The sequence below is a fragment of the Arthrobacter sp. THG-b23 genome, assembly GCF_059091265.1.
In genome coordinates, this window is the sequence record NZ_JBNHGM010000001.1 from 729,716 (window position 1) to 786,417 (window position 56,702).

The 56,702-nt window shown below is 61.8% G+C and carries 46 protein-coding genes (1 of these 46 cut by a window edge); 13 read left to right on the plus strand and 33 right to left on the minus strand.

All coding sequences use genetic code 11. The features are described from left to right. Positions 1 to 673, minus strand: partial view of an MFS transporter gene (locus AC5RVD_RS03535; protein WP_494126000.1) — the 5' portion only. The gene continues 518 nt to the left of window position 1, outside the view; only the first 673 of its 1,191 coding nucleotides appear in the window; it begins with the start codon at positions 671 to 673; its stop codon lies beyond the left edge, outside the window. Between the two features lie 368 nt (positions 674 to 1,041). Between AC5RVD_RS03535 and AC5RVD_RS03540 the strand changes: the two genes are divergently transcribed. The 3 genes from AC5RVD_RS03540 (at position 1,042) to AC5RVD_RS03550 (ending at position 5,200) form a co-directional block, all read left to right on the plus strand. Beyond that, on the plus strand, positions 1,042 to 1,767 hold the full coding sequence (locus AC5RVD_RS03540; RefSeq protein WP_494126001.1) for a TetR/AcrR family transcriptional regulator: 726 nt from the start codon (positions 1,042 to 1,044) through the stop codon (positions 1,765 to 1,767). 82 nt (positions 1,768 to 1,849) lie between these two features. Beyond that, positions 1,850 to 3,946, plus strand: coding sequence for a 3-hydroxyacyl-CoA dehydrogenase NAD-binding domain-containing protein (locus AC5RVD_RS03545; protein ID WP_494126002.1), 2,097 nt, complete (start codon positions 1,850 to 1,852; stop codon positions 3,944 to 3,946). A 66-nt stretch (positions 3,947 to 4,012) separates the two neighbouring features. After that, positions 4,013 to 5,200 (plus strand): acetyl-CoA C-acetyltransferase, encoded by a 1,188-nt coding sequence (locus AC5RVD_RS03550; protein WP_494126003.1) that lies wholly within the window; start codon positions 4,013 to 4,015, stop codon positions 5,198 to 5,200. 90 nt (positions 5,201 to 5,290) lie between these two features. Here the strand turns inward: AC5RVD_RS03550 and AC5RVD_RS03555 are convergent, their stop codons facing one another. From AC5RVD_RS03555 to AC5RVD_RS03580, 6 genes are all read right to left on the minus strand, one after another. Beyond that, the gene (locus AC5RVD_RS03555) at positions 5,291 to 6,040 is read right to left on the minus strand and encodes a glucose 1-dehydrogenase (RefSeq protein WP_494126004.1); all 750 of its coding nucleotides are present in this window, start codon (positions 6,038 to 6,040) and stop codon (positions 5,291 to 5,293) included. Between the two features lie 63 nt (positions 6,041 to 6,103). Continuing rightward, positions 6,104 to 6,658, minus strand: a complete 555-nt coding sequence (locus AC5RVD_RS03560; protein WP_494126005.1) for a flavin reductase family protein — start codon at positions 6,656 to 6,658, stop codon at positions 6,104 to 6,106. A 5-nt stretch (positions 6,659 to 6,663) separates the two neighbouring features. After that, a complete protein-coding gene (locus AC5RVD_RS03565) occupies positions 6,664 to 7,590 on the minus strand; it encodes an SDR family NAD(P)-dependent oxidoreductase (RefSeq protein WP_494126006.1) in 927 nt (308 codons plus the stop codon). Further along, positions 7,590 to 8,543, minus strand: a complete 954-nt coding sequence (locus tag AC5RVD_RS03570) for an isocitrate lyase/PEP mutase family protein (RefSeq protein ID WP_494126007.1) — start codon at positions 8,541 to 8,543, stop codon at positions 7,590 to 7,592. The genes AC5RVD_RS03565 and AC5RVD_RS03570 overlap by 1 nt, the downstream gene beginning before the upstream one ends. A gap of 2 nt (positions 8,544 to 8,545) precedes the next feature. Further along, on the minus strand, positions 8,546 to 9,064 hold the full coding sequence (locus AC5RVD_RS03575) for a cupin domain-containing protein (RefSeq protein WP_493956894.1): 519 nt from the start codon (positions 9,062 to 9,064) through the stop codon (positions 8,546 to 8,548). Positions 9,065 to 9,099: 35 nt separating this feature from the next. Beyond that, positions 9,100 to 10,299 (minus strand): LLM class flavin-dependent oxidoreductase, encoded by a 1,200-nt coding sequence (locus AC5RVD_RS03580; RefSeq protein WP_494126008.1) that lies wholly within the window; start codon positions 10,297 to 10,299, stop codon positions 9,100 to 9,102. A 478-nt stretch (positions 10,300 to 10,777) separates the two neighbouring features. Here AC5RVD_RS03580 and AC5RVD_RS03585 point away from each other — a divergent pair, with 478 nt between their 5' ends. Beyond that, positions 10,778 to 12,406: a flavin-containing monooxygenase gene (locus AC5RVD_RS03585; protein ID WP_494126009.1), complete on the plus strand. Its 1,629-nt coding sequence runs from the start codon at positions 10,778 to 10,780 to the stop codon at positions 12,404 to 12,406. Positions 12,407 to 13,144: 738 nt separating this feature from the next. Here AC5RVD_RS03585 and AC5RVD_RS03590 read toward each other — a convergent pair. The 5 genes from AC5RVD_RS03590 to AC5RVD_RS03610 form a co-directional block, all read right to left on the minus strand. Then, the gene (locus AC5RVD_RS03590; RefSeq protein WP_494126010.1) at positions 13,145 to 13,900 is read right to left on the minus strand and encodes an NADPH-dependent F420 reductase; all 756 of its coding nucleotides are present in this window, start codon (positions 13,898 to 13,900) and stop codon (positions 13,145 to 13,147) included. Positions 13,901 to 14,117: 217 nt separating this feature from the next. After that, positions 14,118 to 15,569, minus strand: a complete 1,452-nt coding sequence (locus AC5RVD_RS03595; protein WP_494126011.1) for an MFS transporter — start codon at positions 15,567 to 15,569, stop codon at positions 14,118 to 14,120. 427 nt (positions 15,570 to 15,996) lie between these two features. Beyond that, on the minus strand, positions 15,997 to 16,878 hold the full coding sequence (locus tag AC5RVD_RS03600) for an alpha/beta hydrolase family protein (RefSeq protein ID WP_494126012.1): 882 nt from the start codon (positions 16,876 to 16,878) through the stop codon (positions 15,997 to 15,999). Positions 16,879 to 17,059: 181 nt separating this feature from the next. Next, positions 17,060 to 18,316, minus strand: coding sequence for a M24 family metallopeptidase (locus tag AC5RVD_RS03605; protein WP_494126013.1), 1,257 nt, complete (start codon positions 18,314 to 18,316; stop codon positions 17,060 to 17,062). Positions 18,317 to 18,713: 397 nt separating this feature from the next. After that, entirely contained in the window at positions 18,714 to 19,556 is an 843-nt protein-coding gene (locus AC5RVD_RS03610) for a crotonase/enoyl-CoA hydratase family protein (protein WP_494126014.1), read from the minus strand. A 182-nt stretch (positions 19,557 to 19,738) separates the two neighbouring features. On the opposite strand from AC5RVD_RS03610, the gene AC5RVD_RS03615 reads away from it, so the two are divergent. Next, entirely contained in the window at positions 19,739 to 20,614 is an 876-nt protein-coding gene (locus AC5RVD_RS03615; RefSeq protein WP_494101558.1) for an isocitrate lyase/PEP mutase family protein, read from the plus strand. Between the two features lie 409 nt (positions 20,615 to 21,023). Here AC5RVD_RS03615 and AC5RVD_RS03620 read toward each other — a convergent pair whose 3' ends face one another. The 4 genes from AC5RVD_RS03620 to AC5RVD_RS03635 form a co-directional block, all read right to left on the minus strand. Then, the gene (locus tag AC5RVD_RS03620; RefSeq protein ID WP_494126015.1) at positions 21,024 to 21,563 is read right to left on the minus strand and encodes a nuclear transport factor 2 family protein; all 540 of its coding nucleotides are present in this window, start codon (positions 21,561 to 21,563) and stop codon (positions 21,024 to 21,026) included. A 95-nt stretch (positions 21,564 to 21,658) separates the two neighbouring features. Then, on the minus strand, positions 21,659 to 22,690 hold the full coding sequence (locus tag AC5RVD_RS03625; RefSeq protein ID WP_494126016.1) for an ABC transporter permease: 1,032 nt from the start codon (positions 22,688 to 22,690) through the stop codon (positions 21,659 to 21,661). Continuing rightward, a complete protein-coding gene (locus AC5RVD_RS03630; RefSeq protein ID WP_494126017.1) occupies positions 22,687 to 24,255 on the minus strand; it encodes a sugar ABC transporter ATP-binding protein in 1,569 nt (522 codons plus the stop codon). The genes AC5RVD_RS03625 and AC5RVD_RS03630 overlap by 4 nt, the downstream gene beginning before the upstream one ends. A gap of 82 nt (positions 24,256 to 24,337) precedes the next feature. After that, positions 24,338 to 25,435, minus strand: a complete 1,098-nt coding sequence (locus AC5RVD_RS03635) for a sugar ABC transporter substrate-binding protein (protein ID WP_494126018.1) — start codon at positions 25,433 to 25,435, stop codon at positions 24,338 to 24,340. A 276-nt stretch (positions 25,436 to 25,711) separates the two neighbouring features. Between AC5RVD_RS03635 and AC5RVD_RS03640 the strand changes: the two genes are divergently transcribed. From AC5RVD_RS03640 to AC5RVD_RS03655, 4 genes are all read left to right on the plus strand, one after another. Then, on the plus strand, positions 25,712 to 26,464 hold the full coding sequence (locus AC5RVD_RS03640) for an NADPH-dependent F420 reductase (protein WP_494126019.1): 753 nt from the start codon (positions 25,712 to 25,714) through the stop codon (positions 26,462 to 26,464). Positions 26,465 to 26,602: 138 nt separating this feature from the next. Further along, entirely contained in the window at positions 26,603 to 26,911 is a 309-nt protein-coding gene (locus AC5RVD_RS03645) for a muconolactone Delta-isomerase (RefSeq protein ID WP_494126020.1), read from the plus strand. Positions 26,912 to 27,005: 94 nt separating this feature from the next. After that, complete coding sequence (locus AC5RVD_RS03650) at positions 27,006 to 28,256, plus strand: oxidoreductase (RefSeq protein ID WP_494126021.1); 1,251 nt, start codon at positions 27,006 to 27,008, stop codon at positions 28,254 to 28,256. A 171-nt stretch (positions 28,257 to 28,427) separates the two neighbouring features. Beyond that, a complete protein-coding gene (locus AC5RVD_RS03655) occupies positions 28,428 to 29,441 on the plus strand; it encodes an alpha/beta hydrolase (protein ID WP_494126022.1) in 1,014 nt (337 codons plus the stop codon). Between the two features lie 315 nt (positions 29,442 to 29,756). On the opposite strand, the gene AC5RVD_RS03660 is transcribed toward AC5RVD_RS03655, so the two are convergent. The 9 genes from AC5RVD_RS03660 to AC5RVD_RS03700 all read right to left on the minus strand — a co-directional run bounded on the left by AC5RVD_RS03660 (position 29,757) and on the right by AC5RVD_RS03700 (position 43,866). Then, positions 29,757 to 30,854, minus strand: coding sequence for a sugar ABC transporter substrate-binding protein (locus tag AC5RVD_RS03660; RefSeq protein WP_494126023.1), 1,098 nt, complete (start codon positions 30,852 to 30,854; stop codon positions 29,757 to 29,759). A gap of 368 nt (positions 30,855 to 31,222) precedes the next feature. Beyond that, positions 31,223 to 32,158, minus strand: coding sequence for an SDR family NAD(P)-dependent oxidoreductase (locus AC5RVD_RS03665; protein WP_494126024.1), 936 nt, complete (start codon positions 32,156 to 32,158; stop codon positions 31,223 to 31,225). A 518-nt stretch (positions 32,159 to 32,676) separates the two neighbouring features. After that, positions 32,677 to 33,504 carry an enoyl-CoA hydratase/isomerase family protein gene (locus tag AC5RVD_RS03670; protein WP_493957969.1) on the minus strand — a complete coding sequence of 276 codons (828 nt, stop codon included), beginning with the start codon at positions 33,502 to 33,504 and terminating at the stop codon, positions 32,677 to 32,679. A 249-nt stretch (positions 33,505 to 33,753) separates the two neighbouring features. After that, positions 33,754 to 35,421 (minus strand): FAD-dependent monooxygenase, encoded by a 1,668-nt coding sequence (locus AC5RVD_RS03675; protein WP_494126025.1) that lies wholly within the window; start codon positions 35,419 to 35,421, stop codon positions 33,754 to 33,756. Next, entirely contained in the window at positions 35,418 to 36,338 is a 921-nt protein-coding gene (locus tag AC5RVD_RS03680; RefSeq protein ID WP_493973046.1) for an SDR family NAD(P)-dependent oxidoreductase, read from the minus strand. The genes AC5RVD_RS03675 and AC5RVD_RS03680 overlap by 4 nt, the downstream gene beginning before the upstream one ends. Before the next feature lie 192 nt (positions 36,339 to 36,530). After that, positions 36,531 to 38,171, minus strand: a complete 1,641-nt coding sequence (locus AC5RVD_RS03685) for a flavin-containing monooxygenase (RefSeq protein ID WP_494126026.1) — start codon at positions 38,169 to 38,171, stop codon at positions 36,531 to 36,533. Positions 38,172 to 39,008: 837 nt separating this feature from the next. After that, positions 39,009 to 40,058, minus strand: a complete 1,050-nt coding sequence (locus AC5RVD_RS03690; protein ID WP_493972150.1) for an AraC family transcriptional regulator — start codon at positions 40,056 to 40,058, stop codon at positions 39,009 to 39,011. Positions 40,059 to 40,288: 230 nt separating this feature from the next. Continuing rightward, on the minus strand, positions 40,289 to 41,617 hold the full coding sequence (locus tag AC5RVD_RS03695; protein WP_494126027.1) for a dihydrolipoamide acetyltransferase family protein: 1,329 nt from the start codon (positions 41,615 to 41,617) through the stop codon (positions 40,289 to 40,291). 32 nt (positions 41,618 to 41,649) lie between these two features. After that, on the minus strand, positions 41,650 to 43,866 hold the full coding sequence (locus AC5RVD_RS03700) for an alpha-ketoacid dehydrogenase subunit alpha/beta (RefSeq protein WP_494126028.1): 2,217 nt from the start codon (positions 43,864 to 43,866) through the stop codon (positions 41,650 to 41,652). A 170-nt stretch (positions 43,867 to 44,036) separates the two neighbouring features. Here AC5RVD_RS03700 and AC5RVD_RS03705 point away from each other — a divergent pair, with 170 nt between their 5' ends. Together AC5RVD_RS03705 and AC5RVD_RS03710 are read left to right on the plus strand one after the other, a co-directional pair. Next, on the plus strand, positions 44,037 to 44,690 hold the full coding sequence (locus AC5RVD_RS03705; RefSeq protein ID WP_494126029.1) for a GntR family transcriptional regulator: 654 nt from the start codon (positions 44,037 to 44,039) through the stop codon (positions 44,688 to 44,690). A gap of 25 nt (positions 44,691 to 44,715) precedes the next feature. Then, entirely contained in the window at positions 44,716 to 45,255 is a 540-nt protein-coding gene (locus AC5RVD_RS03710; RefSeq protein WP_494126030.1) for a VOC family protein, read from the plus strand. A 150-nt stretch (positions 45,256 to 45,405) separates the two neighbouring features. Here the strand turns inward: AC5RVD_RS03710 and AC5RVD_RS03715 are convergent, their stop codons facing one another. From AC5RVD_RS03715 to AC5RVD_RS03725, 3 genes are read right to left on the minus strand one after another with little or no spacing between them, the layout of a single operon-like run. Further along, the gene (locus AC5RVD_RS03715; protein WP_493957757.1) at positions 45,406 to 46,551 is read right to left on the minus strand and encodes an FAS1-like dehydratase domain-containing protein; all 1,146 of its coding nucleotides are present in this window, start codon (positions 46,549 to 46,551) and stop codon (positions 45,406 to 45,408) included. Beyond that, complete coding sequence (locus AC5RVD_RS03720) at positions 46,548 to 48,674, minus strand: acetate--CoA ligase family protein (protein WP_494126031.1); 2,127 nt, start codon at positions 48,672 to 48,674, stop codon at positions 46,548 to 46,550. Before AC5RVD_RS03720 ends, AC5RVD_RS03715 begins: the two co-directional genes overlap by 4 nt. Beyond that, positions 48,675 to 49,271 (minus strand): VOC family protein, encoded by a 597-nt coding sequence (locus AC5RVD_RS03725; RefSeq protein ID WP_494126032.1) that lies wholly within the window; start codon positions 49,269 to 49,271, stop codon positions 48,675 to 48,677. It abuts the gene before it with no gap. A 317-nt stretch (positions 49,272 to 49,588) separates the two neighbouring features. Between AC5RVD_RS03725 and AC5RVD_RS03730 the strand changes: the two genes are divergently transcribed. After that, the gene (locus tag AC5RVD_RS03730) at positions 49,589 to 50,350 is read left to right on the plus strand and encodes an SDR family NAD(P)-dependent oxidoreductase (protein WP_494126033.1); all 762 of its coding nucleotides are present in this window, start codon (positions 49,589 to 49,591) and stop codon (positions 50,348 to 50,350) included. A 100-nt stretch (positions 50,351 to 50,450) separates the two neighbouring features. Here the strand turns inward: AC5RVD_RS03730 and AC5RVD_RS03735 are convergent, their stop codons facing one another. Beyond that, the gene (locus AC5RVD_RS03735) at positions 50,451 to 51,254 is read right to left on the minus strand and encodes an IclR family transcriptional regulator (RefSeq protein WP_494126034.1); all 804 of its coding nucleotides are present in this window, start codon (positions 51,252 to 51,254) and stop codon (positions 50,451 to 50,453) included. Positions 51,255 to 51,628: 374 nt separating this feature from the next. Here AC5RVD_RS03735 and AC5RVD_RS03740 point away from each other — a divergent pair, with 374 nt between their 5' ends. Further along, positions 51,629 to 52,675 (plus strand): AraC family transcriptional regulator, encoded by a 1,047-nt coding sequence (locus AC5RVD_RS03740; RefSeq protein WP_494126035.1) that lies wholly within the window; start codon positions 51,629 to 51,631, stop codon positions 52,673 to 52,675. A gap of 184 nt (positions 52,676 to 52,859) precedes the next feature. Here the strand turns inward: AC5RVD_RS03740 and AC5RVD_RS03745 are convergent, their stop codons facing one another. The 4 genes from AC5RVD_RS03745 to AC5RVD_RS03760 form a co-directional block, all read right to left on the minus strand. After that, the gene (locus tag AC5RVD_RS03745; RefSeq protein WP_494126036.1) at positions 52,860 to 53,453 is read right to left on the minus strand and encodes a biotin transporter BioY; all 594 of its coding nucleotides are present in this window, start codon (positions 53,451 to 53,453) and stop codon (positions 52,860 to 52,862) included. 711 nt (positions 53,454 to 54,164) lie between these two features. Continuing rightward, positions 54,165 to 54,650, minus strand: a complete 486-nt coding sequence (locus tag AC5RVD_RS03750; RefSeq protein WP_494126037.1) for a VOC family protein — start codon at positions 54,648 to 54,650, stop codon at positions 54,165 to 54,167. A 176-nt stretch (positions 54,651 to 54,826) separates the two neighbouring features. Beyond that, the gene (locus AC5RVD_RS03755) at positions 54,827 to 55,342 is read right to left on the minus strand and encodes a flavin reductase family protein (protein ID WP_494126065.1); all 516 of its coding nucleotides are present in this window, start codon (positions 55,340 to 55,342) and stop codon (positions 54,827 to 54,829) included. 445 nt (positions 55,343 to 55,787) lie between these two features. Then, the coding region (locus tag AC5RVD_RS03760) for an MFS transporter (protein WP_494126038.1) at positions 55,788 to 56,702 on the minus strand (915 nt) is incomplete at its 5' end.

Consider the following 56,702-nt stretch of genomic DNA (forward strand, 5'->3'; position numbering starts at 1 on the left):
CCATGCAGATCAGCAGGATTATAACCGAAATCGGCAGCGCCGCTGGCTCGAAGATGTCCTGCCACCGGAGGCGGAAACCGCCTTGCTGGCGTGTTGGCCGCTGTTCCCGGTCATACAGGAACAGCGACACCACCAGCGCCGTCATTGAGCTGGCCGCTGAGAAGTAGAAGATGCCGATGTAGTCACCCGTGCCGGTTAGCAGCACGCCGAGGAAGGGGCCCACGGCCGTCGACAGCGTGGTAGAGACACCAAAGTAGCCTGTTCCCTCGCCGCGCCGGGCGTCCGGGATCTGGGCTTGTGCCGCTGCAGCCACTGCAGTGGCGCCGGCCCCGAACGCCATGCCATGGACGATGCGCAGCAGCAGAAGCCAGGCCAGCGAATCGGTGGGGATATACAGCAGCGAAGCGGCCACGAACAGGATCATGGTCACCATGATCACTGCGCGGCGCCCGACTGCGTCCAACAGCATCCCTGAGAACATGCGTGCTACCACGGCCCCAAGCACAAAAGCGCTGGCGACAAAGCCGGCCGTGCTGTCCGAAGTGCGGAAACGCTCCACCGCGTACAGCGCCATGGTGGTCGTCAGCAGAAAGAAGACCATGGAGATGAACAGATTGACGACCAAGGCCAGTATGAAGTCCTTTGTCCATAGTTTCGGCAATGGCTGATCCATACGTGCTCCAATCCTCCCCACACACGGTAGGAACGGGGTGCTGGAAATGCGTTCGATCCCCAGTGCATCCGTTACCTCAAGACGAGGACTAAGACTGGAAATGCCCCGGGCCGGTTGCTATCAGGTGGTGAAAGCAACATTCGTGCAGAGTAGCACAGGGACTTTTCAAGTGTCGTGGAGAGCCGCCAGAAATGGCACCTGGTCCAGTCATGGCACCAAATGAACCATATGGAGAATGTACGAACGGGTCGTCCTCTACCCGGGAAGGAGCAGGGTAATGGCAGTTCTGATTCGAACTGCTCGAACCGGAGAAGCATGAACCGAGTCGCGCTAAACGCGGGGTCTGAGCTCGGTAGTACCGTGGGACCGTGGCAGAAGACTCATTGCGGGCAGAACACGCAAACCCCCTGCGGGATAGTGAACGGGCCAAACATCCGACTGGCCAGCGTTCGATTGTCGCAGCAACGGCGGTGCGGCTTTATGCGACCAACGGCTTCGAGGCAACCAGCGTGGAACAAATCGCCCAAGCCGCAGGAATATCACGCAGCACATTCTTCCGCCAGTTTCGTTCCAAGGAGGACGTGGTTTTTGCCGACCATGACGAATTGGTGGACCAGACGGAGGCCTTCCTAGCCAGTGGCCACAAGGACCCCTGGTTGGCGGTCTGCGAAGCCGCCGCCTTGGTGTTCGAGCATTACGCACAACAGGGCGAGCTTGCCAGGCAGCGCTATGCCGTGGTCAATTCCATCCCCGCGCTGCGGAATAAGGAGTTGGTCACCGTCTTCCGGTACGAGCGCTTGTTCAACTTGTACCTGAACCGGACGCTGCCGGGACTGGCACCATTGGACGGGATCCGTTTTGCGTCAGCCGTTGTCAGCACCAACAATTACTTCCTCCGCGCCTTAATGAAGGGCGACGACGGCCCTCCCGCTGCTACTGAACTGTGGGCGGAACTCAACAAGGTGCGGCGCATGCACGGCGTTTTAACCGATTCCCCGGGCCGGGCTGATGACGTAGTCGTTGCGGTCTTTCCCCGCTCGACGCCGGGGGCCGAGATCGCCCGAGAGATTCAGCGGCGACTTCAGCAAGAGTAACAGGGCATGGAACGGAGTCTTACTTGACGTGAGACTCCGTTTCACATCAGACTGGTCAGCAGTCGACCTGTAAGGGAGCACCATGGGCCAAAAGCCGGCCGGTACTGAAGGCCAATCAGCACATTCTGCGGTGAACGCCGAGATAACTACACGGATTGATACTGCTTATGTCGACCATGCCGGCTTCCGCTTTGCCATTCTGACCCTCGCGACTTCTGGCGGCCGCCCCGCGACGCTGAGTCCGGCATCATTGGCCGAATTAGAAGCCGTAATTCAGGCCGTGGATATGTCACGTACCGACGCAGTGGCCCTGACCGGTACGGGATCGGTGTTTTGTGCCGGAGCTGACCTGAAGAAAATGGTCGAGGCCACCACGCGGGAACAGGCCGAAGAAGTGGCCCGGCAGGGCCTGGAAACGTTTGCCCTATTGGCTGCCCTTCCGGTGCCGACCTTTGCCTTCGTCAACGGGATTGCGCTGGGCGGCGGACTGGAACTGGCGCTTCACGCGGACTACCGCACTGCCGCCGACTCGGTGCGCGCCTTGGGGTTTCCAGAGGTCCGGCTCGGCCTTGTCCCCGGCTGGGGTGGAATCCCCCGCACAACCGCGCTGCTCGGTCCCGCCAAGACGGGCAAACTAGTGGTCACCGACTCGTTGTCAGGCAAGAATCTCTCCGCGAGTGCCGCAGCTGATCTCGGCTTGATCGATGCCGTACTTCCCAAGACCGGCTTCCTGGCTGCCTCATTGGATTTCGCGGCGGGCATTCTCTCGGGCACCGCCCCGGCGCCCACGCGAGCCGGCCTTACTCCGGAGCCCGAGTTCATGCGTGGGGAGGGGCAGACATCGTTGGAGACCATCCGGACGAAACTGGACGAGCGGTTGCACGGCGCTGCCCCCGCTCCCTACCAAGCGTTGGAACTGATCGCCGCTACGGCTGAATCCGCGGGCGCTTTCGGGCAGCAGGCGGAGATCGAGGTGTTCGGCGAACTGTTGCTCTCAGATCAGGCCCGCGCCAGCATCTACGCCTTCCATCTCACCCAGTCACTGGCGAAGAAACCGGCCGGCAGGCCCTCGGTCGAACCTCGACCAGTGCGTTCGGTCGGCGTGGTCGGCGCCGGACTGATGGCCAGCCAACTCGCCCTCGTCTTTGCACAACGGCTGCGTGTCCCTGTGCGAATCACGGACCTGTCGCAGGAGCGCATCAACGCGGCGATGACCTGGATACTCGCGCAGTTGGAGAAGCAGGTGGCGCGCGGGAACATGCAAGACGCGGATGCCCAAGCCATAGGCAACCTGATTAGCGGAGGCACTGACAAGGCCGCTTTCGCGGATTGCGACGTGGTCATTGAGGCGGTCTTCGAAGAACTGGAAGTAAAGCGCGCTGTGTTCGCCGAGCTGGAACCGCTCCTGCGGCCGGAGACTCTGCTGCTGACCAACACCTCCTCGCTATCGATTGAGGCGATGGGCACGTCCCTGACCAGGCCCGAGCGGCTGATCGGCTTCCACTTCTTCAACCCGGTGGCCGTGCTGCCCCTGGTGGAAATCATTTCCGCACCGAAGACGGATGAAACTACTCTTGCAACAGCATTTGAGCTCGCTAAGCGGCTGGGTAAGACACCCGTGCTGACCAAAGACAGGGCGGGATTTGTGGTGAACCGCGTCCTGACGCGGCTCTTTGACGAGGCCCTTTCCCTGCTTGACGAAGGCGCTGATCCGGCTGGAGTCGATCATGCCTTGGATCCACTGGGCCTGCCCATGACTCCGCTGGAACTCCTGCAGTTCATCGGCCCGGCAGTGCAATTGCATATCTGCGAGACCATGCAGCGGGCTTACCCTCAGCGCTTCGGCGTGAGCCGGAGTTTAGCTGCGCTCGTCTCAGCGGGGCTGCCTGGCTATCTGGACAACGAGGGATGCCTTTCCCCCGCTGCGGCCGCCCTGCTGCCGGCCTCACATCCCGTCGATCCTGCCATAGTCCGGGGCAGAATTCTGGCTGCACTCGCTGAGGAAGTTCAGGAGATGCTGAACGAGTCAGTCGTTGCGGGACCGGAACAGATAGACCTGTGCATGATCCTGGGCGCCAACTATCCCTTCCACACCGGCGGCCTGACCCCGCTCTTGGACCGCGAAGCAGGCACGAAATTCCATCGGGGGTTGCGGGTTCCTGTCCCCGCAGCCTCATAATCGCAGCCCCCGGCTGGCGGCGGTTGAACCCATTCCGCCGGCACCCCATACTCTCTAGGAGAAAAAATGAACCGCGCTGAAGATGTTGTCCTCGTGGGAGCGGCCCGAACGCCGCAAGGCAGGCTGATGGGACAACTCGCGCCGTTGACCGCCGTCGAACTCGGTGGAGCGGCGATCGCCGCTGCCCTTGACCGGGCCCGTCTCCGTACTACCGCCGTCGATGCCGTCATCATGGGACAGGTCCTTCAGGCCGGTGCGGGACAAAACCCTGCGCGACAGGCAGCCGTCGCCGCCGGAATCCCGCTCACGGCCCACGCCGCAACGGTTAATAAGGTGTGCCTCTCTGGACTTAGCGCCATCATTGAGGCGAGCCGGATGCTGCGGTTGGGAGAAGCCGCTGTGGTCGTCGCCGGTGGACAGGAATCGATGAGCAACGCACCGCATCTGCTGCTTGGTTCTCGCGCCGGCCACTTGTATGGGAACGCTGCGCTGGTGGATTCCGCCGCCCATGACGGGCTCACCGACGCCTTTGACCAGGAGGCCATGGGCCTGGCCACGGACCGCGCAAATGAAAACCTCGGCCTCTCGCGGAGCGAACAAGACAAGGCCGCCGCCGACTCCCATCATCGTGCGGCCGTTGCCCAAGGCACTGGCGTCTTCGACGCCGAGATTGTCCCGATCAAAGTTCCGAAACGTCGGGGAGAGGCCGTGTTGGTGGAGACAGACGAGGGCGTGCGACCGGAGAGCAGTGAGGAGTCACTCGCCAAGCTCAGGCCTGCCTTCTCCCCCGATGGCTCGATCACCGCCGGGAACGCCTCGCCGCTCAACGACGGCGCGGCCGCCACGGTGCTGACCACTCGCGCTTACGCTGAGACCCATAATCTTGAAATCCTGGCGGTGGTTGGCGCTCCGGGACAGACGGCGGGCCCGGACACGTCGCTGCCGGACAAACCCGCTCGGGCCATTACCAAGGCACTTGAGACTGCCGACTGGGCAGTGGAAGATCTGGACTTCATCGAGATCAACGAAGCGTTTGCCTCTGTAGCTCTGCACTCGGCACGGCAACTCGGTGTCGGGATGGACATAGTCAATGTCAACGGCGGAGCGATCGCCCTCGGCCATCCCATTGGCGCCTCGGGAGCGCGTGTTGTTGTCACCGCCGCCTACGAGCTCCACCGTCGAGGTACAGGCAAGGCAGCGGTAGCCCTGTGCGGTGGAGGCGGTCAAGGCGAGGCGCTACTGCTGTCTCGGTAAACCGCCCGTGCTTTTGCCGGACGCCGGACCGCCCCGCCCTTTCTTGAGTGAAAAGGCGGGGCGGTTCGTCAGAACGCGGCGGGAGCGTTGTTACTCGGCCAGGCGTCCGCCGTCGACGACCAGCTCACTGCCGGTCATGTAGGAGGCCTCATCGGATGCGAGGAACAGCACTGTGTAGGAGACCTCCCGCGGATCGGCGAAACGGCGGTTCGGAAGCGTCTGGGCGATCGCCTCGAGTGTCTCGGCGTCGTTCAGGTTTTTGGCCATCGGGGTGAGGATCGCGCCCGGGTGCACCGAGTTGACGCGCACATTCTGCGGACCGTACTCGATCGCGGTTGCCTTGGTCATGCCCCTCACTGCAGCCTTGGCGCCGGTGTACGCCACGTTGGGCGTGCCCGAGAGGTGTGCCATTGCCGCGGCCGATGAGATGTTGACGATCGAGCCACCACCTGCCTCGATCATGCCGGGCAGCACGGCGCGCATGCCCAGGAACACCCCTGTCTGGTCCACCGCGACGACCTTGTTGAAGGTCTCGAGGTCGAGGTCCGCGGTGAAGGCATTGGGACCTGGGACCCCCGCGTTGTTGACGAGTACCGTGACCGGACCGAACTTTTCGACAGCCGCCGCCATGACATCGGCCCACGAGTCGGGGTCGGAGACGTCATGCTTCACGAAGAAGGCGTTCTCGCCGAGCTCCTTCGCGAGCACTGCGCCGTCGGTCTCGTTGAGGTCGGTAATGACGACCTTCGCGCCCTCCTCGACGAACAGGCGTGCGTGCTCGGCACCCATGCCCACTGCTGCGCCGGTAATAATGGCGACCTTATTGTCCAAACGTCCCATGAGGACCTCTTTCTTCCAGTTGTGCGCCGGAGATGCGGCGCAGAGTTCTTGTCATCGATTCCGTCAGGCTGCGTGGGCTGCCGGAGGATCCGCGAGCTCGCGGAACGTCGATCCATGCCAGACGAGCGGTTCGTTCTCACCGGCACCAAGCCGATGCGCTTCGAGCAGTACCATCCAGTGATCGCCGGCCTCCGTGACCGCGGAGATCGAGCAGTCGAGCCACAACGCCGCCCCGTCGATGAAGACCGCGCCGTCGTCGCTGACCTCGAAGGCGACCTGCTCGAACCGCGCGGCGCGGTCTTTGCCGGCGAGCTGTCGTGTAAGACCGCCCTGGCCCTTCCCGAAGATCGAGACGCCGAGGCGGCCCGCCTTCGCAATGTGCTCCCACGTCTCGGACGTCTTCTGCACCGCGACGGCGACGAGGCAGGGTTCAAGGGACACACCGACCATGAAGGAAGATGCGACGAGCGCGTGCTTCGCGCCGTCGACGTCAGCTGCCAGCGCGGCAACACCCGAAGGGAACTGCGCGAACGTCTGACGCACGATCATCGGATCGGCGTCGAAACCGCGCAGATTTTCCTGGATCGTGACCTGTGCTTCCCTCTCCCTCACAGACATCGCGATCACCTCGACACGTCCGCCGCGTCGGCGGGGAGCACCGTGTCGAGCTCGGGCGCCAGGTACACCATCTGGTCGCGGAATGACGCGCTTGCGTTGCGGAACTGACGCAGTTCGCCGTCCTTCATGAGCACATCCCCGCTGTCGGCCCAAGCCTCGGGCGTAGGCTCCTCGACCTTCATTCGCGGCATTCCGGCGATTGCCACGCGGCCGGCTGCTACCCCGGCGATCTCGAACGTCTCGCCGAACACTGTGGTGTCTTGATGAGCCAGCCACGTCACGAAGGCAGATACAGAGCTGGGCGGAACCGTCGTGCGCATAGCGTCCTGGATGACCGGGTTCGGGAACGCGTCCTCGGTCATCGGCGTCAACGCCACCGGCATAAGTGTGCTCACCTGCACGCCGACCTCTCGGGCCTCGATCGCAAGGCTGATGCTCAGCCCCCAGATCGCGGCCTTCGCAGCGTTGTAGGCCGTGTCAGTCGGTACACCCATGACCCCGTTCGACGAGATGTTGATCAGGCGACCGCTCCCCGAGGCGATGAGGTGCGGCATCGCGGCGCGCGAGACCCCGACGACGCCCTTCACGGCAACATCGAAAATGCGCCACCACGTTTCTGAGTCCATCTCCCAGAATCGACCGAAGGCGTTGATGCCCGCGTTGTTGACGACGATGTCCAGCTGCCCGAACGCATCGAGCGCCGTCTGGACGATGTCGGACGATCCGGTGACCACGTTGTGGGTATCAACCACCGCCGTGCCGCCGGCCTCAGTAATCTCGGCCACCGCCCCGGCAGCATTGGTTGCGTTGACGTCGTTGACGACGACGCGGGCTCCGCGGGAGGCCAGCATTTTGGCATGCTCGCGCCCCATCCCCTGCCCGGCACCGGTGACGATCGCCACCCGTCCATTGAAATCAAGCTGTGCAGTCATCAGTAGCTCCGATCGTTAGCGTGGAGGTTGTTTTCGTAGTCGCGCTGGGAGTCCTGAGGAAGGAACTTCTCTTCCGTCTCACGCACGTAGTCGGTTAAGGGTCGACCGAACATCGCGCCCCAGCCAATGCCGTCGGTGTCCTCGTTCATGCGGTCGATATATTCAGCGAGCGGCGTCGCCTCGCCCGACTCCTTCACTTGCATGAGCAATCGCCACACCTCGTTAATCCCGGGCAGCACGAACGGCACGGGCTGGATGGCCTGGCCGATGGCCGTCATCTCGGCGACACTCTTACGCCCGATCATCGGAACTCCGATGGCGTAGGCCGGCCCCGGGGTCTCCTTCAGCGCGAGCTCTGCCTGCTCCCAGGTGTGGAAGCCCTCGAAGAAAATGACGTCGGCGCCCGTCTCGGCCTTGTAAAGCTGTGCACGGCGAATCGCCTCATCGACCCCGCCGCCGGCCGCGCCGTATCCGTCGGTGCGCGCGACGATCACGAAGTCCTCGCCGTACTTGTCACGTGCGTCGACCGCGGCATTAAGGCGACCCACCGCCTCGGCGTCCGAGACCAGCTCGATCCCCGCGACCCCCCCTGACTTCTTAGGCTCACGCTGATCCTCGATATGGATGCCGCCGACACCCGCATCGATGAACTCCATGACCGTGCGCTGCACGTTGATGGGCGCGCCGAATCCCGTGTCGGCGTCGCAATAGATGGGGATGTCAACGGCGCGGGCCGTCCGCTTCGCATGTTCGACGACCTCGGTCAGCGTAAGCCAGCCCGTGTCGGAGACGCCCTGCCACCAGGCCGACATGCCGCCCGAGAGCTGGAACGCGCCGAAGCCGGCGTGCTGCGCCATTTGCGCGTGGATCGGCAGGGCCCCGAATGGCATCAGTGCCGTCTCTTCGCTCTCGAAGATCTCGCGAAGAGCCTTGCCTGGCGATGTCACGGCCATGCTCACAGCTCCTGTTTCGAGTTGAATCCGACGGTCACGACCACGTAAACGCAGTCCTCGTCGTACGGGTTCTTCCACGCGTGGGGAACGCCTGCCATCACCAGGAGGTCGCCGGGAACGAGCGTGCGCTTCTTGCCTCCCGGGAGTACCAGGTCGACCTTGCCCGAGATCACGACCTCGTAGTCAATCGTGTCGCTCGCGTGCATGCCGGCGTCGCCGTCGTCCTCCGTGGCGGTCATGCTCTCGTCGAGGGTCGAGGCGTCGACCTCGCCGGAGGAGTGCGCGGGGAAGCTGCTGATGCCGAAGGTGGATCCGTTGGGTCCTGCCAGCGCGACCTTGCTCGGCGGGGCGCCGAAGTTTTCCTTGCTGTGTCCGCCTTCGACGGCCCAGTAGAACGCGCCTGCGGACACGCCGGGGAAGTCGAACTCGGCGGCAGGGCCGGGCTCAATGAAGTCGACTTCGCCCGACTCGGTCGTGCCCGCAACGACGAGACGGAACTTCTTTGGATCAGGAAATGTCATTTGGGTCTCTCCTTCGTGAACGGTCGTGGCAGGTATCAGGCGCGCAGGCCTGCTTCGCGCATCAGCGGGAAGATCTGCTCGTGCATCCGGTCCAGGCCTTCGTCGTAGTCCACCAGGCCCGTGCAGATGCCGGTGATGCCGGATTTCTGCAGCTTCTGCAGCTCCTCGACGACCATCTCGGGCGTACCCGTGATGGGCATGAGGGCCGCGCGGCCGAACGACCTGACGGTCGGGTCCTGTTTGTAATCCTCGTTCTGCTTGTAGTCATCCCACGATTTGAAGCTCTGCGCCCCGCCGCTGCGGATAACGTCGAGGTAGCGCACCGCACTCTCCCAGTCGGTGTTCTCCGTCACGTAGTCGGCGTACTCGCGCGCTTCCTTCTCGGTGTCCCTGACGATGATGTGCGCGCCCGCCCACAGTCCGAGGTCCTCGCGGCCGGCCGCGTCGGCCTTTTGCCGCAGTTTCGGTGTGAGCTCGGCGCTTTGTTCGACGGTGGCGACCGCCGCGAAGAGGATATTCGCGTGTTTGAAGGCGAACTCCTGCCCCGCGGGGCTCGAACCGGCGCTCATCACCATCGGCTGGGGTGACTGCACCGGCTTCGGGTACGCCTGTGCGCCCTTCAGGTTGAAGAACTTGCCGTCGAAGTCGAACGACTCCTCCTTGTCCGACCAGAGGCGCTCGCAAATTTCAATCCACTCGTCAGCGAGCTCATAGCGGACGTCGTGCTCGGGCAGCTCCACGCCGAAGATGTCGTACTCGGGCTTGAAGTAACCCGCGGTGACGTTGATCCCCATGCGACCGCCGCTGATGTGGTCGATCGTGGTCATCATCTTCGCGCCCAGCACCGGATTCATGAACTGCACGTTGCATGTCGCGAAGATCTGGATGTTCTGCGTCACCGCGGCCAGTCCCGCTGCCCAAGTGAACGTCTCGAACTGACGGCCCCACGGACGATCGGCGCCTGCAAGCCCCTGCCAGCGCGCGATGGGAATGAATCCGTCGACGCCATATCGGTCTGCTTTCTGCGCGAGAGCCTGTACCTCTCCCCAGTTACCAAGCTTGATCGAGTTATCCGCGAAGTTCAGGCCGCCCTGCCCCGTGGAAACGTTCGCTCCGAAGATCGCGACTTTGAATGCATTGTCGCCCCCAATCATCGGGCTCTCGTCACGCTCAACGGTGTAATCCGCGACAAAGTCGCGATCTACGGTGTTTGTTTTGGTTGCCATGTCGGTCATTGGTGTACTCCCATTCGATGCGTCGGGGAGCGCCTGGAGCGCTTCGACTCTCTTGTTATGTCCGCCAGCAACCAGCTGGTTGGCAGCGGTTATGCCTAATGCTATGAACCAGCTCACTTTCACCGGTACGGTAATGAACGCCAACTGAACGGGAAAGCGCGCCAAAGGCTCTGGGTTGCCATGTCCGCCATGTCTAAAGCCCCGCCGCGAGTTGCGGCGTCCTCGGCGCACAGGACGACTCACCCCTGCTTCATCCGGCCAGACCCCGCCCTGCTTCATCACGCAACCCGATGGCACGTTCGTTGACCACCGAACACCCCGCAGCAACTACCGGCAGCTAAAGCCTTCATGCGGAAAGACATTGCATCAACTAGCGTAATGTGACTATCGTCGCCTAATAGCGATAGTTAATCAATCATTTGGCATCACCGGCAAATGATGGCGCCAGTAAGTCAGAACATGCCCAAGGAGCGAAACCGTGTCTAACAATCAGGCTCAGAACACCGTTGGCGAGGTGGAGGAGTATTCGGTCGTTGTGGTCGGTGCGGGCATGGGGGGTATTTATGCTCTTCACCGGTTTGCTGAGCTGGGCCATGACGTGCACGGTTTTGAAGGGGCTGCCGGTGTTGGCGGGGTGTGGTACCACAACGGGTATCCGGGCGCGCGGGTGGATGTGGAGAGCCACAGCTATTCGTTCATGTTCGATCAGGACCTTTACGCGGGGTGGGACTGGAGCGAGCGGTATGCTGCCCAGCCCGAGATCCTGGAGTACCTCAACTACGTGGCCGACCGTCTGGAGGTGCGCCGGAACCTTTCGCTGAGCACGTGGGTGACGTCGGCGCAGTGGCACCCGGAGGAGAACAAGTACCTGATCACCACGGACACCGGCCGCACGGTATGGGCCCGCTACCTGGTGATGGCCACCGGCAACCTCTCCAAGCCGCGCAAGCCCGACTTCGCGGGCCTGGATGACTTCGAGGGCGAATGGCACCAGACCGCCCACTGGCCGAAGACCCCGGTGGAGATCGCCGGCAAGCGCGTGGCGGTCATCGGCACGGGTTCTTCGGGTGTGCAGGCCGCGACCGAGATCGCCAAGACCGCCGGACACCTTTACGTTCTGCAGCGGACCCCGAACTACTCGATTCCCGCCCACAACGGCCCGGCCGACAAGAGGAAGAAAGAACGCCTCTCGAAGAAGGTCCTGCAATTCCGCGAGGAGACCTACGCGACCCCTGTCGCTTACGCCATGCCGCCCAATGTCGGCAAGGCATCGGATTACTCGGAGGAGCAGCAGCAGCAGATCCTGGAATCCAGGTGGGCGTTCGGAGGCCAGAGCCTGCTCGGGACCTTCGCCGACCAGGGCACGGACCTGGAGGTCAACAACATTGTGGCCGAGTTCGTCCGCGGCAAGATCCGCGACATGATCGACGACCCCGAGACCGCCGAGAAACTGATGCCCACCGCCTACCCGATCGGGGTCCGCAGGCTGTGCATCGACACCGGGTACTACCCGATCTTCAATCAAAGCAATGTCAGCCTCGTCGATCTCAGGACCGAACCGGTCGAACGCATCACCCGGACCGGGATCAAGACCCGCGACAACGAGTACGAGGTCGACCTCATCGTGTTCGCGCTCGGCTTCGAGGCCTTCACCGGTGCACTCGACCAGGCCAACATACGCAACGAGCACGGGCAGCAGCCCAGCGACCGCTGGACCTACAAACCGCAGACCTACCTGGGCATCATGACCAACGGGTTCCCGAACCTGTTCACCCTCACCGGCGTGCAAAGCCCCAGCGTGCTGGCAACCTTCTTCGCGCTGAACAACTACCACGTGGACTTCGTCGCCGACATCATCGAACACGCCGAAGACAAGGGCGCCGTCCGCATCGAACCCACCCTCGAGGCAGAAGCCCAGTGGGGCGAACACTGCAACGCGATCGCGGCACCGATGCTGCGCCGCGCCGTCGACAACTACATGGTCCACGTCAACAAATACGACGGCTCCCGCTACTTCATCCCCTACGCCGGCGGCTTCGACAAATACGCCCAACAAGTCAACGAAATCGTCGCCAACGACTACCGCGGCTTCGAATTCACCAAATAGCCCGTACAGCCGAGCCATCTCGACCCACCGCTCACCGCTTGAACACCGCCCACGAGCCCTCGAACCGATACTGGCATCGCTGATTCCCCCGGCGGCGCTCAGTCGGTCCATCTCGCACCCAGGCCACACGGGAGGGGTCACCAACACGGCAGCGCGGGTACCAGTACCCTCCTGAGGGTAGCCCGCGGAGCCGCCCGACGGCTTTGGGCGCCACCGCCCCGGACGCGCCAGCAACGGCCGTCTCGGGTGCAGCCCAAACCGATACGGTTTGGCGTAGGCCCATTCCTCGAGCAGAGTGCGGTTGTAGCGTTCGACCTTGCCGTTGGACTGCGGCCTGGGAGTCCTGCGCGGACTGCCGTTCGAACGGCTGGACCCGTCATCCATCCGGTCTAACCGAACTGGCGGTAGCGGTTTGCCCAACAAACCGCGGTGGTCACCGAGACCTGGAACCGTCCGGCCACGCCGCGTGTGTCCTAACGTCCGTGGTCAGTACAACTAGGCATTCAAGCGCATGGGCGGAACACAGCACCAGGCTCGGCAGACCAAGGCCCCCCCAGCAGCCTTCGGCGTCTAGAATCGATCGACGGGTCCGCCGCCCAAGCAGGCAGCCAATCCGTCCTACCGTTCGGCGTAGACCCGTCGCGAGGATCACGAACCCATCCAGTTGGGCCGTCTCACTGATCAACGTTCGTCGATCAGTGAGATCTATTCGCCCCGCCAAGCTCGGCAATCACCTACTCACGCGTATATTGCGCGGTTGAGTCGAACCAGGTAGTCGCCCATGCCATCGACGCCCACGGTCGTGCCGCCTTGAGTCCTCTCGAGGATGACGGCCATCGCAACGTCGCGGCGCCCGGGCAGCCGGTCCTTCTCCGCCGAGGCGAGGGCGGCGGGCATCTCTTCACGACTTAGGTCGGTGCAATATGCAGGCGCTGCGACCTGTTGGCGCCACGAATCGGCAATTGCTCCCGCGTCGTACGCGTCAAAGCCGGTGTCCTCGACGAGCTGCATCGCCACGGTGCGGTCGGCATCTCCGTCTGCGGCGACGGGAATCGCGATCCTTTCAGGGGCGCCCGGCTCAGTTGCTTTGTCCGCAAAGGACTCGGCGGTGATCGCATTCCAAGCCTTGGCGATCGGACGCCCGAGCTGTTCAGAGACCCAGACACTCTCGACCTGGCCATCGTTGATTGCCGCAATGTCCCCGTCACGCATCGGGTAGTAGTTCGAGGTGTCGATGACTACCGTGTTGGATGGAGCGTTCTGCACCAGTGACGCGATCTCAGGGATGCGGTGGAGCGGGATGGAGGTGATGAGGACGTCTACGTCAGTCACGACCTCGTCCGCTCGCACGGCCTTCGCCCCGGAGGTCAGCAGCGATGGATCAATTGTGCTTGGACCGCGCGAGTTCGCTACCCTAACATCGTGTCCGGCCCCGCTCAGTCGCTGGGCGAGGGTGGCACCGATTGATCCGGCACCGAGAATCCCGATTTTCATAGGTCATACCTTCGCTTCGTTAGTTGGGTAAGTCGGTCATATTCAGTTGTCTCTGCCGGGACTTACACCGCCGGATGGCTAGGAGATCGGTCATTCGTCGTCTGGTTGTCGTTTTAGCCCAAAATGTTCCCGTAGGTGCCCGTTCTGCTTTACGGGTCCCGGGAGGCAGAGACTTCCGTTCTGCCTCCCGCGCTGCCGAGATCGGCTCTTAGCCCTTTTAGGGGGCAGCATGGACCATTGCGGGATTGGTCTCTGTATCGACTGCGTGTCGATCAGTAACACGTTTCGGTGCAAAGACAGCCCACACAATGACGAACACGGCAATAACCAGGGCGAAAGCGACGTAGATGTCAACGAACTTTGCCTCTGGAATGAATCCATCGGCGCCAGGCACCAGCACGTTCAACACAATCGCGACGGGTACCGTCGACCCGGCGAACTGAACGATGCTTTGCATGCCGATCGTCGTCGCCATGTTGTCCTGACGCCCGGCCGAGGCAACAAGTGCGTACGCGGCGGTTACGCAGCTTAGAATAGTCAGGGCGTATAGGAACGTCCACACATAGGCCATCCACACCGAGTCGTGCGCAAACGCGAGACCGAGGTAGACGACGATCCCAGCGGCTCCGGAAACGACCATGACGATCTTCGGACCCAATCGATTCAGGCCCCACCGTGTCCAGAGATATCCCAGTGCTGCGCCGGGAATCAGCGCGATCAGCACGTATGAAGATTCAAGGGGAGACAGACCATGCCCGAACCCTGAAGAGGTCGGGGTTTGCAGCAGTGCCGGCAGTGCGATGAACATGCCCTGGCCAACAATGCTGATCAAGAGGATCCCGGAAAATCCGATGAGAGCCTGGCGGCGGTCCATGTCGCGGAACGACATCAGTGGCTCCTGCGCTTTTCGCTGCTGGACGACCCACACAGCCAATGCCACTACGCTCACAAGAAACGAGCCGAGCACGATCGGTGACGTCCAGCCCAAACCCGGACCTTCACTAATTCCGACCAGCAGTGCCGTGACCCAAATCCCGAGCCCTACGGCGCCGAACCAGTCCATCCGAACGACAGCACGTGCGGCTGCGGGCGTCTCAGATGAGACGAGGGCGAGGATCAGCAGCCCTGCATACAGAGCGAAGCTCACCCAAAAGACGCTTTGCCACGGCAATCCCAATTCCACGATGAAGCCGCCGACAACTAGTGCGAGCGGTGTGAAGATTGACAACACAAGCGTGAGGGCTAACGAAACGAGTCGGATCTGACGTGCGGTAGCGCGCGGACGCAGGAGCCCCCAGCTCAGTGGGATGGTGATAGCCACACCTAAGAGGAATCGACCCGCCACCAGAGGCCAAAAACCGTTGGCGGTCGCCGCTAAAACCGATCCCATCATTCCCAGGACGGTGAGTGCGATGAGGACCTTGCGATGTCCGTAAATGTCACCCAAGCGGGCGGTCAGGCTCACGGAGATGGCACTTCCGACCATCATCGCGTTAAAGACCCAGCCGACTTCCGATCCCGACAGCCCTGATTCTGTCGCAATCGTCCCGGCCAGCGGGGACAGGGTGCCCCACTGGATGTCGAGTGTTACGCCGCTGAGCAGAAGTAGCGCAACTATCGATGTGTTGCGGCCGATACGAGAGTCGACCAATGTGGATCGTGTCATCATTGACCATCCTTGGTTTGGCCCAGCAGTCGCTGGGGTCATTGTTGAACGCGGGGGGCACCGTGGCACCGCGTCGGGTCTGTGCCGGAACGAGCCCTGCACCACTAACCGGAGTATTTGTATCTGATCCGCCGGCCCGTTACCGGTTCGGATCGCTGTCTTTGTCCTGCGTCGGTTTCTACGTCATCTCGTTCAGGAATAACGCTAAGAGCGGGCAGCACGGGACCGGGATGGGAAGCGACGCCAGTCAATTACGAAAATGCGCCAAATACAGCTTTGCCGGTTGTTCGCGGCTTTGGTTCGGCGGTGAAAACCCTAGGCATTGAACGGCGGTGCACCCTGATTCCAGCCATCCCGTTCTCAAGGCGGGCTGCGGGTGCCATAGGGAAGTACTCGGCGTCGGGGCGTGTCCCTCTTTTTCTGTCTCGCCTCACAGATCGAGCTCAGCCCGCAGCCACGAAACCACGAGTCGAGCGAGGGCCACACGCTTGGTCAAGAAGAGATGGTCAGTGTCCAAGATGACCTCGGTGAGTCCGGCGGCGCCTGCTTCCTGAAGGGCCTTGGCGATCGGAACGTGGTGGTACTCCACAGGCCCGGTAGCATCGTGGGCCGCGCCCACCAAGAGCATCTTCTTGCGGGTCAGGCGCGGAGCGAGAGCAATGATGCTGAAGCGGTCGAAGTCTTCTTCCCGCATGCCGCGGAGCATCTTCGGCATGTCTACACGACCTGCCGTCTCTGCCTTGACCTCAGCCATCGACGCGGAATTCCCAGGCTGGTCAAGCCACGCTGGATCACGTATGAGCTCGAGGTTTTGCGGAGCTATGGCGATCGCGAAGGCAACGTCGTCGTTCTCGGCGCACGACGCCATCGCAACGTTGCCGCCGCCTCCGCTGAGCCCAAAGACCCCGATCTTTGAAGGATCAACGCGGTATCCTGCGCCGCTAGGTGTGCGCTGGCCTCGTTCGTCGGCAGTGCGGAGGAACTCAACAGCGGAGTTCACATCCTCCACGGCACTGATCAATGTGTGCTGACCGTTGCCGTCCCACATGCCCCGTGGCTGGAATGTCAGCACGCTAATGCCGGAGTTCATCAATGGGATGATCAGGCTCTCCAGTCGGTCCCCACCGTACATTTGGGGAGCGAGCACGAGCATGCCCTTGGGTTGTTTTCCTTGAGCGATCCACAGGCTGGCATGCACCACATCACCGTGGCTGCGGAAATGAGTGACGAAATGCTCTGGGGGATATTCAGGATCAACAACCGAAGGATCCGTAATCACGTCGTCGACATCGATCAGGGGTTGGTAGTTCATGTTCGTCACGCTCCAATGCATTAGAAAATTGGCCAAAGGTAGTGCAGTGAAGGGGAACTCCCCCGGCTTGCTTTCTCGAAGCACACTCGCCGTTCGCGGAGCAGTGACATGCTGGCGTCGGAGCCCAGTCGCCCTTAGTCCATCCGCTTCGCTTCAAATCGTTCGAGCTCGAGGTGGGTCTTTATCCCGCGGTTTGCACCATCTCCTCGCGTGGGTAGTGGTCGAGCAGCTCCGCACCATCTGCAGTGATGACGACGAGGTTCTCCAGGCGGACACCTCCGACCCGGTGCTCCCCTTCGATTCCCTCGATGGCGATCACCATGCCTTCCTGAATCTCCTCCGGGTGCTCAAGCGACCACGCGCGGGTGATAACCGGCGGGTTGTAGTGGATAGCTCGCGACCCCGCGTTTACCAAGCCGATCCCGTGCCCGAGTTCGATGCTGAAGCATTCTGCCTCCGACGCAAAACCCAGGTCTTCCGCTGGTGCAAGTACTGCAGCCACGTCCGCTGTGCTGGCACCCGGTTTCATCAGCGACATCGCGAGATCCAAACGATCCGTGAGTCGTGTGTATGATGACCGCTCGGCTGGAGTCGGAGGGCGGCCGACGACATACTGACGGTACAGGCACGCTGTGTACCCCATGTAGGAAGTGCCGCAGGTGAGTAGGTAGGCGAGGTCACCGTGCTCAACGATGCGATCTCCACCACTGATCCCCCGCGGGAACGACAGCGGCCCGGACAACAGTCGCGCCGCTCCGACCTCTGCGCCGGTATCTTCGATCGCGCGACGGGCCATGGTGGCAATCTGGGCCTGCTTGACTCCGGGCCTCAGTGCCGACCGTGTGGTCTCAAATCCCGCGTTGCTCAAGCTCGCCGCCATCGAAATGCAGGCGATTTCATCAGCTGTCTTGATCGTTGAGCATTCGAGCAACAAGGGGAGCCCCGGGAGTGTTTCGATTCCGGCATCCGCCAGCGCCGCCAGGCCGGCCTGATCGATCTCGCTGACTGCCAATCGCTCGCCGGTGAGCGAACGTGCGGCGAGTTCCTCGCGAATCTGGGCAGCGAACGCGGCCGACAGTTCGGCGATGGCCGAACTGGGCGCTACGCCGCCAAGCCAGGAGATGGCTGGGCGCCACTGCGAAATCCATGGTGCCTGGTCAGGCATTTGCTGAAGGGACCCCGCTGGTGAGAACACAATGGGTTCGTCCTCTGCGAAGAACAATGCGTAGCCGACTTGGAGCGAAAATTCACCCCACCAAAATCCCGTCAGGTAGCGGACATTGTCCGCACCCGTGAGCAGGAGTGCGGGTATACCCTTTTCACGCATAAGTGAACGCATTCGATCAGCACGCTCACGGCGCATTCGATCCACATCAACGCCGACGTGAAGCTCTGAACGCGCAGGTCCGAAGTGCAATTTCTGGTAGTTTGCGGGCATTGCTTGCCTTTCATATGTAAGCGCCAACGGGCTGATCTCGCGGCGATCGGGGGTCGTCGTCCGCTGCGATGCGTTCGAGCCTTCCGAGCGCTACGGCTATCCCAGAGACTTTGGGAAACCCACCGGATCTCCTTCGATGTCGGTGCGTCGGTTTGGCTGCCGATCCTCACTAGGAATAACGCTAAGAGCATGCTGCACCGGACCGACATGGCGATGAACGCCAACTAGATAGGAAGGCGCGTCAGAGTTCGTTCTATTGCGGGTTGTACGGTGCGTGTGGCTCACCCGCATTCATCAGGCCTACGCTGCCGGAAACGACTTCCTGGCAATGGCCGGAGCACAGGGATCCGCAGCTTGACCGGTAGCACTTCTGGGATGTGCGTTCTCAGAAGGGTATCTACTTCACATCTCCAGGCCTCACAGTTGTGCCTTGCGCGGCGGCGGCCCAGGCCGGCTCGCGCCGCTCCACGAAAGCGAGGGCACCCTCACGCGCTTCCGGCCCGCTCCGCAACGGAGCGACGATGCTCTCCTGCTCAGCGAAGCGGGTTTCCGTAGTCGCATACCGCGACTCGATGATGATGCGCTTGGTGGCCCTCGTTGCGGCTGGCCCGCTTAGCTGAATTTTTCCCGCGAGTTCGAGCGCTACATCGAGCGCCTTGCCCGGGTCCGTAAGCCTATTGACGAGACCAAGATCGGCGAGACGTACCGCCGTGATCGGCTCGCCAAGCAGCGCCAACTCCATGGCGAGGTGATAGGGGATGCGATCCGGTAGGCGGAGCAGCCCGCCGCCAGCCGCGATGAGTCCCCGCTTCGCCTCGGGCAAAGCGAAGGATGCACTAGCGCTGGCGACGATCAGGTCGCACGCGAGGGCCAGCTCGAACCCGCCCGCGTAGGCAAACCCTTCAACGGCCGCGATGACAGGCTTCACCGGGGGGCGGCGGGTGATGCCTGCAAACCCGCGTCCTTCCAAGACCGGGATATCACCTTTAGCGACCGATACGAGATCGGCCCCTGCCGAGAAGTACCCGCCAGCCCCGGTGAGGATCGCGATGCTCGAAGACTCGTCCGCGTCGAAGGCATCGAAGGCAGCTGCAAGCGCGATGGCGGTTCGTCGATCAATCGCATTACGCTTTTGAGGACGTGCGATCGTGATGACGCGCACCCCTCCCGAGCTAATGACTTGAACGCTTTCGTCGTCCGCGTTACTGCTTGCGTCCGCTCCGGGCCCGGCCTGTTTCATACGTTTCCTCCTTCGGGCGTCTTACTGATAGGACCAATCCGCTCGGGCTGGCTTGCACAGTAGGCGATTATCAAAGTATGAATGTACATATCGTAGTATGAACATTGCTAGCTTGCACGGCTCCATCCGGTCAACCTTTGGTTCGGACCACGTCCTCTCCTATGAAATGAAGGGAAACGGGAATGAAACCCGCGCAACGACTCCGCGAGCTGCTCGCTGACTCCAAGATGATCATCGCTCCCGGAGCATATGACGCGCTCTCCGCGAAGCTGGTCGAGCAAGCTGGTTTCGACGTCGTGCTGATTGCCGGTGGCACCTACTCGAACTTTCACTACGGCGTTCCCGATAACGGTTTCATCTCCCAAGGCGAACTGATCGAAGCCGGCCGTCGAATCACCGCGGCGACCGATCTTCCGCTTATTCTTGACTTCGATGATGCAGGAGGATCGCCGCTACAAGCGTTCCGGGGCGTCCAGCTTGCCGAGCAAGCAGGCGTCGCCGCCCTCCTCGTCGAGGACATGGTGCCCGCAACAAAGCACTTCTGGACCCGCAAAGACGATGGGGAGCGCTGGAAGCCGCAATTAAAGCTGCGCAGTGTCGACGAAATGAGCGAAATCATCCGGGCCTGCTCAGAAGCCCGTACGTCCAGGGACACCGTGATCGTCGCACGTTCGGATGCGAGCCGTTTTGGCTTCGAAGATCTCGCCGAGCGTATGGCTGCCTACTCTGCTGCCGGCGCCGACATGCTCTATCCGTGCGGCTACCCGCTTCTCGATCTACCCAAGCTCGCGGCAATCGTCCCCGGCCAGTATGTGATGGTGACCGTGAAGAATCCGACTTTGGAGGAGCGGCGGGAACTCGAAGCGGCCGGCGTGAAAATGTTGCTGGTGATCAACACGGTGAACGGAGCGGTGGCAGGTTTTCGCGAAAACCTGGTCCGCCTGGAACGTGGGGAACTGCTGGAGGGTGAATCGGCCGGGGGCGCTTACACTCCCATCATGGAGGCCGTTGATGCGCCAGAATGGGCCAAACGCGCTAGAAGGTTCGGATATTCCTAGCTCTTCGGCTGCCTGTGCGGTAGATCGCCTTGATGCCTTGATTGCAGCTGGATAGCCCTCCGTGCGCCGCGCTTGCAGTTGCCATCAATGTCCCAGCTCCCGTCGGTTAACAGCGGCGCCTTGGAGTTAAGTCAGGAGACGCCATTCCGATAGGAAGTGGGTCAAGGTTGCATCGCGCGGTCCCCGTTGCCGTCGATTGAGCGGTGTCCGCATCGGCGGCCCGGCGCTCCACCTGTTGCAGTGGCTCCGCCAGGAAGACCTCGGCGGAGCCACTGCACTGATAATTCCCACTGGTCTGAACCCCGAAGATAGCAACGAAGGCTCGGTAGACCGCTAGCTCGAGAGGACGCGCTCGACGCTGGGAATCGAGACGCTGGATACTTGCAGCCGGTGTAACCTCCGACTGAGGCTACCTGGTGTATTCGGTGGGTAGACTTTCGATCCAGTCCTTGTAGATCGGGTCTTCTGTACGCCAGGCTCCCCAGTGGGAGACGCGAGGTACGTTGACGATGTCCCAGTCCGAGTTGATCGGCCTGACGTCGATCCAGTCCCAGACGCAGGTGCGGTGAAGGATCTTCCACACGCCGTCGCGCTTCTCGCACAGATCGCGGTAGCGGCCGGCTTGGAACATAGTGACTTCGGGATCTTTAAACGGAACAACGCAGATGAACATGCTTTCGCGCCTGGCCCGGTTGCCGTCGATCTCGGACAGGACATTGGTGACGTGGTGGTTACAACTGTGGATCTGATCTTCCCAGGCCATGGCTGCATCAGCCCAGCCCGGGCCATCACCTACGTAGGCACCGTGATCATCGAACGAATCGGGCCAGTATGTCGACAGCATGAGCTCGCGGTCGTGCCGGTCCGCGCCTCGCACATACAGCATCAGGTTGTCGTGGAGCGCCTGCTTATCGTACAACTCAGTCAACTGTGCATCTGTCAGTGGCATTTATTTCATCCTATCTATTTCGGGCCAACGAACGGCCCGGCTTTTCTTGGGTGGACTTTCGTCCATATTCATTTACTGGTTGTGGACGAGCCGTATCAGGCCTCGCCGGACCTCTTGCGTGAACGCGTGTATGCGTCGAGCGATACCGCGGCGATCACGATCACGCCGAGAGCGACCTCCTGCATTGACTGAGGAAATGCAAGGATGTCGAAGACGTTGTTGATAACCGCAAAGATCAGGAGCCCGACGAGCGTGCGCCACATGGCGCCTTCTCCACCGAGCAATGAAGTCCCACCGATAATCACGATCGCGATCGAGTTAAGAGTGACGTTCACGGCCACGCCAGGCTGTCCGACACCAATCACGGACGCCAACACAATTCCTGCTAGCGCGGCGAGCATCGACGTCAGAGCGAAGGTGCTTGCCCGGAGGGCGGTCACCGGCAGTCCTGCCAGTCGGGCGGCTTCGTTGTTACCGCCGATCGCATAGATTCCGCGACCGTAGACGGTCTTGGAAAGCACGAACCATCCTGCTGCAATCAGGATCGCAAGTAACCAGACGGAGAGGGGCGCGCCGAGGAATTTTTCGTCGGCGAGAAAACCGTAGCCGCCTGCGGCCATGGGAACCGGTTTGGAGTTCGTGTACAGCAAGGTGAGGCCGCTGAACAATGAGGCGGTCGCGAGGGTCGCGATGAAGGCATTCACTTTCGCCTTCGTGATGAGGAAGCCATTGATCAGGCCGAGAGCGGCTCCGATCAACAGCGTAATGAGTATCGCGGGGCCCGCGGGCATCATTTGGGACAAAGTTGCGTAGGACACTCCGCCGATAGCCAGCACTGCTGCCACCGAAAGGTCAAAACCGCCGGCGATCATAATGAATGTCATCCCCACGGCGATAATGCCGACGGGAGCGTTCTGGCTCAGCAGGTTGACCAGGTTGCCCGGGTTTAGGAAGCGGGGGTTGAGAATGATTGCCGCAATGACGAGAAGGATGAGCACCCAAACCATTCCGAGGCTCGAGGCTCTCTCCCGCAGATTGAGCCCATTCTTTGTCGTCATATTCAGACCGGACAGTTTGAACCCGTCCTTGGCGGTGCCAGTCGGGGGTTTGTTAGTCGTGGTGCTCATGCGTTTTCCTTTAATCCAAATGCGGCTTGCAGTACGTCTTCCATTGCGATCGGGTGGTCGCTAGTTCGCTCCATCAAACCCATGCTTTGGCCCTTAGCGACGACGAGCACCCGGTCGGATACCGCGAGCACTTCCTCGAGCTCGGATGAGACCACGATCACGCCGACCCCATCCGCAGCCATCGCCCGTAGAGCCTCAAGGAGTTCCCCCTTCGCGCCGACGTCTATACCGCGTGTCGGCTCGTCGGCGAGGAGCACTCGCGGGCGATCGTACAGCCACCGTGCCATCAGCAACTTCTGCTGATTGCCGCCAGAAAACCTGTCGCTGCGTTCGCCGAGTCGGGCCACCGGGAAGTTCAGACTGGCTGCTGCCTCGCCGACCATTGCACGGAGCTTCCTTCGTGCGATCACCCCACCTGATGAGACGCCGCCAAGATTCGACAGCGCAACGTTATCCGCTGCGTTGCGAGTCATCACCAGCCCCTCGCCCTTGCGATCTTCGGGAATCAACCCGATACCCAGTTTTCGTGCGGCGCGAACCGTTCGCGGCCAAGCCGACTCGGCTCCGGACAGGCGGATGACGCCTCGTGCAGTGGGTTCTGCACCGGCAATCGCCCTCAACAACGTCGAGCGGCCGGAACCTACAAGACCGGCGATGCCCAGTATCTCCCCCGGCTTCACCTCCAGGTCGATGTTCTCGATGACCCCGGGAACTGTTAGGCCGACCACTTCAAGGACCGGCGCGAGGCCCAATTTGTGGAGGCTCTCGTGTGTATCGACCGGCTTCCCCATCAGCTCGCGGCCCAGGGTCTGGTCGGCTCGCTGCTCACCGAGCATCGCGCGCACCAGTTCGGCGCGCGACTTCTCCCCCCGACTGCTCGTGTTGACGGCTCGGCCATTCCGAAAAACCGTTATCCGGTCGGCGAGCCGTTCGATTTCGTCAAAATTGTGGCTCACGATCCCGATAGTGACGCCGCGCTTGCGTAGCCCTTCGATCGCGCTATAGAGCGCCTCCCGCTCCTCGACGGCAAGCGACGCGCTCGGTTCGTCGAAGAGGATCACGCGAGGGTCGGTCACGAGGGAGCGCATGATCTCGAGCAACTGCTGCTCTGCTACAGAGAAGGTGCCCACAGGCACCCCGGCAGGAAGGGCCTTGACCTCCAACTCGTCGCACAACTCGACGTATCTACGACGCATCTCGTTGTCGGAGAGGACTCCGAACCGGGACAGGACGGATCCAAGAAAAACATTCGCCGCTGCATCCAGATGCGGGACGATCGTGAGTTCCTGATAGATGGCCGACACGCCGCTGCGACGCGCCGCGCGAAGATTCCCCGGTTCAAGCGGTTGGCCGAAGACTTCGACGCCCCCCTCGTCGAAGTCAACGCGACCAGCGATAGTGCCCATCGCTGTGGACTTGCCGGCTCCGTTCTCACCGATAAGTGCGTGCACTGTTCCTTCGTGGATCTCCACGTCGACATCGATCAAGGCGCGCGTGGCCCCGTAGGTCTTGGATACCGCTTTAAGTGCGACGGCGATAGTGGGGTCCGATTGCGAACGCTCCATTGCCAGTACTTCCTTCTATCTTTGCCGGGGCGACGTTCGAGTGGACGTCGCCCCGGCCCTTTAGTCTTGGTGGACTGCGGCGTCAGCGTAGTTCGGAGGGCAGTTCGGAGATCGTTTCTTTCGTGACCGCGAAGGGTTTCTCGGCAGTGCCAATGAGCGAATCATCCACGTAGCGAGGGCCCGGGTCCCCGCTCTGCGCGGCGGCAATGGACTCCAGGTTTAGCTTCATCCCGTGGTATGGGAAGAGCAGCGTCGAGAGTTGGACATTCCCGGCCTCTATCTGTTCCATTTGGTAGTCGCCCAGACCCTGGTCCACGATGTTGATCTTGCCGTCCAGGTCAGCCTCGTTCACAGCTTGGACGACGCCCTGTGTGATGTCAGGCGAGGACGCAGACATGATCACGGTGGTGTCCGGATGCCCTTGCAGGTAGGTCTGAGTCTGGTTGTATGCGTCAGGCGTCGTCCAGTCGGTGTAGAGCGGATCAAACGTATAGTCGGGGTTGTCCTGCTCGAACTGTTTCATTGCGGCTTCTAAAACGCGCGTTTGCGTGTTCGTCGCCGGGCCAAGAACAGCGAGGACCTTCTGCTTGCCTGGGTTTGCCTCTGCTGCCGCGGCGATCCAGCCGTTTGCGTACTCGCGGGTGTTGTTGCTACCCACGTAGTTCAGAGTGCCCGGCGACCAGACCTTGTCAGTCGACATACCTTCCGGATCGGTGCCGTCCTGGCACAGATTCGCAGATGAAACTGACACAAGGATGTTTGCCTTAGGGAAATCCTCGGTGAGGAGTTTGCATGACATCACGCCGTCGAGGGCCATTACTACCGCGGCGTCGAAGTTTCCGGAGGTCATTGCAGTCTGCATTTGGTTGAGCTGGTTGTTCGGGTCATAGCCCGCGTCGAACAGGGTCATGTCCATGTCCAGCGCCGCGGCAGCTTCCTTCGCCCCGCGTTCCTGCTCCAGGCCGAATTCATTGGCCACGCCCGGGATAAAAACGGCCACCTTGAGGCCGGGCTTGGTGGATAGATTGACTGCAATGTCATTGCCGACATCGACTGCGACGGTGTCAGAGGAGCCCTCACTTGCCGGGTTACCGCTGGCGTTTCCCGCGCAACCGGCCATGGCCAGCAACACCGCCATCGATCCAGCAGCAAGCACGACTCGCGACTTCGTTGTACGCATGGTTCTCCTGGGTTTCTTGGGCCGTAGTCATCGGCCGGAATGCATCTGATGTGTTGCGCGCTCTTCCTCAGCGACCGTGGGACTACGCCGAGATTACTGGGCGGCGCGAGGATCCGTCAACGAAAAGTTTCATGTTTCTGATGTCGTTATCGTAACGCGCGTATTATGAGTGCTACGGGGCGCTGGTGGGGCGCGGTGCACCGGCCATTGCTCCGAGCCCCCAGACGGATTTCGGACGCTCTATCTGGACGCCCCACCTAAGCGAAGGAATGACTTATGAGAATCGGAATCCTTGGTGCCGGATCCATCGGCGCCACCCTCACGCAACGGTTGAGCAAGGGCGGGCACGATGTTAAGGTTGCGAACTCCCGCGGCCCGAGCACAATAGATCCATCGCTGCTGACGTCCGGAGCGAAGGCAGTGCCAGCCGATGAGGTCGTAGCCGACGTCGACGTCCTCATCAGTTCCGTCCCGATGCACCGCATCCCCGAGATCGCCTCACTGGTGAAAGGCGCCGCACCCGAGACGATGGTTATCGACACCTCGAACTACTACCCAATGCGCGATGGGAAGATCGCGGCAATCGACAATGGCCAGGTCGAGAGCGCTTGGGTCTCCGAACAGCTCGGACGTCCCATCGCCAAGGCTTGGAATGCGATCACCGCGGAGTCGTTCGCAGGCAAAGCGGCTCAACCGGGCCACCCCGGCCGGATCGCCATCCCCGTAGCCGCGGACCGGGACGCCGATCGTGCCGTGGCGATGCAACTCGTCGAAGACACCGGGTTTGACGCCTACGACGCAGGATCGATTGCAGATTCGTGGCGCCAGCAAGTAGCGGCCCCGGCCTACTGCACAGACCTCACCCTTGAGCAAATGCCCGCCGCCCTCGCCTCGGCCGAAAAGGACCGGCTGCCAGGTCGTCGCGACGTCACCATGGCCGTCATCCTCGAAAGGACCCAAGGCGGCACGACCGTCGGCGGCGGCTACGGCGACTACCTGGTGAGGCTTAATCGCGCGATATATATGTGAGAACGTGACGTGACAGGCCACGCCTTCCCGACGCGGAACCGATATCAAGGCACATCCGGCACGCCGCCGGCAGCACCCAGTGCACCGGTTTTCAAGACCGGCAGGCGCGCCATCATGGTACGAATTTGAGGTGGATCCATGCTGTATCTAGTAGACATACAAGTCAACAAGCCTGAAACACTCGCTGCCGACACGTGGGAAGCGTTGACGAAGGCCGAGAGCGACTACGGGATGGAAGCCCGGCGAAACGGCAAGCAACTTCACATCTGGCGCAAGGCAGGAGCCTACGCTGCAGTGGCCGTGTGGGATGTGGAGGACAACGAAGAACTCCACGAGATCTTGACCAGCCTTCCCCTCTTCCAGTTCCTCGACATCACAGTTACCCCGCTCGTCGAGCATCCCACCACCAAACGCTGGGCGAGAATCCAGGCCGGCGAAGAAGAATAGCGGGGCATGAGCCGGGCAACCACGTGTATTGACCGAGCATCCCCGTCATGATTCCATAGAATGACGAACGTTACGCTCCTACTATGATTATCTGGTGGGTGGCAATCAGGGGCAACGTGGCCGGCTCATGCCCGTGCTGTGGAACGTCGGCCTCGGCCGGTTGAACGACGAGGAGATCAAGATCGAGCCGCAACAAGCTGTAGACAGCCGCACATGCACCTCGCCCAGGGGCCCCCTGGCGCCACTGTATTCCCCGTACGAAGTAAAGTCGCTTCGTCTGCGCAATCGGTTCGCTCTTGCACCCATGACCCGTGAGATGTCGCCCGATGGAATGCCGACGAGCGAAAATGCGGACCACTACCGCGCTCGGGCCGAGGGCGGTGTCGCGCTGCTAATCACCGAAGGCACCTACATTGGCGGCGAGGCCTCCGGCCACAAGAGGACCGTGCCGCATTTCACGAAACACACGGCTGAAGGCTGGCAGAAGGTAGTGGCTGCCGCTCATTCCGGGGGCGCGGCCATCGTCCCCCAGCTATGGCACGTGGGGGCGCTGCGCGGCACGTCTTCACCCCTGAACCCCGGTGTTCCCCCACAATCGCCGTCAGGGATCGACTTGGATGGCAGGCCGCTCGGTGAGCCGATGACTGTTCGCGAGATCGACGATGTCATCGCAAGCTTTTCCGAGGCTGCTGGCCTTGCCAAGCAGATCGGCTTCGACGGCATCGAGCTCCACGGGGCTCATGGCTACCTCCTCGACGAATTCATCTGGCAACGGACAAACAAACGCGTGGGCCGATTCGGGGACCGTATGGCAATGCCCGTGGAAGTCGTGAAAGCCGTTCGCTCCGCCGTCGGGGAGGATTTTGCGATGATCTTCCGGTTTTCCCAATGGAAGGCGGACCGGTACAACGAGCAGATCGCGACGACTCCCACAGAACTTGAGCGGATCCTCCTACCGCTCGCCGATGCGGGAGTCGATGTATTCCACTCCTCCACCCGCCGACACTGGCTGCCCGAATTCCCGCACGATGACCGGACCCTAAGCCTCGCGGGCTGGGCCAAACGTCTCACCGGCAAAGCGGTCATTACCGTTGGTTCCGTTGGCGTCAACACGGAGTTCCGAGGGGCAGGGGCTTCAGCAGAAAAGATTCCTGTGATTATTGGTGAGTCGCTTGAGGAACGCCTCGCGTATCTCGCCGAGCAGTTCGAAGGGGGCGAGTTCGACGTCGTCGCCCTCGGCCGAGCCCTAATTGCAGATCCCAACTGGGTCGAGAAGATGAAAACCGGCGATTACGCTCAAATTGTCCCCTTCGACCGGAAAGAGCATTCCCTCAGCGGCGCCTGATGATCGTTGTTGCACTGAACTCGCATACGACCGCCGAATCCTCGGGCCAAGTGGATCTCAGCCCTGGACACGCTTCGGAGACCCATCAGACACCTTGATCAGAATCCAAACTTGACCAAAGAATCGAGAACTCCAGGCAGAGAGCCCGGCGTATCCAAAGGAGTCTTAGCGATGACGTCTCAAGCCTTTCATCCCTCAACGCCGGAGGTTGGGGCCCACCCGCCGTTCGATCCCGAACTTGCCGCTGCGCTCACGGTGATCAATGGGACCTTCCCCCCGGACGCCTACCGCCTGGAGAACATCGCGGAAATGCGGGTGCGCGCCGCAGCTGGCGCTGAACCACTCACCAATGAGGCCCTCTCTTGTGGTGGGTTTTTCCGGGTGGAGGACCGAAACGTATCCGGCTCGGAAGGTGCCCCAGAGATCTCGTTGTTGATCTGCCGACCCAACGGGGTGACTGCCCCGACGGGGGCGATCTATTGGATTCACGGCGGCGGAATGATACTCGGCGACAATCGCTCGGGTATCCCTACAATGTTGAACATCGCACGGGATTTGCAACTGGCTGTTGTTTCGGTCGAGTACAGGCTGGCACCTGAAAGCCCTTACCCCGGACCCCTTGAAGATTGCTATGCGGGATTGGTCTGGACTTCGGAAAACGCGAAAGAGCTGAACATCGATGCCGAGCGTATTGTCATTGCCGGTGGCAGCGCGGGAGCGGGGCTGGCCGCCGCTACGGCGCTGATGGCACGTGACCGTGGCGGTCCAGAGCTGTTCGGCCAGTTCCTACGGAGCCCCATGCTGGATGATCGGAATGACAGCCTTTCCTCCCGGCAGATGGCCGGCGTAGGAATCTGGGACCGGACGTCGAACGAAACTGGCTGGACAGCGCTGCTTGGGGAAGCTCGCGGCGACGATGACTTGCCGTACTACGCAGCCCCTGCCCGGTGTGCTGATCTATCCGGCCTTCCGCCAACCTTCATCGATGTGGGCTCCGCAGAGACATTCCGCGATGAGGACGTGGCATTCGCAAGCGCCATCTGGCGCGCGGGCGGAATCGCGGAACTCCACGTTTGGTCGGGTGGCTTCCATGGTTTCGACCAGCTGGCGCCCCACGCCGAAGTGTCAAAATCCGCCCGCGGAGCTCAGGCGGACTGGTTTCGGAGACTTTTCGAGTGTAAGTAACGCGGCCTGGTCGAACTGCTGCCACGAAGACGCTGCTGGCCGCCTCCGCCCAGGAGGTAGTTCCTGGCCACGTGCTCGAGGTATCGCCAAAGCCGCCGGTGCCCAGCTATATGCCCTCATTGTTGACCCCCTTCGTCGTGCGGCGGTAACGAGGAAGGTGCCTCTTTCCGGTTTCGTATTGGCGTCGGACCAAAACCCTTGAAGGAAGAGGCCCTGGTTGAACGAATTGGCTTCGTTCAACCAGGGCCTCGAAAACCGCGTTCACCGCCTTGGTCGAGTAGGTCGGCGCCCGGGAAACCCCCAACAGAAACTCCGCTAGCGCAACTCGGCGGGCAGTTCGGACAGCGATTCTTTGGTCACCACGAAGGGATTCTCCGCAGTGCCGATGAGCGAGTCATCCACAAAGCGGGGACCGGGGTTCCCGTTCTGCGCCGCGACGATGGATTCAAGGGACACCTTCATCGCGTAATAAGGGAAGTGCAATGTTGAGGCTTGGACGTTCCCAGCCTCTATCTGTTCGATCTGGAACTCCCCGAAGCCCTGGTCAACGATGTTGATCTGCTCAAGAAGGCCGGCATCTTGCGCGGCCTGGAGGACGCCCTGGGAGATGTCAGGTGTGTAGATCGACAGGATAAGGGTTGTGTCGGGATGGCCTTGCAGGTAGGTCTGGGCTTGGTTATATGCGCCAGTCGCCGTGTAGTCGGTGTAGATCGTGTCAATCGTGTAGTCGGGGTTGTCCTTCGCCAACTTCGCCAGAGCGACTTCTGCCACCTTGGTCTGCACGCCGACTGCCGGCCCCAAAGCCACCAAGACGTTCTGCTTGCCTGGGTTGGCCTCGGCTGCGGCGGCAAACCAGCCCTCCATGTACGCGAGAATGTTGTTGCTACCCACGAAGTTCAGTGTGCCCGGCGCCCACACCTCCTCAAGCGACTCCCCGGTCTGTTCCGTGCCCTTTTCGCAAAGCGGCGTGATCAGAGCAACCACAAGGGTGTTTGCCTCTGGGTAATCCTCAGTGGCGATCTTGCACACCGCCGGGCCATCGAGCGCCTGAACTACCGCGGCGTCGTACTCCCCGGACGCCAGCGCGGTCTGCATTTGGTTGATCTGCCTGTGCGAGTCAAAGCCGGCGTCGAACAATGTCATGTCCATACCGAGCTTTTTGGCCGTCTCCTCTGCGGCACGCTCCTGCGTCAGTCCGTATGCGTTGACCACTCCCGGCATAAAAACGGCAACCTTCAGATTTGGGCTGGTCGATAGGTCGACCTTCCTGCCATCGCCGACATCGACCGCAACAGTGTCCGCGGGACCCTCACTTGCCGGGCTCCCACTGGCGTTGCCCGCGCAACCGGCCATTGCCAGCAAAACCGTCAAAGACCCGGCGGCCACCATGAAACGCGACTTCATCGTACGCATTCATATCTCCTCAATGTCAACAAAGTTGACGGCTGCAACTTATCTAAATACGACCAAGTGACGACGTCACGAGCCGGTCGCCATCGCGACAACGCGCCCCTAGCGGCTCAGCAGGCTCCCTTCTGAACATGGCTTCCCGTTGAGAGAGGACAACGTTATTGCCCGCTACCGAGCCGACCGGGGCGGTGATGCTGTATACAAGGCTGGAATTTTCCGAGGTGAGGGTGGCAAGCAACAACAAGCTCCCATCTGCGGTGGCCAGGGCTCACTGTTCACTTGTGGTTGCGAGTGCCCTGTGTCGCCCTTGTTGGAGGCGAGTACGTCGACGCGGGTGTTCAGTCCGTTACTAGCCTGGGGACGTCGCCGTTTTAGGCCACGAAATCGGCGACGTTGAGGCTGCGCAAAGTGTCTTCGACCGCGGGGTTGGTTGCGATCACCTCGTCGAGCGCGTGCTCGGTCGTGGAGCGATACGGGGTCAGAACATCTGAGTCCGTTGCCAGTTCAGATGCAGCTTTGGCCCAGCCTTCGGGGGTGCTCTCCGCGGCCCAAACCCGCGGGAGCGCGCTAACCACGAGACGGCTCGCGTGCCCGCCGGCAACTGCGTAGAAGTCTGCGCCTACGGTGGTGTCTTGGTGGGCCAGGAACGCAACGAAGGCCGCAACATGCTCGGGCCCCATGTTGTCGCGAAACGCCGACGCGACCTCTGGAAAATCGGCCCAGAAAGCTTCCGTCATCGGCGTCCATGCTGTCGGCATGATCGTCGATACTTGCACTCCCACTCGCTTGCCCTCGGCTGCGAGGCCATTGCCAAAGGCCCAGACCGCACCTTTCGCGGCGGCATAAGCCGACTCACCGGCATCACCTAGGATTCCACTGGAAGACACCAGGATGAGCCGCCCGGTCCCGGAAGAGACAAGATGCGGCCACGCCGCCCGAGTGAGCTCGACCGTCCCGCGAAACGAGACATCGAACACCTTCCAGAACTCATCGACAGGCTGGTCGGCGAAAAGCGCGGCCCGCATGATTCCGGCGTTGTTCACGACAATGTCCAGCCGCCCGAACTCATCCAATGCGGTCTGGACGATACTTGGCGCGTCCAGGGTGACATCGTGCGCGTCGGCGATAGCCTTGCCACCGTTTGAAAGGATTTCGCTGACCGTCTTCTCGGCGTCGGCTCTTGAAACGTCGTTCACCACGACGTGAGCTCCCCGCTCAGCCATGGTCATCGCATAGTCGCGGCCTAGCCCCTGGCCTGCACCGCTGACGATCGCCACTCGGCCATCGAAGTCCAACTTCGTATTCATCTCATACCTTCCTGTACAAACTGAGTTCCATGGCCGCCGGCCTCAACTGGCTGCGGCCGCGACAGGGCGCTCCATGAATTCCTAGTCGCGCCGTAGCCGTTCTGCTCATGGCAAAGAGCGGACAATATGTCAGGGCCGTGACCGAGATCAGCCGCGGCGACGTCAGTACTCCCTTGGCTGCACCATTCCTCAACGGGCGGCGTAGTCACGAGATACGCGTGGATTGGAAAATGTGTGTGAGAAGCGCGCTACTTGACAGGGAATTACGACAGAAAAATCATTTTCGGAATACCCACTCAGGGTTTGATCTCAGTCGTCATCGCTGGCCGGACGTGTCAAGCGTTTGCGCCACGGATGAGGTTTGTGCTGCGAGCTCCTCGCTGTGGTTGACACCCCAGAGGCGGCAACAGACGTCGCCGCCTCTGCGATGACTGAATCGCGATTCTCCGCCGGGATGGCTCCCAACCGCTAGGCGTGCCAGCCACAGCGTAGCGGCATCATCTGGCCGTTTATTGGCCTTACGAGGACATCCCGACACGAGACCAGCTCGCGGCGAGCTCCGGACCAGTGAGCGGAGTCGGGTTCCAGCCTCCTTCTGCCATGGCGGCCAAGCCCTCCATCATCATCCCGTGGCTTACGGCGTCATTCATGGCCTTCTTGAGCTCGTTCACCATCAGCATGCGGGTTGCCCGCAGTGCCAGCTTGGGCTTGGCGGCAAGCATTCGGGCGAGCTCGTAGGCTCGGGAGACGACCTGGTCCTTGGGCACCACCTCGTTCACCGCACCCCATTCGTACGCCTGCTGGGCAGTGATCTCCTGGCCGGTCAGATGGAAGTACCTGCCGCGGTTCAGCCCGATGACCAGCGGCCAGATAAGCTGCATTCCGTCGCCGGGTACGTTTCCCTGGGCGAGGTGCGCGTGATCGCCAAATACGGCGTCTTCGGATGCGATGACGATGTCACACAGCAGCGCCTGCTCGTTGTGCATCCTCGCGGGGCCATTGACAGCGGCGATCATCGGAACCTCGACGGCGAGGTGGTCGAGCACCAGGTGCTTGGCCTCCTTATGCAAATGGAACCAGATATCGGAAGTGACCCAGTGATGATCATCGATATGAATTTCCTTATCGATGAAGGTATCGCCCGACCCGGTCAGGATGATCACCCGGTTTTCCGGGTCGTTCCCGATGTTGTGCCACACGTCGGCGACGTTATCGTGAACCGGCAAACCCCATTCGACGTCGCTCCCATTCGTGTGAAGCTGGACGAGCAGAATGCCATCAGCATCGCGCTCCAGCTTGATGTGATCATATTTGTCTTTGTAGTCTTCGAACTTTGTCACGGCCATTGTGAATCTCCTTGTTCGTGGTGAAACGGGTAGTCAGCTGTGGCTAAGGGACGAGTGTGACTCTCGTCATATGAACCCTATACTCGCATCTTGCAAGTTTCAATACTTTTCCGATACTCAGCGAATGCTCGGCAACGCCTCGCATTTCGGGTCGTAGTGCCAGCAGCCCGATTTGCGTCGAACACCCTTCAGCGGTCGCAGCACCTGCCGTCGCCCGGTTCCCGCCGATGGGCATGCCCCAATAGCCGGTCATAGAGTCGCCCGAGCAACATGCCCTCTGGCTTGATTTCCGCTGTAGTCGCCAACGGCGCGGCCGGCGTAGACGAGCAACGCGTGATCCGCGGCCTGCTGATCACTGGTGGTTAGGCGGGCGAGCACATGACCGTCGGGGCGCACCAGGATCGCTTCGTCTCCGGCCACTTGGTACGCGGCCGCCCACGCCGCGTCAGCGGTGACGAAGTCTCCTGACGGGCCGAACGAGACCCAGCGGCACGGTATTCCGTTGGACTTCGCGCATTCAACCGCCTTTTTTGCGGGCTCCGAACCGGCACGAGCGAGTATGACGAGACAATCCCCGAAGAGATCGAGCGTCGACGTCGTCTCCGCGGTGTCGAGCCAGACGTGCGGTGCGCGTTCGCCGACTGCGGCCGTCGGAACGAAAGTTCCTACCGGCCAGCTGGCATCCGATGTTGTAACGCCCGCTACCGCCCCCTGGTCGTAGCGGAATCCGATGTCCAGCCCTGGGTGCTCGAAGTTCTCGGGCCGGAATGAGCGCGGGGCGTCGTCGTCGTTTCCAATGATCGACCGAAAATTACGAACCGCTTCGGCGACATTGAACTTGGCAACCGGTTGCCGCTCAAGCTCATAGGTGGCCAGGAGGTCGCGATCCGCCCAGCCCTCGAGGACGGCCGCCAACTTCCACGCGAGGTTGTGAACGTCTTGGATGCCGGTGTTTTGATTGAAGCCTCCGTACGGAGGCATCACATGAACAGCGTCTCCCGCAAGCATGATGCGCCCGGACCGGTAGCGATCCGCGACCCAAGCCCCCACCGTCCAGGTCCTGGCGTCGATCAACTCGATCTCCTCCTCGGGATCGCCGATCGCCTCGTGCAACTGGGCCTTCCAATCGATGTCCTCGAAGGGCATCTCGTCCATGATGAGCGGGCGTCCGAGCATCGCCACCCTGTCGGAGGTGTCGACCGGTGCGATCACGGCGGTCCCGACTGTGTCCGGATTATCCAGATAGATAAAGCCCGATGGGTCGGACGTACGGCGTCGGATGACCGGTGAGCGGAACAGCACACTCACCGCCGTCTGCAGGTTCAGGTCACCCGTGACCCCGATCCCCAAGGCAGTGCGCACTCGGCTGGCCGCGCCGTCGGCGGCGATGACATATTTCGCGGAGACCTCCACGTCGCCATCGTCTGAAGTAATCGACACAGTGACCTCGCTCCCGGTGTCATTCACTCCCGACACCGTCTTGCCAAGCTGCATCGTGACAGTCTCTTCAGCCTTCACGGCGTCCACCAGAATGGGTTCGAGCACGTCCTGTGAGCACAGAACCATGTTGAGGGTCTCTGGACCTAAGCGGGTGTCCGCCGGCGCGTCCGCGCTCTCAACGCTCGGGACGACCGAACGCCACGGTGAAACGGCATCCCGGCCGAGGAAGCGCTGTGGTGCACCAGGAAGCGCCGCGGCCCGCACCTCGTCCGCAAGACCGAGGCCGCGAAACACCTCCATAGTGCGGCCGTTGACGGCTCGCGACCGGGGGTGGCGTGATCGTTCGGTCCGACGCTCGATCACCAGCGTGTCGATGCCCAACCGGCCCAGGAGGATCGCGGCCGTCAGGCCGACCGGACCGGCTCCGATAATTACGACGTCGGCGCTGTGCTTCACGCGAACGGTTGTCTCGTTCACTTACGCACTCCCGCAAATTCAACTAGTTCGGGCTCGATAAAACGTGTGTCCGTGTACGTTAGCTGGCCGTACGGCTGCATCTTCGCACGCAGCACATCATCGAACGCCGCGCTGACGTCGAGCGGTGTCCAGGATTCGCGGGTGAGGGGGGAATCGACGACGGTCGGGTGGGACATCAGCATCAGTTCGCGCCCGTTTGCCAAGCGGACAACCTGGCCGTTCACGCCCTCACTCAGGTCGGACAGCAGGTAGAGGACGACGGGGGCGTTGGACGACGGCGGCGGTGCAACCGGATTGCCGCCAAAGTACTTCGTGTAGGCCGCGGTGCCCGTCGCCATCATGGGTGTGTCGGCGTGGGGTGCCATGGCGTTGACTCGAATGGCCCCGCCTTGGGCGCCGAACTCATTGGCCCAGGCGAAGGTCAGGGAGGCGACTGCGCCCTTGGCCGCGGCGTACGCGCTCATCATCCGAAGCCCAACTTGCGCGGCTGACGTCACGTTGACGATGGACCCCCGCCCCTCCATCGCTGGAAGCGCATGAACCGACATGAAGTAGGTGCCGTAAACGCTGATGTCTATATGGCGGCGAATATGGGTCTCCGTCTCTTCGCCGGCAGTGACAGGATCCAGGTAGCCAGCATTGTTGACCAAGCCGTCCAGCTTCCCGAACCGGCTCACCGCGGCCGCGACGAGTTGCTCGCAACTGTCCCAATCCGTGACATCAGCCACGACGGCCAGAGCTTCGCCGCCCTCCCTGTTGATTGACTCAGCCACCGCCTCGACGCTTTCGGCGTTGATGTCGGAGATCACTACCCGGGCGCCCTCTGTAACTGCAGCGCGGGCATACGCCTCTCCGAGGCCCCGGCCTGCGCCGGTAATGAGGATGTGCTTTCCATCAAGGATTCGAGCCGTCGTCATTGATTTCGCTCCTTTGTAGTCATTGGTGCATGCGGACATAAACGCGTATCGTGATAGTAACAGTCATCACACGCTAATTATCTGCTTAGATGTGGATCGCAGGGAAGGCAGACCAGCCGTCCGCTCATTCGCCTGATCTGCCGAGTCGCCTTGCTGATTCATTGTGGTGAGTGACGGGGGCTGTTCTTGCTGCTATTTGGTGAATTCGAAGCCGCGGTAGTCGTCGGCGACGATTTCGTTGACTTGTTGGGCGTATTTGTCGAAGCCGCCGGCGTAGGGGATGAAGTAGCGGGAGCCGTCGTATTTGTTGACGTGGACCATGTAGTTGTCGACGGCGCGGCGCAGCATCGGTGCCGCGATCGCGTTGCAGTGCTCGCCCCACTCGGCCTCTGCCTCGAGGGTGGGTTCGATGCGCACGGCGCCCTTGTCTTCGGCGTGTTCGATGATGTCGGCGACGAAGTCCACGTGGTAGTTGTTCAGCGCGAAGAAGGTCGCCAGCACGCTGGGGCTTTGCACGCCGGTGAGGGTGAACAGGTTCGGGAACCCGTGGGTCATGATGCCCAGGTATGTCTGCGGTTTGTAGGTCCAGCGGTCGCTGGGCTGCTGCCCGTGCTCGTTGCGTATGCTGGCCTGGTCGAGTGCACCGGTGAAGGCCTCGAAACCGAGCGCGAACACGATGAGGTCGATTTCGTACTCGTTGTCGCGGGTCTTGATCCCGGTCCGGGTGATGCGTTCGACCGGTTCGGTCCTGAGATCGACGAGGCTGACATTGCTTTGATTGAAGATCGGGTAGTACCCGGTGTCGATGCACAGCCTGCGGACCCCGATCGGGTAGGCGGTGGGCATCAGTTTCTCGGCGGTCTCGGGATCATCGATCATGTCGCGGATCTTGCCGCGGACGAACTCGGCCACAACGTTGTTGACCTCCAGGTCCGTGCCCTGGTCGGAGAAGGTCCCGAGCAGGCTCTGGCCTCCGAACGCCCACCTGGATTCCAGGATCTGCTGCTGCTGCTCCTCCGAGTAATCCGATGCCTTGCCGACATTGGGCGGCATGGCGTAAGCGACCGGGGTCGCGTAGGTCTCCTCGCGGAACTGCAGGACCTTCTTCGAGAGGCGTTCCTTCTTCCTCTTGTCGGCCGGGCCGTTGTGGGCGGGAATCGAGTAGTTCGGGGTCCGCTGCAGAACGTAAAGATGTCCGGCGGTCTTGGCGATCTCGGTCGCGGCCTGCACACCCGAAGAACCCGTGCCGATGACCGCCACACGCTTGCCGGCGATCTCCACCGGGGTCTTCGGCCAGTGGCCAGTCTGATGCCATTCGCCCTCGAAGTCATCCAGGCCCGCGAAGTCGGGCTTGCGCGGCTTGGACAGGTTGCCCGTGGCCATCACCAGATACCGGGCCCACACCGTGCGGCCCGTGTCCGTGGTGATCAGGTACTTGTTCTCCTCCGGATGCCACTGCGCCGACGTCACCCACGTGCTCAGCGAAAGGTTCCGCCGCACCTCCAGACGGTCCGCGACATAGTTGAGGTACTCCAGGATCTCGGGCTGCGCAGCATACCGCTCGCTCCAGTCCCACCCCGCGTAAAGGTCCTGATCGAACATGAACGAATAGCTGTGGCTCTCCACATCCACCCGCGCGCCCGGATACCCGTTGTGGTACCACACCCCGCCAACACCGGCAGCCCCTTCAAAACCGTGCACATCATGGCCCAGCTCAGCAAACCGGTGAAGAGCATAAATACCCCCCATCCCCGCACCGACCACAACGACCGAATACTCCTCCACCTCACCGGCGTGGTGCTGAGCGGCGAAGATACGTGATGCATCGTTCATGATTGATGTGCCTCCGGGGAACTGCACAAGGGGCTTGCAGTTTTGATCTTGTTTTGTTGGCTGTTGGTCATTGATTTCCCAAATTCGTTAGGCTTCGAGCTGAAGAACACGTGTGGCGGATCGCATCAGGCGAAACGTGATCGGATTCGCGATAGGCGCCTGTGTCCGCGTAAGTTTTCTCGCCGTCAGTCCGCCGGCTTTTTTGTCGCGTTTCGTTGATGACTACGCTAAGTTGGGCGGCTCCAAGTCGACACAGGTGAGGGCGCCAATGATGCAGGAAAGTGCGCCAGATCACTTTGCTGGTCGGCTCCGAGAAGAAAAGTTGTTGGCAGAGTGCGCCCTGACGCTGTCAGGAACATCCGGGAATCCGGGGCGTCCTGCCAAACTCACGATGGAAAAGAGGGGGCGTTGAGGACGAATGCTGTGCATTGCACCCCGCGCAAACCCTCCTGCCGCATGGGCCGCTCGATAATGCAGCGGCTACGCATGGTGGTCGGCTCAGTCAGCACCACGCCTTCTTGTCTGCAGCGGCTTTTCCGGGCTGCCTCCTGGCCCTTCCGGCCATGGAGCGTTCGCCGGAGCTCAACTAGGACCACATCGATGATTGAGCGCGGTTTAGTAGGCAGATGGGGCCGTCTGCGCACTGAGTCCCTTCAGCGCAGCGCAGATTCGCTCGAACGGCCCGGCTTCCCGGTCAAGACGCGCTACTTCGCTCAGGCGAAGGACGACTCCACTGTCAAAATGCAGATACGTTTGCGGGGTAGTTACCGGCACATGGCCTCGGCCCGCGCCTGGCCGTAGGCGGGGGAGCAGAGTTGTGCGTTGCCCTAAGTGCCCTCAGGCCTCCGAGTTGGAGTTGTTTCTGTAATGGGAAGCCTCTCGGAACGCCGTTGGCGGCATTCCCTTCCACCGTTTGAAGGCGATCGTGAAACTGGCTGGGTCTGTGTAGCCCAGGGTGCGGGAGATTCGCGAGATGGAATGATCCGTGTTGGAGAGCAGGTCGGAGGCGAGGTTGCGCAAGGTCTCGTCCCGTAGCTGGGCGAAGTCGTGGCCGGTGAGTTCGAGCTTCCGCTGCAGGGTGCGTGGAGAGACTCGCAGCGTCGCGGCAACGTTTGCGAGCTTGCGGTTGAGCCCTGGGGCGGCCCTGATGGCCATCCCGACGGTGTGCGGCCAATCGCCGGTAGACCGAAGGGAGTCGAGGATCTGGTTATCCTCTTTAACCCATGCCGCGTGCTGGAAGGCATTACCAAAGGGAAGCTCGCGCGCTGATATTGCGGGATCCCACCACAAGCGCAGCCTTTCGGATCCGCAATCGATGCTGCAGGGGACGTGCGCCAAGATCTCGGGGGAAACGTCTGCCAGCGGGAATTCGACCCGGGTAAAGGGAAAGGGTTCGCCGTAGATCCACGGGAGGGTTCGGACGTTCCAATAGAGGTCGCGGTAGACGCTGAACGGGAGCAGCTCTTCCGGGACACCGGGGTAGGTGAACTCGATTCCCGCTACTGTGCCATCGGATGTCCGGAGAGGCGCGATCTCTTGGAGGGCAAAGCCTACATCCGTTGCGTCGCTGACAACCTCCACCCACGCCGTTATGGTCGGCGCGGTCAAGAATGCCATTCCGCGAACGCCGAAGGAGCCCAGCGTATAAGCTTGGGCGGCTCGTATCCATAGGTCGACGCGATCTCTTGTGAGTGCGACGAACTGAAGCTGAAAGGCCAGTTCCTTCTTTGCAGGAATAGTGCCTCCCGCCCGGTTCACGGCGTCGGGGGCGATATCCGCTTTTGCGAGTGCAGTTCGCCAATCGAGCTCCGCATCCTCCAACACTCCGCATAGTGCATGTACACCGAAGTTCGGTACTCGCAGGTTCTGATACGAACTTATTCTCACTGATGCCCCCTTTCGTCGGCGATGTGTAGACCTGCCTGCTCTCGACGCGGTCCCATGGCGCTTCTCTCCCCGTCGTGGAGGCGACGGGGAGGCGGACCGGATCAACCAGAAGCATGTGAAGTACGCCACCAGCATGACGCATCGCGACAAGAGCCTGCAAAAAATGCTGGGTGCCGTTCTTGGACTAGATGGTGCCTAGGCGCAGCCGGCGCATCGAAGACCCTTGCTGCTTAGAGCAGGATGCTCATGGGATTCTCGACGCGGCGTTTGAATGCGGCCAGCAGTTCCGCTGCGACCGCCCCGTCGATTACTCGATGATCGGCAGACAGCGTGCAGGTCATTACGGTGGCGACGGCAAGCTCACCGTTCCGGACCACTGGGCGTGGCTCAGCTGCCCCAACCGCGAGGATGCCGGCCTGGGGTGGGTTGAGGATGGCAGAGAATTCCTTCAAGCCGTACATGCCCAGGTTGGTCAGGCTGAACGACCCGCCCTCAAGCTCCCGTTGCCGGATCTTGCCGGCGGCAGCCCGGCCCTTGTAGTCGTTCATCGTCCGGCACAGGGAACTGATGGCTAAGTGTTCCAAGCCCCGGACTACCGGAGTGATCAAGCCATCTTCGGTGGCGACCGCGACGGAGACGTCAACAGCGCTATAGCGGCGGATGCTGTCGCCGTGCCAGGAAGCGTTGGCCGCGGGTACGTCGACCAGCGCACCGCCGAGAGCCTTGAGGACGAGGTCATTGACTGTGGCCTTTTGTCCGGTGCCGGCTAGCCCCTCGTTGACCTCTCGGCGCAGCCCGAGCAGTTTGTCCACTTCTACATCGAGAGAGACGTAGAAATGCGGAACAGTAGTCTTCGACTCGGTGAGTCGTCGCGCAATGGCCCGGCGCATGCCCGATAAAGGCATCTCCCGGTAAGCTTCCTCAATGTCGCTCCCCGGCTGGCGGGTAGGCGCAGTTGAGGCGGCAGCGACAGATTCCGTGGCCGGGATGTCCGGAGTGGGGGCTGGACTTGCGGTTTGCTGGGTAGCGGCGGTCTCGACGTCACGCCGCAGAATCCGGCCACCAGGCCCAGAGCCTGCCAGCAGCCCCACGTCGACGCCGAGGTCCTTCGCAAGCTTACGGGCCAACGGCGAGCTGAATACACGGCGTTGCGAACCTTGGGAGTCAGAGGCTGGTTCCGTGGCCCTGTCCACGGCCACAATAGGGGTGTCACGGTGAGTGGTGGGGGCTTCGGTGTCCTGGGGAACGGGCTGCTCTGCAGCACTGCGGGCGGCACCGTCGGCGGCAGCAATTTCGCGGTCGATTGCTGCTTCGTCCTCGTCTGCTTCCACGAGCACCGCGATGGGTTCCCCTACCTCCACGGAGGTGCCCGGGTCGATGAGCAGCCGCCCGACAGTGCCCGCGGCTTCAGCCTCCAGTTCTACCGTGGCTTTCTCTGTTTCAATTTCGGCGATAGGTTGGCCGGCGGCGATGGTGTCCCCGACTGTAACCAGCCAGCCATACAAGGCGGCCTCGGTGGCATCGGCCACAACGGCCGGCATGGTGATGATGGTTGCCATGGTGGAGTTTTCCGTCCTTTGAGGGGGCAGGGTCAGGAAAGGCCCAAGTTGCGAGCGACTTCGTCGAAGCCGGCCAGGACGTCGTCCAGGTCGGCGTTGGCGGAGGCTTCCAGCATTTTCGAAATGCTGGGAGCGGCCTCCCGTCCGGTGACCCTCTGGATGGGCTGGTCGAGGTGGTCGAAGTAGCGACGCTGGATCTCGTCGGAAAGCCATCCGCCGTAGGACGTGCCAGTGGCCCCTTGTTCTACAATGAGCACGTTGTTCGTCTTGGCGATCGACGCACCCACGGTGTCCCAGTCAAGCGAGGCCCGGTCCAGCCATCGCAGGTCGATGACTTCCGCGTCCAAGTCGGGCCGCTGCTCGGCCGCCTGCAGCGACACGTGGACCATGTTCAGATAACTCAGCACCGTCACGCCGGTGCCGCTACGCCGCACAGCCGCCTTCCCCACGGGCAGGCGGTAGTCGAGCTCACCTTCCGGGATCTCGCCCTTTGTGCCGTAGAGGTCCACGTGTTCAAGCACCAAAACGGGGTCCTGCAGATCCAAGGCAGTGTTCATCAACCCGACGTAGTCCCGAGGTGTCGAGGCCGCGACGATGCGCCATCCGGGGCTGGTGGCGAAAATGCCGGCCGGGTCCATGGAGTGCTGTGATCCGTAGCCCGCACCCATGGCGACCTTGGAGCGCAGCACCACGGGCATCCCCGACTGGCCGCCGAACATGTGCCGGGCCTTTCCGATCTGATTGAAGACCTGGTCGGCAGCTACCCACAGGAAATCCGAGTACATGAATTCCACCACGGGCTTGTAGCGACCCGTCATGGACAACCCACCCGCGAGGCCAGCAAAAGCGTTCTCACTGATGGGTGTGCCCAGCACTCGGTCCGGATAGGCATCCTTGAGTCCTCGGGTGGCGCCGTTGGTACCTCCCTTGAGACGGTGCACGTCTTCCCCCAGCACTACGACACCCGGATCGGTGGCCATGCGGCGGTCCAGGACGTCGGCAATCACATCGACGAAGCGCCGCTGAACAGTGGGGGTCACTGCATCGTCGGCGGAAACCTGTTCGGCAACCATGGGTTCGGCCCGTATGCCTGCGTCGACGGTAGCCGGGTCAGGCCACAAGTCCGTGCGGATACGCCGGGCCCCCTTGGTGCTGGCGGGATCCTTTTCGGTAATGCCCTTGATGATGCGGGCAACCACCTCGGTAATCCTCGCCCGCAGATCCTCCAGTCGTTCGTCAGTCAGCAGACCGCGGTCGAGCATCGCCCGGGCAACCTTCTGCAACGGGTCGCGCTCACGCCACTGTTTTTCCTCATCCTTCGTTCGGTAGCCAAAGGCGCTGCCGGGGAACGGCCCGTTCTGGTGGAAGTATCGATAGGTCTCCGCCTCAATGAGTGTGGGGCCGAGGCCAGCTCGCATGTGCTCCGCTGCGGCTTGTTGTGCCAGATACACGGCCAAGGGATCCATGCCATCCACCCGCCAGGATTTGATGCCAAAGCCTGGCCCGCGCGCCGCCAGCCGAGGCTCGCCTGTGACTTCAGCGACGTGCGTGGAGACGGCGTAGAGGTTGTTCTCGATGAAAAAGCCCAGAGGCAGGTGCCACGCGGCGGCGAGATTGAATGTCTCCAAGGTGGAGCCGATATTAGACGCACCGTCGCCGAAGTAGGTGACGGTCACACCCATCTCCTCCGGGGTCCCCGCTGCTGCGGCAACCTCGGCATCGTGGCGTTGCGCCCAAGCATTTCCGGCTGCCAGAGGCACGCCTCCGCCCACGATGGCGTTGGTGCCCAGGGCTCCGGCTTCGAGCCACTGCAGGTGCATTGATCCCCCGCGGCCCCCGCTGAAGCCGTCCTTCAATCCCAGAATCTCGGACATAGTACGCCGGAGGAACTCAACGATGTCGTCGTCCTTGATGCCGTCGACGATGTTCATGCCTTCCGGGCGAAGGTAGGACAAACCCTTGGCGAGGAACTGGTGATGGCCGCGATGCGTCCCGTTGACCCCGTCAGCCCCGCGGAGGGCAAGGACGGACCCGACGGCGGAGCCCTCCTGCCCGATACTGGAATGAGCGGGGCCATGGACCAGGCCCTCACCTGCTAATTGCAGGACTTCCTCCTCGAAGATCCGCACCACGTTCAGCTGCACCAGCATGGTCTCAAGCAGTCCGGCCGGTGCGGCGTCCCAATCGTCACGTGACGTGCGCAGTTCCGTGCAGTCAGTAGACAAGGCCAGAGGGGTGGAGGTCGTCATCAGGGCTCCCAAAGTGGGTTGACAAGGGGAATCACGGGCTGTGATGTACTCCCAAGATACAATAGATTGGATCCAATGACGGCCCACTGAGCGCAGAAATCAGAAATGTTTCGCTTCAATGGATCCAATGCGGTTGAAAGACCACAACACACGCCCCGAAAGGAAGCAGCTTGCATAAGAAGTCGAGTGCGGCGAGTCAACGCATCGCCGACGAGCTCCGAGGACGAATCCTCCGCGGATCTCTGTCCCCTGGTACACGTATCCGGCAGGAAGAGATCGCGGAGGAGTTCGGGGTGAGTAGGCTACCTATTCGCGAAGCACTGCGCATGCTGGAGTCTCACGGTTTGGTGACACTCGTGGCCTCTACCGGGGCGTGGGTCAGCAGCATGAATTTATCGGAATGCCAAGAGAGTTACCTGATCCGCGAACGACTCGAACCACTAGCCTTGGGACTAGCTGTTGAGCGCATTGACGACAGCACCGTTGAGGAACTCGACCAACTCGCGACGATGATGGAAAACTCTCGTTCCGTCGAGGAGTTCGTGGACTTGGACCGACGCTTTCACCTTCTAAGCTTTCAGGCCGCGGGAATGCCTACTCTGCTTGAGATGGTGGAACGCCTGTGGAACACAACGCAGCACTATCGGAGGGCCTATGTCCAGATGATTGGGACCGAAGGGCTGCAGCAAACGCACTTGGAGCACGGGCTGCTGGTGGCTTGTATCGCGCGGAGGGACGCCCGTTCGGCCGAGGATCTTTTGGCCATGCACGTGCGGAAGACTCGCACCGCCTTGGAGGACCACCCGGAAATTTTCGGCCACTGACCAATCGAGACAGGGAGAGAATGCCATGCAGGACAGCAACGGTTACGGACGACGGCGCGGTCTCCCCGGCATCACTGGGACAGATCACATCGGATTTACGGTGCCGGACATGGAGCAGGCCCACGATTTCCTGGTGGACGTCATCGGGTGCGACCACGTGTACACGTTGGGTCCCTATCCCCGCAATCCGGAGCTGATGATCACCAAACTCAACGTGGATCCTGAGACGGTAATGCAACAGATCCGCTTCTATCGGTGTTTCAACGGGGCCAACTTTGAGGTCTTTCACTACGAGTCCCCCGGCCAACGCCGGATTCAGCCCCTCAACAGTGACATCGGTGGGCATCACATCGCCTTTTACGTCGACGATCTTGACGAAGCTGTCGCCTACCTCAAAGCACGTGGCGTCCGAGTCCTCGGCGAACCGACCCGCAGCTCCGGCGCAAGCGCAGGCCAGCGGTGGGTGTACTTCCTGTCGCCGTGGGACATGCAGTTCGAGCTCGTCTCATTTCCGGAGGGCAAGGCCTATGAGTCGGATTCCTCAGTCAGACTCTGGAAACCCTGAACACCCGTTAAGGAAGTTGGCCTCGGGGCTCCGCCGCTGAACGGCGGCACAACGGATGAACAGCTCACCGCCGCCCTCAGACGATGCGCTGACATGGCGGAAGCGCTGACGATTCGGGAGATCGTCAGCGCTTCCGCCGCGTGAAGTCGGTCAGGCCGAGGCCTCGACCAGCGACACGATTGCTACAGCACTCGTGGTCTCGTCACCGAGCTGATTCACGGCCTTCACCGTGACCTCGGCGCATGCACCGTGGGTCTCGTCGCGGAAGACCCGGGTGACCTCGCCGCCGATCCATTGCGTGTCGCCGAAAATATTCGGCTGCTTGATGCGGACCGACAGCGAGACCAGGTCAGCGTCGTCGCCCATCCAGTTAGTGACACAGTGCGCCATCCACGACACGCGCTGGTTCCCGTTGTCGTACGCACCCGGCATCCCGATCGCGTGCGCCATAGCGGCATCCTGATGCCCCAGGCTCGGGAACGGCTCAGAAAGGAAGTGCTCCGGACCCAGGTTTGTCGGCGCGCTCGGGTCGCCGTTCCGCACCCGCTCCTGCTGGCGCACACGGGTCTCGACGCCGCGGTAGCCAGCGGTACCGATAGCTCCGGCGTAGTACGCGGTCATCGTGATGAGGTCCAGCGGACCCTTGACGACCTGCGGGACGACGTCACCGACGGACACCGTCTCCGCGAAGCGGGTGCGCTGGCCGCGGATTTCCTCCGCGAGGATCGCCCTGCGGATCTCTTCCTTCTCCTCGTCCGTGTACACATGAGGATCGCGCGGTTCGTGCATCCGCTGGCCCTCCGAGCTTCGGGCCACGCAGACAATGGTGTTTCGGACGGTCCCGACCAGTTCCTCACCGACGAAGTAGTCAGTGCGGCCGACCTGCTCCACCAATCGGCCTGAGCGCCGGCCCTCACGTTCGCGAACGTCTTCGACGAAGGCGCGGGCCCTCACCCGTTCGCCGAGCCTGATTGGACGGTGAAATTCGACGTCGGCACCAAGGTGGAGAGCTTGGATTCCCTCGATCATCCCCATCGCCACTTCGGCGTCGCACACGGAGTAGAGGAACGTGGGGGGTGCGACCCGTGTACCGAAACGCGTTGTCTGCGCGTACGAATCGGAGAGCCACAGCGGATTCTCGTCACCGATTCCCCATGCATAGTGACGGATCGAGTCGGTGCTGGCCTCCTCGTTCCATTGCACAACTACGGCTGACGTGCCAATGAAACTCTTCATGTAGGCGACGTCTTCATCGGTGATCTGCCTCGCCGGTACGGCTGTGGTGGTGGTACTCATTTTGTTGCTCCTCCTGGAGTGTTGTTGACCGACACGACTGCGTCGACGACGGTAACGGTGGCTGTTTCCGGATCAGCCAGGATCGGGTTGAACTCGAACTCGTGAATGTCTCCGCGCTGCTCGGCCCAGGTGAGGATGTCCATCACCGTGCTGGTGAGCGCTTCGAGGGTCTTCGCCCCGGGATCCTTCCGCAGGCTGGCGTTGACGATCCGGGCCGCGGAAATTGCATCACGGACCTCCGGACGGGATACGGGGAGAGGAAGGATCCGGATGTCATCGATCGCTTCCGTCATCCCACCTCCGGTGCCGACGACGAGGACTGGGCCGAACTCGGGATCGCGCCGCAGTCCCACCAGGACCTCGGTCTTTCCGGACGCCATTGCCTGGACCGAGATCGTGGCGGTTTCCGTTTGAAGGCCCGTGAGCTGGTTCGCAGCGGCTCGCGCCGCATCGGGGCTCTCGACGCCAATAAACACTCCGCCGACGTCTGCCTTGTGAAGGATCTCCGCATCATCGATCTTGATCGCGACCGGGAAACCAATCTCCTCCGCCGCGCGTACGGCGTCCTCAACCTTGCGGACGGCGCGACTCGCTGGCACGGGAACGCCTGCCTCAGCAAGGGATCCGGCGGCCTCCCGCCAGCTCAGGTGGCGGGTCTCGTCCGACGCGGTGGCCTTCAATGCCGTGCCGACAAGGACACCGCGGTCGGCGCGCACGCGTTGGACCTGGGCCCAGGAGGCGGCAGCCGCGACCGCATCCAGCGCACGCCCTGCGGTGGGAAGTGAGAGCACTCCGGCCCCACGCAGGACCCCGGCCTGGGCCGGGGTGACGCGGTCGTCCTCTGACAGCGGGACAACGATGACGCGCACGCCGGCCGGGATCGCCATGGCGGCGATGCCGGCGACCAACTCGTCGAAGTCGTGGGCAAGCCGGGTCGCGGTCACGATGACCCAGCCGTCCGGCGTCGTACCAACGACGCGGTCGACAATGCGCAGGTAGTCGGCGGTAGTCGACTGGACTCCGACGTCGACGGGGTTGCTGAGATGATCGCTGCCCACCGCTTCACTGATCGAGCGCAGCGCCTCCGGTTCAAGCTGGCGGAAGCCCAAACCACGGTCCTCAGCCAAGTCGTTCCAGAGCCCGACCTGCGCGCCAGAGGTGGTGACGACGGTCAGCTCGTGGTCGAAGCCGGAGAGCCTTCCGTGGAAGACGTCGAAGGCTTCCGCCAGATCGAGGAGTTCCTCGGGTGACGTGCATACCATTCCGAAACGGTGGCGGAGCACGCTTTGCGCCACCCGGCCGCTGCCTGCCAGCTTGCCGGTATGGGACTGGGCGCTGAGCGCGCCGCGGGCCGAACGTCCTAGTTTGAGGACGATGACCGGGACACCGCGGCTCCCGGCAGCGGCGGCAGCAGCCTCGAGATCGTCGTTCGGACCGAAGCTCTCGACGATGCACGCGAGCACGTGCGTTTCCGGTTCAGCGGTCAACCACTCGGCCCAGTCGGTGAAGCCCAGTGAAATCTCGTTTCCGGAGCTGGCCCATGCACTCAGCCCGGTCGCGCCGCGCGCGACGAGAGACTGCATGAGCGCGTTTCCGAGCCCGCCGCTCTGGGTGAACAGCGCCACGTGGCCGGCCGGGATTTGGGTACGCTGCAGGACCGAAGAGAAGGTAGCGGTCAACGATCGACCGACATGCATAAAGCCAATGCAGTTGGGCCCAATAAGCCGCGTGGTCCCCTTCGCCAATTCAGCACGGAGCATCTCGTCCCGATCGTGCCGACCGGTCTCACCGAACCCGCTGGCGAACGCGACCGCGAAGGGGACACCGAGCGCCACGCAATCGCGAAGGTCGTCTATTACCCTGTCGGCTGGACCCACGAGGACGGCAATGTCGGGCACTTCGGGGAGATCGGCGAGCGAAGCAACCGTCGGGACACCAAGCACTTCCTCATGCACACTACTGACCGCGTAATAGCGCCCACCAAATCCCAGGCGCGCGAGGTAATCAAGCGTCCGGCCCGAGGTCTTCCATGGGTCGCGAGAGGGACCAACGACTGCCACGCTTTCCGCATGTAGTGGATTAGCGATGCGCAGGGCGCGTCGAATGGCGATATTGTCCAACATTCACTTTCCTCCGGTCCGTCGCACGGTCGCCGGCCTGCGGCGGGCGGGGACCTCGATTGCCTCGATCACCACGCCGAAATCGCGGTCTGTGTCAAAATAAGCGAATCCGCCATCCCCGGCCAGGCCATAGCCGCGCCCCGTCTGAGTGACTCGGTAGCCCGACTCCGTCATCAGCGCGATTGCGGCATCCAGGTTGTCGACGAATACGCCGAGGTGGTGGAGGCCCATCCTGTCCCGCTCGGTGAAGTCATCGTAGATGCTCGGGCCGGCCAGCGGCTGGATGAGCTCGACCTGGGGGTTGGAGCCGCCCATGGCGAGCTTCATAGCGAATGCACCTTTCTCCTCCCCTAGGCGGGACCAAGGCAGGAACTCCTGGTCGTAGTGGTAGCAATGCCACTCCTCAATGCCGAAGGCGTGGCCAAAAAGGTCGATCGCCGCGTCGAGGTCGGTCACTAAAATCCCCACCTGCCCGACACTCCCCAGCGGGGTCGAGCCCAATGGAGTACCGGCCGACGGCAAAGCCGTGGAAAAGTCGCCGGAGCCGGAGGCAGCATTCCGTCCGGCCAGCAACTTTCTTAATGCGGGGGAAACATTCATATTGTCATTCTTACGGCACGGCTTTGGCCCATGTCAACTACTTTGCGATGGTTACCCTCATATCATGAAACTAGCACCGTGGGGTCGTGCATGAGCCAAGCTCCGAGTCTTCTCCCGACCGCCCAAGGGACATGCTTTGAGGGCAGTCTAATGACGGCACCACGCTCGCTTGTCGTGAGCTTCCCTAGTGGCACGATTTCCGACATGGTTGGCGGCTTTTGTCGTGGCGATCCGGTGCTGCCCGCCCTTAGCGTTGAGCCTGCACGAGCGTCGGCGGTAAGCCGAGGCGGAAGAGTTTGAACGGGAGAAAGACGAAGATGTCACGATTAGTCGGTAAGGTCGCCATTATCACCGGCGCCGCAAGCGGTATGGGGCTCTATGCCCTCCAGCTCTTCGCGGCCGAAGGGGCGCGGGTATTGGCCACGGACATCTCCGAGCAGGCACTCCGACGCGCAGTCGACGAAGTCAATGGGAACGGCGGGGAGGCCCTCGCCCGGACACACGACGTCTCCTCCGTTGAGGATTGGAAGCGTGTGGTTGACGACGTTTTGGCCGAGTGGGGCACGATCGATATTTTGGTCAACAATGCCGGCATAGCCATGCCGAAGGGAGTTCTCGAAGCCGAACTGGAGGACTGGAATAAGGTCATGGCCATTAATGTCACCGGACCCTGGCTCGGGATGAAGAGCGTTATCCCCGCCATGCAGGCCGCCGGCCGCGGCTCCATCGTCAACGTCTCCTCGATCGCCGGGATGGTCGGGGGCGCTTCGGACGGTGGCAGTGCGGCGTACTCGGCTTCAAAGGGCGCGGTCCGCTCCCTGACGAAGCACACTGCCCAGTGGTTCGCAAAGGACAACATCCGGGTGAACTCTGTGCACCCCGGCCCGATCGACACCGGCATGACCCGTGGCTACGGTCTGACAAGGGAAACGCTGGCCAACCCCGAGACTGTTCCTCTGCCGCCGCACGCCGGGGAGGCCTCGGACATCGCGTACGGCATGCTTTACCTTGCCTCAGACGAGGCAAAGTTCATCACCGGTACCGAGCTTGTCATCGACGGCGGATTCATTTCCCACTGACCGCACACGGAGGCGAGGCGCCACCGGAGAGCCGTGGAGTGGCATTCGGATGCCGACTGGCGTTGGGTGGCTGCCCTAAACCGACAGCCACCCGGTCAGTTCAGTGATCTCCCTCAGTGTCTATGCGACGGGCTTCCAGCAGGACTTCTATGCACTTTTCGAAGTGCTCGGACTTGGCGAAGCGATGGAGAGGGACCGTGATTGACAGCGCGGTGCGGGGCCACTGCGCTCCTTCGAAGAGCGGAACTGCCATGCCGCAAACGCCCAGTGCATATTCTTGGTTGTCGAGTGCATATCCACGTGATCTCGTCAGCTCGAGATCTGCGAGAAGTTCAGGCAGTGTGGCGATCGTATGCTCGGTTCGCAGGGGAAGTTTGCCATCGAGCGCACGGATCTGCTCGAGTTGCGGTTCTGGACCGAAGGCAAGGAGGGCCTTCCCGGATGCGCGCGCATGGATATCGCCGGAAACACCCACTCGCAGGTCCGCCACTCTCACAGCGTGGCTTCCTTCCTCAACGGCGACGATAGTAACGCTGCCATTTTGCCAGGCGGATAGGTACGCACTCTCGCCGGTAGCGTCGACGACCATTCTGAGAAGACCTAGCGCCTGAGGCGAGGGGCGCCAGTCTTCTTCCACGCGCGAACCCAGGTCGAGAATTTTGCCAGCCGCGAGTTTGTACGCGCGTTCGTTGCGTTCCAGGTAACCGACATGAACCAGGGTCGTGAGCAAGTGAGAAGTAGTAGCGAGGTGAAGACCTATCTTGCGCGCGATCGACTGCGCACGCATCGGCTCCTTCGACGCTGCGATGACATCGATGATAGTCAGCGCGCGCACCACCGACTGAACCAAGTCCTTAGGTGCCTCATCCTCGCTTGCGGTGTGCTTTTCACGTGTGCCTGCCATGTGGAAATCATACTCATATGGTGAAATCAAGTGCCACCGAGACTCGGTAAACCTCGGAGCCGCTGGTCCCGCTGAGTCGCACGTGCCGACCGATAGCAGCACGGTTAAACACATCTCTGGAGGCTTTGCTGTCGTCAAGGAAGCTACCGCGATGCCCGTTGAACCTGCTGGAATAGATTCAGACAACGTGTCGGCGTTTTATTACCGAGCTGCGCTGCTGGATGGCGGCAGATGCTGCAGCGTATGACATACTTCACATCGTGACCCTGCCGCTGCGGCGGTTCCGCTGCAGCCCAGGATGAGGATATGACCGTTCGTCCCCGCGCCCGGGCGAGATATGTCTGGCCCGTTCCGTGCGGCGAAAGGGTGCAAAGGTGAAATTGAGTTCGTATGAGAACTTGCGAGTCCCCAACTTCAGTGTCCATGCATTGTGCGGAGTGTTGGAGGATGCAGGGCTCGATTGGCGAACTGCACTCGCAAAAGCGGATATCGCCCCCGACGCCGTGAACCGGGCGGGGGGCACTATTCCTGCAAAGAAGGAATTGGCCTTTCAGCTTCAGTTCGTCGCACTCACAAGAGATCGTGTCGACCTATGGATGCGAGCCGCCCAAGCTTATACGCTGGGCTCCTTCGGCGTTCGCGGATTGGCCCTCGTAACCGCTCCGACTATTGCGTCATGGGTAGAGACTGCCACTGCCATGGACTACGCTCCTGGGCTCATCGAGAGTGCGCCTTTACGGGCACCGGATGGCACAGTAGCCGGGATCGAGTTCAGCTATCCCGATGTCCCGGAAGAGCTTATCCCCTTCAGCGTCTACCGCGAGCTCTGTGTCACTGCCCGAATCCTCCGGTGGATCTACGGCGAACCCTTTCCCTTTACCCGGGTCGAATCCCCGCTAGCAGACGTCTCCCCCGAAGTTTCGTCTCACGTCTCCTGCAGCATCGATTGCGGATCCGATTCACTGCGCATGTGGTGGGACCCCGCAATATCAACGCGCCATCTTCCCTTTGGTAATGCCTTCCAGCACACGGCATGGGTCAAAGAGGATAACCAGATCCTCGACTCCCTTAGGTCTACCGGCGATTGGCCCCACACTGTCGCGATGGCCATCCGCACCGCGCCTGAGCTCAACCGCAAGCTGGCCAATGTTGCCGCGACGCTGCGAGTCTCTCCACGCACTCTGCAGCGGAAGCTCGAACGAACGGGCCACGACTTCGCCCAGCTACGGGACGAGACGTTGCGCGACCTCGCCTCCGACCTGCTCTCGAACACGGATCATTCCATCTCGCGAATCTCCCGCGCCCTGGGCTATACAGACTCAGCCAGTTTCACGATCGCCTTCAAACGGTGGAAGGGAGTGCCGCCAACGGCGTTCAGGGAAGCTTCCTGCTATAGGAACGACAGCCGTTATGAGGAATAGCTCTGCTCGCGTAGGTGACACATGGTCCTCTGCTCCGAGCAAGAATGCTTCCAGGTATCCGCCGGCACGCTGCGCACAGGTGCATAACTAGGCAATCGCTCGTCGAGTAGCAGTCACTGCGGATAGTCCTGTCCGAACTTATCAAACACTCCGCGTCCTCCAAGAAGCGGGCAAACGGCCCCGGTTAAGAGTTCTTAGGCAGGCGGGAAGCGAGTTTCCAGGCAGCCGGCATTGCGGCTGCCGCGATCAGCGACTTCACGATGCCGCCGATGATGAACGGGTACAGGCCCCACTCGAGGGTCTGCTGCAGGTCGGCGCCCAGGGAAATGGCCAGCCAGGCCATGCCGAAGACGAAGGTGATGACGGTGCCCGCCAAGAATGAAACGGTAGCGCCCAGGAACTTTTTGTCCCAGTTGCGCTTGGCCATCCATCCGGTCAGGCCCGCGGCGGCGATGAAGCCCACCAGGTAGCCGCCGGTCGGGCCAACGGCGGCGGCCAAGCCGGAGGATGCGTCGCTGAACACCGGCATGCCGGCCACGCCGGCCACCCAGTATAGTGCCATCGACAGCATGCCGCGGGCCGGGCCCAGCGTGCTGCCGACCAGCAGGACGGCCAGGGTCTGGCCGGTAATGGGGACCGGCCACAGCGGTACGGCCAGCTGCGCCATCACAGCGGTCAAACCTGCGCCGCCGACAACCAGCGCGGTGTTGGCCAGGGCGGTGCTGGGGACCAGGGCGTCGGCCAGGACACCCTGTCGCACGACGGCGGCTGAACTCATATTTGCTCCTTCTCGAGGGAAATTTACCTGCGGAAACTGCTGATCCGGCTTCGGCTTCCGTTAGCCTTAACCGTCATGTCTTAGAAGGTGTCAGGCTCGGCTGCCCTTTGGATGCATCTGATACCTTCCTTGAATCACCTTTTCACGATGCTCATTTGATGGCCCATTAGGCCCGCAACCCGGGAAGCCGGGAAATGATCAGAATTACAACAGATCTCGACGTAATCTGATGCGTGGATCAGCCGACGCGTTGAGGATCCGTATTGCCTTAGCCAGATGATGTCGCCTCTAAGCGAAACCTCATCTACGGTTGCCGCTTCTATGACGCCCGATTTAGGACTGAGAATAATGCCGTCGCCCGGACGCAACGCTGCCCAATTTTGAACACAGAATTGTTGTGGACCCTCCTGAACGGTCCAGGTTGCTCTCTTCACAGTTCCTCTCTTTCACGTCGAAAATCTCATCTGGGCAATAGATATTGAACGGGCGATCTGGACTATCAGGTCATAGACACTCTGTGTGTGGCTGGAGTTAGGGAGGCGTGGCCCAGGCGAGTTCGAAAGCCAGAGTCCGGGCTAGGCCGGGGCACCGCAAACGAGTGGTGGCTCCCGTAAGCGCCCCTCGGATCGAGTCACCTGACTTCCATTCGGGGCGGCGCCGGTGTTGACCCTTCGAACCGCTAGTGCAGAATACTTGTATTACCGGCGCTCGTTATGCGTCTGGTGCCTGTCGCGTCACGTCGACGAACCGAATTTCGCCATCGGGATAGTCAATCTGGCTATAGACCATCCAGGCGTTCATGAACTGCGGCGCGTACCGCTCCCGCAATACTAAACGTTCGAACCAGGGGTCTTTCGGATGGGCTTCTACGAGCGGGCTAATCTCGAAACCTTTGGCTTGCATTTTGGCTTTATGCGCTTCAAGATCCTCGACGCCGTAGACCATCGCAAACAGGCCCTCGCCGTGGTTTTGCAACCGTTCATGGAGAGCTAGGTTTAGCTCGTTCTTTTCCGGCATAGGTGCGACTATCTCCAGGCCGGCGGACCAGTCGACGTAGATCACGCACCCTAAATCAGAACGTTCCGAGCGCTCCATGGTGGCGTCGGTGAGAGCCTCGAGTTGGGTGACATTTGCTTCAACCGTTTCCCACTTTGATATGTACGCCACATGATCGACGTGATTAATGAAGTTTTTCATCTGACATCTTCCGCTACAGGGCTTCCAGCCACATGGCTGCTGGGTTACATATCTGCTTGGACGGCCAAGTTACTGACGTTACCGAGAACAACACTCACTAAGGCAGCACCCACGCGGTCACTCGAGAGCAGCCGCATTCTCTTCGGAAACTGATGCTTCGTTGCTATCAGGGTGTTTCAGTTCTGCAATGCCTCGCCGAGGGCGTGCCAGTTCCGGTTGTGGTACACCAGTGGCCTTCCCTGCAGCGCGTCGCCGGCCAGGCCCGGCGACGCTTGAAGCGCCTCAACGGCCACGATGGCCGATCCGCCCGCAGCCATGGAATCTACGATCCTGCCTCGGATCCAAGCCTGGACTGATGGAAAGTAGGGTTCTCCAGTCTCGAGACGGGACCACTGGGAGGTGTCTGCAAACCGATCGATTCCGCTCGTCGCGCAGAGTTTGGCGATGTCCAGTTGTTCGACGCTGAGCAAGTGCACAACTACGGTGTCTGCCTTGCGAATGGTCGGGGTACTGGACGAGGACGCAGATACTGAGAACGCCAAAATATTGGGTTGCACACTGGCTGAAATTACAGAGGTTGCGGTAAGTCCGACCGGCCCATCGCCGGCGTCCGCTGTGATGACAGCGACTCCACCAGGATGATTACGGAATGCGGACTTAAATTCGTCGGCCGTGATAGCCGGTTTATCCATGTCCACCAGTTCAGTCCCCTTTGAAGTAGTGCGGACAGTTGGGTCATTAGTCCGAATGTTTGGAAAGTTCACCGAATCTCCTGCGATGTCAGCGCTTCGTCGGCAGCTCTGCGCCGACCCTCGTTCAGGATTAAGACTAGGAGCGGGCGGTAGTGTGCCGACATAGCAATGAACGTCATACACGCAGGAAAGCGCGTCAAGCACGGTGCTTTTCCGTTCGTTCAACGCTTTTGCCGCCTTAAAAACGGCCCACGTTCGGAGAGTGAGCGGCCGCCCGCCGCGCTGCCAGCCTGTCCGCAATGTGCTGTTACGGCAGCTCTACGCATTAACCGGCTTGATGGCCGCACTTCCGGAGACGGCTGCAGCCTCCGCAAAGAAGTCCCTTCGCCGGCGCTCGTTGCACGGGGCACCCTTCAGTGCCCCTCGTATAACAGTTGTGCCGCTACTACCTCGCACGGCGCTGTTCGCGGGCGGCCGGGGCGGTCAGTAACGAGGCGACCATCACCGCGGCGACGGCCAGGAGGGCGTTGCGGAGGCCCACCTGTTCGCCCAGGAAGCCGAGGAAAGGCGGTCCGGCCAGGAACGCCACATAGCCCAGAGTCGAGACCACCGACACCCGCCCGGCGGCCCGGGCGGGATCGTCCGCGGCTGCGGACATGCCCATCGGGAAGCCCAGCGCGGCGCCGGCGCCCCAGAGCACGGCCCCGGCGAAGGCCAGCGGCAGGTTCGGCGCCAGCACGAAGAGCAGCAGGCCGGCCAGGGCCGTGCCCAGGCTGACCCGCAGCACGGCCACGCGCCCCCAGCGGTCGATGAACCGCCCGCCGGCCAGGCGCAGCAGCGTCATGGCGGCCACGAAGACCCCGAACATGACCGCGCCCGTCGCCTCGGTGGCGCCGAGCCCGACGACGGTGGCCTGGGCGATCCAGTCGTTGGCGGCGCCCTCGGTCAGGGCGGCCCCGAGGACGACGACGCCGATCAGCACCGTGCGCCGTTCCCGCCAGGCGGCGAAGCGGCCGGGGCGGGTCCCGCCGTCGTCGTCATGCTGGGGCCGGTGGGGCAGGAAGGCCCGCGGCACCACCCACGTGGCGGCCGCGACCACCACCGCCAGCACCGCCAGATGGGCGGCCAGCGATACCCCGAGCACGGAGAGCCAGGCGCCGATCATGGCTCCGGCGAACGCGCCCAGGCTGAAGGCGGCGTGGAACTTCGGCATGATCGTGCGCAGCAGCTTCCGCTCGACGTCGGCGCCCTCGATGTTCTGCGCCACGTCCCACCAGGCCACGCCCACGCCATAGCAGAACAGCGCCGCGGCGGCGGCGGGAAAGGAGCCGGCCGCCAGCGCGGCGGCGAGTCCGGCCGC

Bases quoted from the DNA above. Each gene is read 5' to 3' on its own strand.
- AC5RVD_RS03545 (WP_494126002.1), top strand. From the start codon at position 1,850: ATGGGCCAAAAGCCGGCCGGTACTGAAGGCCAATCAGCACATTCTGCG.
- AC5RVD_RS03550 (WP_494126003.1), top strand. From the start codon at position 4,013: ATGAACCGCGCTGAAGATGTTGTCCTCGTGGGAGCGGCCCGAACGCCG.
- AC5RVD_RS03555 (WP_494126004.1), bottom strand. From the start codon at position 6,040: ATGGGACGTTTGGACAATAAGGTCGCCATTATTACCGGCGCAGCAGTG.
- AC5RVD_RS03560 (WP_494126005.1), bottom strand. From the start codon at position 6,658: ATGTCTGTGAGGGAGAGGGAAGCACAGGTCACGATCCAGGAAAATCTG.
- AC5RVD_RS03565 (WP_494126006.1), bottom strand. From the start codon at position 7,590: ATGACTGCACAGCTTGATTTCAATGGACGGGTGGCGATCGTCACCGGT.
- AC5RVD_RS03570 (WP_494126007.1), bottom strand. From the start codon at position 8,543: ATGGCCGTGACATCGCCAGGCAAGGCTCTTCGCGAGATCTTCGAGAGC.
- AC5RVD_RS03575 (WP_493956894.1), bottom strand. From the start codon at position 9,064: ATGACATTTCCTGATCCAAAGAAGTTCCGTCTCGTCGTTGCGGGCACG.
- AC5RVD_RS03580 (WP_494126008.1), bottom strand. From the start codon at position 10,299: ATGACCGACATGGCAACCAAAACAAACACCGTAGATCGCGACTTTGTC.
- AC5RVD_RS03590 (WP_494126010.1), bottom strand. From the start codon at position 13,900: ATGAAAATCGGGATTCTCGGTGCCGGATCAATCGGTGCCACCCTCGCC.
- AC5RVD_RS03595 (WP_494126011.1), bottom strand. From the start codon at position 15,569: ATGATGACACGATCCACATTGGTCGACTCTCGTATCGGCCGCAACACA.
- AC5RVD_RS03600 (WP_494126012.1), bottom strand. From the start codon at position 16,878: ATGAACTACCAACCCCTGATCGATGTCGACGACGTGATTACGGATCCT.
- AC5RVD_RS03605 (WP_494126013.1), bottom strand. From the start codon at position 18,316: ATGCCCGCAAACTACCAGAAATTGCACTTCGGACCTGCGCGTTCAGAG.
- AC5RVD_RS03610 (WP_494126014.1), bottom strand. From the start codon at position 19,556: ATGAAACAGGCCGGGCCCGGAGCGGACGCAAGCAGTAACGCGGACGAC.
- AC5RVD_RS03615 (WP_494101558.1), top strand. From the start codon at position 19,739: ATGAAACCCGCGCAACGACTCCGCGAGCTGCTCGCTGACTCCAAGATG.
- AC5RVD_RS03620 (WP_494126015.1), bottom strand. From the start codon at position 21,563: ATGCCACTGACAGATGCACAGTTGACTGAGTTGTACGATAAGCAGGCG.
- AC5RVD_RS03625 (WP_494126016.1), bottom strand. From the start codon at position 22,690: ATGAGCACCACGACTAACAAACCCCCGACTGGCACCGCCAAGGACGGG.
- AC5RVD_RS03630 (WP_494126017.1), bottom strand. From the start codon at position 24,255: ATGGAGCGTTCGCAATCGGACCCCACTATCGCCGTCGCACTTAAAGCG.
- AC5RVD_RS03635 (WP_494126018.1), bottom strand. From the start codon at position 25,435: ATGCGTACAACGAAGTCGCGAGTCGTGCTTGCTGCTGGATCGATGGCG.
- AC5RVD_RS03640 (WP_494126019.1), top strand. From the start codon at position 25,712: ATGAGAATCGGAATCCTTGGTGCCGGATCCATCGGCGCCACCCTCACG.
- AC5RVD_RS03645 (WP_494126020.1), top strand. From the start codon at position 26,603: ATGCTGTATCTAGTAGACATACAAGTCAACAAGCCTGAAACACTCGCT.
- AC5RVD_RS03655 (WP_494126022.1), top strand. From the start codon at position 28,428: ATGACGTCTCAAGCCTTTCATCCCTCAACGCCGGAGGTTGGGGCCCAC.
- AC5RVD_RS03660 (WP_494126023.1), bottom strand. From the start codon at position 30,854: ATGCGTACGATGAAGTCGCGTTTCATGGTGGCCGCCGGGTCTTTGACG.
- AC5RVD_RS03665 (WP_494126024.1), bottom strand. From the start codon at position 32,158: ATGAATACGAAGTTGGACTTCGATGGCCGAGTGGCGATCGTCAGCGGT.
- AC5RVD_RS03670 (WP_493957969.1), bottom strand. From the start codon at position 33,504: ATGGCCGTGACAAAGTTCGAAGACTACAAAGACAAATATGATCACATC.
- AC5RVD_RS03680 (WP_493973046.1), bottom strand. From the start codon at position 36,338: ATGACGACGGCTCGAATCCTTGATGGAAAGCACATCCTCATTACCGGC.
- AC5RVD_RS03685 (WP_494126026.1), bottom strand. From the start codon at position 38,171: ATGAACGATGCATCACGTATCTTCGCCGCTCAGCACCACGCCGGTGAG.
- AC5RVD_RS03695 (WP_494126027.1), bottom strand. From the start codon at position 41,617: ATGGCAACCATCATCACCATGCCGGCCGTTGTGGCCGATGCCACCGAG.
- AC5RVD_RS03700 (WP_494126028.1), bottom strand. From the start codon at position 43,866: ATGACGACCTCCACCCCTCTGGCCTTGTCTACTGACTGCACGGAACTG.
- AC5RVD_RS03710 (WP_494126030.1), top strand. From the start codon at position 44,716: ATGCAGGACAGCAACGGTTACGGACGACGGCGCGGTCTCCCCGGCATC.
- AC5RVD_RS03715 (WP_493957757.1), bottom strand. From the start codon at position 46,551: ATGAGTACCACCACCACAGCCGTACCGGCGAGGCAGATCACCGATGAA.
- AC5RVD_RS03720 (WP_494126031.1), bottom strand. From the start codon at position 48,674: ATGTTGGACAATATCGCCATTCGACGCGCCCTGCGCATCGCTAATCCA.
- AC5RVD_RS03725 (WP_494126032.1), bottom strand. From the start codon at position 49,271: ATGAATGTTTCCCCCGCATTAAGAAAGTTGCTGGCCGGACGGAATGCT.
- AC5RVD_RS03730 (WP_494126033.1), top strand. From the start codon at position 49,589: ATGTCACGATTAGTCGGTAAGGTCGCCATTATCACCGGCGCCGCAAGC.
- AC5RVD_RS03735 (WP_494126034.1), bottom strand. From the start codon at position 51,254: ATGGCAGGCACACGTGAAAAGCACACCGCAAGCGAGGATGAGGCACCT.
- AC5RVD_RS03745 (WP_494126036.1), bottom strand. From the start codon at position 53,453: ATGAGTTCAGCCGCCGTCGTGCGACAGGGTGTCCTGGCCGACGCCCTG.
- AC5RVD_RS03750 (WP_494126037.1), bottom strand. From the start codon at position 54,650: ATGAAAAACTTCATTAATCACGTCGATCATGTGGCGTACATATCAAAG.
- AC5RVD_RS03755 (WP_494126065.1), bottom strand. From the start codon at position 55,342: ATGGATAAACCGGCTATCACGGCCGACGAATTTAAGTCCGCATTCCGT.